Genomic DNA, 57671 nt, shown 5'->3' on the forward strand with positions numbered 1-57671 from the left:
ACAGGCGAAAAAGATGCAGGACCGCCTCATGAAGCTCCAGGAAGAGATGGCGGACAAGACCGTGGAGGCGCAGTCGGGCGGCGGCATGGTAAGCTGTGTCGTCAACGGCAAGCAGGAGGTCGTCTCTCTCAAGATATCGCCCGAAGTGCTCGAAGAGAAGGACAATGAACTGCTCGAGGACCTCGTTGTCGCGGCTGTCAACGAGGGGCTCGACCGTTCCCGGGAGATGGTCCAGGAGGAGATGTCGAAGGTGACGGGCGGCATGCAGATGCCCTTCGGGATGTAGGACGTGTTCTATCCCGAACCGATCGAACGGCTTATCGAGAACCTGACCCGGCTCCCCGGCATCGGCCGGAAGACGGCGACACGGCTTGCCTTTTTTCTCCTCAATGCGAAAGAGGGATACATCACGGAGTTGTCGAGAAGCCTCGTCGATATCAAGGAGAAGATACGCCTTTGCAGCGTCTGCTTCAACATCACCGACACCGACCCCTGTGTGATATGCAGGGATGAGAGACGAGACAGGACCTCGGTGTGTGTCGTGGAGGAGTCTTCCCACATGATGGTCATCGAGTCGTCGAATCCGGGGCGTTTCCGGTACCACATCCTCCATGGCGTCATCAACCCCATCGAGGGCGTGGGCCCCGATGACATCAGGATAAACGAGCTTCGCGACCGTGTCGTCCGCGAAGGCATCAGCGAGGTCATCGTTGCCACGAACCTCAACATCGAAGGCAACACCACCGCCCACTACATCGGAGAGATCTTAAAACCCTACGACGTGAGGATCACAAGGATAGCCTCAGGCATCCCCGTCGGCGGAGACATCGTCTACATAGACCCCCTGACCATCAAAAGCTCCCTGGAAAACAGAAAAAAGTTATAAAGACAGGTGATAGGTGATAGGTCATAGGTGATAGGAAGGGATCCTTCCTTCCCATGACCCATAACCCATGACCCATAACCCCTTATCTGCCTCTTCTTCTCTTGCAATCCCCCCCTGATTTATTGTTAACTATTTCGCTGCAGATATTGACAGGAGGAGCTACCGATGAAGAGCGCGAACACAGAACACAAGGATCTTCTTCAATGGGTCGACGACATGGCGCGCATGTGCAAACCTGACAGCGTTTACTGGTGTGACGGTTCAAAGGAGGAGTACGACAGTCTCATGGCCCATGCCGTGGAGGCAGGGTCAGCCATACCACTCAAGAAGCGGCCCAACAGCTTTCTTTTCCGTTCCCAGCCGTCCGATGTGGCCCGTGTTGAGGATCGCACCTACATCAGCTACCATGAGGAATCTCAGGCCGGTCCCACGAACAACTGGATCGAGACCGACGAGCTGAAGGGCATTATGCTCGGCCTCTATGACGGCTGCATGAAGGGCCGTACCATGTACATCATCCCCTTCTCCATGGGCCCCATCGGCTCGCCCATAGCGAAGATAGGCATCGAGATCACGGACAGCCCTTACGTTGTTTGCAACATGCATATCATGACGCGGGTGGGGACGAAGGTGCTTGAACAACTGGGAACCGACGGCGAGTTCATCCCCTGCATGCATTCCGTCGGAGCGCCCCTCGAAAAGGGGCAGAAAGATGCTCCCTGGCCCTGTGCCCCCATGGACAGGAAGTACATCAGTCATTTCCCCGATGAGAACCTCATATGGTCCTACGGGTCAGGTTACGGCGGCAACGCGCTGCTCGGCAAGAAGTGCCTTGCCCTCCGCATCGCCTCGGCCATGGCACGGCGTGAGGGTTGGATGGCCGAGCACATGCTTATCCTGCGGCTTATCAGTCCTGAGGGCAAACAGTATCATATCGCCGCCGCTTTCCCGTCTGCTTGCGGGAAGACCAATCTTGCCATGATAGGACCAACCATACCGGGGTGGAAGGCTGAGTGCATCGGTGACGACATTGCATGGATGAAGCTGAGGCCCGACGGAAGACTCCACGCCATCAATCCCGAAGCAGGTTTTTTCGGGGTGGCGCCGGGCACGTCCTATTCATCGAACTCGGCTGCCATGGACAGCATCAAGGAGAACTGCATCTTCACGAACTGCGGGCTCACCGACGACGGTGACATCTGGTGGGAGGGGATGACCGATGATCCTCCATCCCACACGATCGATTGGCAGGGAAGGGATTGGACACCCGCTTCGAAGGACCCTACGGCACATCCGAATGCCCGTTTCACCGCTCCTGCCCGCCAGTGCCCGATCATCAGCCCCGATTGGGAGAAACTGGAAGGGGTTCCCATCGACATCTTCATCTTCGGAGGCCGTCGTGCCTCGACGGTTCCCCTTGTATATGAGGCATTCAGCTGGGACCATGGCGTGCTTATGGGGGCGACGGCGTCTTCAGAAACAACGGCCGCGAACATCGGGTCCATTGGGAACGTTCGCCGCGATCCCTTCGCCATGAAGCCCTTCTGCGGCTACAACATGGGAGATTACTTTCAGCACTGGCTCGATATGGGCAAGCGTCTGGGAGACAAGGCGCCCCGGATCTTCTACACGAACTGGTTCAGGAAGACTGCCGACGGCAGGTGGCTCTGGCCGGGTTTCGGGGAGAACAGCCGCGTCCTCAAATGGATGTGTGAGCGTGTCGACGGCAAGGCGGGAGCACGGGAGACAGCCATAGGTTACATGCCGTCTGCCGAAGACCTCGACCTTGCGGGACTCAATGTGCCGGCAGAGGACATGAAAGAGCTGCTGCATGTCGATGCCGCTGCCTGGAAAGAGGAGGTCAGGGACATGGAGGAGCATTTTGCCCAGTTCGGAGACCACTTGCCCCGGGTTTTGGCGGAAGAGCTGAAGGCGCTCGCGAAGAGGTTGGAAAGCTAGAGACCGCGGGGACCACGGGGTCCCTCCGGGAGGTTGATGATGGCATCCGTCCGCACCGGCGTCTGCCTGGGGTTCCTGTCCTTGATGTTGCTCACGGCGACCGCGACGGGCGCATGCCTCGTGGTTTCGGCAGGAGAGGGGGGAAGATGTCTTGTTTCCCTTCCCGTCGAGGACGGGTGTATCATTCATCTCGATTTCATCAATTCGATCTACCTCGCTCCCGTACGGGAGACCTTCCTTCATGAGGTCGGCAGGGGGCTTTCCATCATACGGGTGGAGAGCCCCTCTGCCGGCGTTTTTGAGTATTACAGGATTGAGACGGACGGGCCTTCGGCGGAGATGTACCGCAACGTGGGATCCATTCTCCTGAGAAGCCATGATTATGGGAACCACACCGTGACCGTGGGCGAAAGGGTCCTTCGCCTGGAAGACTTTGCTGCGGGAGGCGACCCGCTGACCATCTCCGTGCTTGATGGCGGTTGCGCGCCGGATAAGGGGCGATAGTGGGTCTCGAGCGGAAGGTCCATGCGGGACTCGGCCGGGTCATCGTTGTCGCCGCGGTGTTGATTCTTCTCGCATGCTGCACCCCCGCGGCATTCAATTACGAGGTCTTTGACACATCCGGTACCGCAGAGGCCTTCGGACGCCGCGAGGAGGATATCGATGCCCTGGTGAAGGAGGGCCTCCTGAGGTTCGTCCTGAGCCCTGTGGCGGCAGACGACGGGTATCTCTTCGGTGAGAGGGGAGTCCTGGGAGAGCCCGTGGAGGCGCAATCGGGCGAAAGACTGGAGATACGGTGGGAGGGTTTCTTCCCGAGATACCGCCTCTATTATGTCCCGTCGCCCGGGCACCCGGGCGTCGTCATCGGTGAATGCTACTTTCCCGACGGCTGCAACAACGGGTTCTTCTTCGCCCCCGACGCGGACGGGGACACTGTCCCCGACAGGCTTCGCTACGTCCAGTGGGTGAGCAGCGATTACGGGCGTGACGACGGTGTCCCCGGTTACCTCGACCGTTATCGCTACGTCTACGACGTGGCGAAGGACCGGCTCTACGTCTGGCACGATCTTCTCTTCTACCGATGTCCCCCGCCTTTGAGCACCCCTCCCTACACATGCAGAACGAAGTGCGATCCTCCCTGTAAGGTGAGCACCGTCGGCAACAGGACCTACCCCGTAGTCTTCAAAACGCGCCTTGTCGACCAGAGGTCGCTCCTCGGACAAGAACGGTAGCGTGCGGCCCGTTCAAGGCTTTCCCTCCCGGCTCACGCCTGGCCGGTCTGCCGGGACGCCATGTCCGGTTCATTTCAGGATGACCTGCATTATTCCTGCGTTTCCATTTTCAAGGCGACTGATGTTCCCCTGTCTTGTGCCGATCTTCCTTGCAAGCTCTTCCTGGGTCATATTCTGCTCTGTCCTGGCTTTTATGAGCTGGCTTATTATCTGGTATTCCGGTTCAAGCTTCTTAACCTCTTCGGCAAATTCGGGATCGCTCAAAAGCTTGCCCTTTACTTCGTCCCAGGTCTTCATGAAGGATACCTCCTCTGGTGATCATCTTTCCTTGCGAGAGCCGTCTCCAGTTCTCTCTTATATCGTATAGGATATGTCGATTACAGGTCCTGGATTGCTCCGGAAAGTCAGCATGTGCGTTGCCGCAGATCTATTTTGGACGGATGTGACATGGTCCCCTTGACAATATCGAAATCGTCGCTATAATAGCCTAATCAGGAATGGTTCCTGATTAAAGCCATGGTGAGACAGTCGATGCTGAAGGTATTGAAAAGGAAGGGGCTCAAGATGACGCCTCAGAGGCTGGCTATCATCGAGGCGCTGGCGGCAATGCGGGACCTGCATCCCAGCGCGGGAGCGGTGTACCGGGAGGCGAGGAAGATACGGAAGGGCTTAAGCCTCTCGACCACATATGCCACGCTCAACCAGCTCTCCGCGCAGGGCATCATCAAGACACTTGAGTTCGACACGGCGGAGAACAGGTACGAGGCGAACATCGGTGAGCACGTCAACCTGATCTGCAAGGGGTGCGGGAAGATAGTCGACTACGAGACGCCTACCCCGGCTGATCCCGGCGAGGTGGAGAAAAGAACGGGTTTCTCGGTTACAGACACACGACTGGAGTATTACGGTTACTGTGAAGAATGTCGGAAGAAAGGAACCGGAGAAGGATGAGCGACGAAGGGTGGTTATTGCACACAATGGGGCGGTCAGCCGATCAAGAGAACGAAAGGAGAGAAGATAATGGATGAAGAGAGAACGGGAGGACCTCCCACAGACATGGCTGTTGGCGGCAGGTCGATCCGGGACTGGTGGCCGAACCAGTTGAACCTGGACATGCTGCATCAGAATTCCTCCAAGTGCAATCCGATGGGAGAGGATTTCAACTATGCCAGGGAGTTCAAGAGTCTCGACCTCATGGCTGTGAAGAAGGACCTTGCTGAAGTTATGACGAAGTCGCAGGACTGGTGGCCGGCGGATTTCGGCCACTACGGACCCTTGATCATCCGCATGGCCTGGCACAGCGCCGGCACCTACCGGATGGGTGACGGGCGCGGCGGCGCGGGCAGGGGCAACCAGCGTTTTCCGCCGCTCAGCAGCTGGCCCGACAATGTCAACCTCGACAAGGCGCGCAGGCTACTCTGGCCGGTCAAGCAAAAGTACGGCCGGAAGATATCCTGGGCGGACCTCATGATCCTTGCCGGCAACGTGGCCCTGGAATCGATGGGTTTCAAGACCTTCGGTTTCGCCGGCGGGCGCGAGGACATCTGGGAACCGGAAAAGGACGTCTACTGGGGTTCCGAGAGCGAGTGGCTGGGAGACAAGCGCTACACCGGCGACAGGAACCTCGAGAATCCCCTCGCCGCTGTTCAGATGGGCCTCATCTATGTGAACCCGGAAGGTCCGAACGGCAACCCGGACCCGGTCGCCGCGGCGAAGGACATCCGCGAGACCTTTGCCCGCATGGCGATGAACGACGAAGAGACGGTGGCCCTCATCGCCGGCGGCCACACCTTCGGCAAGACCCACGGTGCCGGCGACGCGTCGCACGTGGGGCCGGAGCCGGAGGCCGCGGGCATCGAGCAGCAGGGCCTCGGCTGGAAGAGCAGCTTCGGCACAGGCAAAGGCGGAGATACGATCGGCAGCGGCCTGGAGGTTACCTGGACCAACACGCCGACAAAGTGGAGCAACAACTTCTTCCGGATACTCTTTAACTTCGAATGGGAGCTGACGAAGAGCCCGGCCGGCGCGCACCAGTGGAAGCCGAAGGGTGACGCGGGCGCCGGCACCGTGCCCCACGCGCACGACCCCTCACAACGCATCGGGCCGACGATGTTGACCACCGACCTTTCCCTTCGCTTCGATCCCATCTACGAGAAGATATCACGACGGTTCTACGAACACCCGGAGGAGTTGGCGGACGCCTTTGCCCGGGCCTGGTTCAAACTGACACACCGCGACATGGGTCCCCGCTCACGCTATCTCGGTCCGGAGGTTCCCGCGGAGGAACTCACCTGGCAGGACCCCATCCCCGCCGTCGATCACAAACTGGTCGATGATAAGGACATCGAATCCTTGAAGGCCAAGGTCCTGGCGTCGGGCCTCACGGTGCCGGAGTTGGTTTCTACCGCCTGGGCATCGGCATCGACCTTCCGCGGCTCCGACAAGCGCGGCGGAGCCAACGGTGCCCGCATTCGCCTGGCACCGCAGAAAGACTGGGAGGTCAACGAGCCTGCCCGGCTCACGAAGGTGCTTAAGACCCTGGAGGGTATAGGAGCCGAGTTCAACGGCGCACAGTCCGGCGGCAAGAAGATATCACTGGCCGACCTCATCGTTTTGGCCGGCTGTGCCGCCGTCGAAAAGGCCGCGAAGAGTGCCGGTCACAATGTGACAGTCCCCTTCATACCGGGACGCATGGACGCCTCGGCAGAACAAACCGACGCGGCTTCCTTCTCCGTGCTCGAGCCGAAGGCCGACGGCTTCCGCAACTACCAGAAGACCCGCTATGCTGTGAGGCCCGAGGAGCTGCTCATCGATAAGGCACAGCTGCTGACCCTGACCGCGCCGGAAATGACGGTGCTCGTGGGCGGCATGCGCGTCCTGAACACCAACTTTGGAGGATCCAGTCACGGCGTCTTCACCAAACGGCCGGAGGCACTCACCAACGACTTCTTCGTGAACCTCCTTGACATGGGTACAGAATGGAAGCCAACCGCGGAGGATGACAGCATATTCGAAGGCCATGACCGCGCGACAGGCGAACTCAAATGGACGGCCACCCGTGTCGACCTCATCTTCGGCTCCAACGCACAGTTGAGGGCCCTGGCGGAAGTCTACGCCTGCGACGACGCAAAGGAAAAGTTCGTACACGACTTCATAGCGGCATGGAACAAGATCATGAACCTCGACCGTTTCGACCTGGCCTGATCGCGGGCAAAACGTTGTCGATGACGCCTGACATGGCGTCGAAACAGACTATCAACCAACAACCGGTTCCAGCGGACGGTATATAGCCGCCGCTGGACCGGGAAGTTGGTCCTTGCTCACATTCTTGTCAATATCCCTTGGAGCTTCAGATAAGATGATTAGCGTTCATTGTGTTTACTTGTGGCGCCAGACCTTGATCGCGGAGATCACCAGTATCACCGCGAGGAGAGGGAGGAGGACAGGGGTTGGGACGATGCCGAGGAGGTGGCCTCCCAGGTAGGAGCCGACGAGGGAGCCGATGGCCATTATGGTTATGAACTTCCACTGTGTGCGGATCACCCCGAAACTGCTGTCGCGGCTGTAGCGGGCGAAGCCGGTGATCATGGTGGGGAGGCTCACTGCCAGTGAAATGCTTCCGGCCAGTTTGAGATCGGCCCCGAAGAGCAGCATTACCGTTGGGATGAGAAGCTCTCCGCCTGCGACGCCCAGCAATGAGGCGATCATGCCGATGCCTACCCCGGCAACGACGCCCACGCATGTCAGGAGCCAACCATGCAAGAGAGGCGCGCCGCCGTCTCTTAAGCCATGTCCAAAGAGAAGGACTGCGGCGATCCCGATGAGAAGGATGGCGATAACGCGGTAGAGTTTGTGGGACCTCAACCGTATGGCCCAGCCCGCACCCAGCCAGGCACCGGCAAGGCTGCCCGAAAGGAGGGTGATGAGGATATCGTAGCGCCCGAAAACACTCGAGAAGGGAACGGTGGCGGCTCGGAAGGGCAGGGCGGAGGCGACTACAACAAGGCTCATGGCCTTGTTGAGAATGACGGCTTCGAGGGCCGCGAAACGAAAGGCCCCTATTAGCAGCGGAAGGCGAAACTCGGCCCCTCCAAGACCGATCAGGCCGCCAAGGATCCCTATGACCGCCCCGCCGCTGAATACGGCAAGAGGATTATGACTGGTGGCCTGCTCCCTGTCCCCGGAGAGGGCATTCTCTTCTGTGTTCATTTTTCGTACCTCGCTGACCCGGTTCGTGTTACCGCTATGTACCGTATCATATAAGGCGGGCAGGATACAACTGAATGGTGTGAGCGACGAAACAGGGAAGGGAGGTTGGCGGGTCCGGTTACCACCTTACTCTCCATACGATCTCATCGTTTCTCATAATATACCTGCATTGTACATTTAGAGAAACTCCAGCGTCATCAGTGAGTCACCATCACAGAAGAGTCTGTTGAAGCACAACCTTCTCAAGGAATACTCCGGCCTGGGATGTATGAAAAACTTACTTGACAAAGGTTAACATCAGCGTTAACCTTATCCCGTGAACAGAGTTGTTACATTCTATACAACGGTTGGTGGAAACTGCCCGATAAAGGAATTTCTTGATTCATTGCCGGCAAAAGCCGCACAGAAAGTGACATGGGTATTGAGTCTGTTAGAGGATTTGGATATTGTACCTTCTTCGTATTTCAAAAAGCTTGTCGGCACCGAAGAGATATGGGAATGCAGGATTCAATCCGGTTCAAACTCATATCGTATTCTGTTTTTTTCTTGGTAACTCCATAGTGGTTCTGACACATGGACTGGTAAAAAGGAGTCAGAAGACACCGAAACAGGAGATAGAAAAGGCAGAAACATACAGGAAAGATTTCTTAAAGAGGAGGATGAAACCATGAGCGATCTCAAAAAGTACATTGGTAAGAGAAAAAAGATAGATAAGGAATTTGCTGAAGGATACAAAGAAGGCTACGAACAGTTCAAAATCGGAGCAATGCTTCGTCAGGCTCGTGAGTCAGCGGGCTTAACGCAGGAAGAGCTGGCTCTCAGGCTCAACACCCGAAAAACAGCAATTTCCAGAATCGAGAACCACGCAGAAGACATCAAGCTATCAACCCTGGAGCGTTTTGCGGCGGCACTCGGGAAGCAATTACGTTTGCAGATTTCTTAACACAACGGCGACAAAAGGACTCCTCTCGCGGGGCAAGTTCGCGGAGATCGTCGGCATCGATAGAAGTGAGATAGACCTGTTCATAGAAGCCGAAGGACTCATGGAAACGGAAGGTACACCCATTGAAATTATGGCTCCTCGGTACATTGCATGATCCAAACACACTCCGGATATGCCTGGTCCCGGCGCGGGGGCTCCGCGTGGGGTCTCTTTGCCGTTGAGCCACGCTACGGATCACACCCGTTACGTGCTTTCGACTCGCTCGATGCTCATTGCGGACAGAGGTGGGAGCGGGCTTTTGACTGGTCGTCCGCAAACATAACTTTGTAGCGTATCGCCACCATGGTGCTGTCAGACGCATCGGTCCCGGCCACTTCCGTGCCCGGTCCGCGCTCCCCGAAACCACAACGGGTCCCGTGATCCTTAAGCTAACGGCTGCCCGCCAAAGAAACCCCACGCTCCGAGGTTGGCTGGAGTTCTGGGTCCGACGGGACTCTCAGCAATCGGGTAAGCCGGGCTCCAGGGCGCCCAGTGCATACCGCAATTGTGCGCTGTCTACTCTGATGGGAAATAATATTTCGTTATGTAGCTTGACAAAAAACATAAGAAAGTATAGTATCGTAGAAGGAGGTTCGTATGGATCAGCAGACGCTAGCCAACCGCCTGAAGGCAGCAAGGGAGAAGGTTGGCCTTTCGGTCGTCGAGGCGGCTCGGAGGCTTGGATATACAAGTTATCAGACGCTGAGCAACATCGAGAAAGGCGAGAGGAAGGTCAAGGCTTCGGAACTCAACCTCTTTGCCAGGGTGTATTTCTGCTCCCTGGACAGTTTTCTCGATGAGGCTTTCCAGGGGAAAACAATGGTCTTGCTCTGGCGAAAAGCCCCTGAGGGCGATGCCAGGAAAGAACTTGAATCAGCCATTACGTATCGCTGCGAACAGTATCGTTCCCTTGAAAGGTTGCTGGGACACGAAAGCACCGGTGACCCAAAATTCATCGATCTCAGAATCAACGACATCAGCACTCCCGGAAAGATCGACTCTCTTGCCGGCGATACCTGGAGGCTTCTTGAGCTTGGCAGCAGGCCGGCCTTGACGCTCAAGAACATACTGGAGCAGACATACGGGGTAAAGTTCATCTATCAACCCCTCGCGAGTATCAGCTCGGCCGCCTCCACCGTCCATCCCGATTTCGGGCCCGTGATCGTCATCAACTCCGATGAAGCGCCCTGGCGCCGCAACTACGATCTTGCACACGAGCTATTCCACCTCATTACCTGGAAGATCGTTCCCGCGGAAGAATTGAGCGGGGATTACCTTGCGGAGATAGAAAAGAAGGCGGACCGGTTCGCCTCCGCGCTCCTTCTCCCCGAGGCGGAAGTAAGAAAGGCGATGGACAAGGTCATGGAGAATCAAAAGACCCTGACCTATGCGGATGTAGTCGACATTGCCAGGGACTTCGGCGTTTCCACGGTGGCCCTTCTGTACCGCCTGTCCGCCATCGGGTGCATCGAATGGGAAACGGCCAGAAAGCTGGCCGGCGATGAAACGCTGGCCAGACTGGACAAGAAGAAGAGGATCGACGACTGGGGCGACAGACCCGTTTCCGACCGGTTTCACAGCCTCGCCGTGAAGTGCCTGAGAAAAGGACTCCTCTCCCGGGGCAAGTTCGCGGAGATCGTCGGCATCGATAGAAGCGAGATAGACCTGTTCATAGAAGCTGAAGGGCTCATGGAAACGGAAGGTACGCCTATTGAAATTATGGCTCCTCGATGCTGACGTAATCATAGACCTGATCAGACTTGAAATATTCGACAAACTTACCGCACTGCATGAGATACACGCAGCATCGACGGTCATCGATGAAGTCAAATACTGCATAAGAGACGGCGTGAAAGTGCCGATCCCATTCCGAGGGAAGTACATTGACACGGGGACTGTCCGTGAGGTATCCGCTGAACCCGAGGAGCTTGCCGAGGCACTCAATCGTATTCCGGAGAACCAGCGCAGTGTCATCCATGGAGGAGAACTTGAATCCATGGCGGTTCTCGTCCGCCGGGACGACCTTGTCTTCTGCAGTTGCGATGCCGCCACCATACGGACCCTGCCCTTTCTTGATCTCTCTGAAAGGGGTATTTCAGTCGAACGACTGCTCAAAACCTCGGGTCTCACACAATCGAGCTTCGAGGACCGTCACACAGAAGCATACTTCAAGAGCAATCTGGATATCGGGAAGAAAAGCAAACTCGGCTTACTCTCTACCAGTCCGTCGTAGCGCTGTGGCACAACACCGAAGGGCATAGAAGAACTGAGTACGTATGGAGACTCTCCTCTTCGGCCGGTTGTCGCGGTGGCTCCGCGTGGGGTCTCTTTGCCGTGCAGCCACGCTACGGATCACACCCGTTACGTGCTTTCGACTCGCTCGATGCTCATTGCGGACAGAGGTGAGTGCAGGTTGCCGGTTGGTCGTCCGCAAACATAACCCTATCGCATATCGCCAACGTGGTGCTGTCAGACGCATCGGTCCCGGCCACTTCCGTGCCCGGTCCGCGCTCCCCGAAAACACAACGGGTCCCGTGATCCTCCGCTAACGGCTGCACGGCAAAGATACCCCACGCTTCGAGGTTGGCTGAAGGTGATAAGAAAGAAGAAGTGAAACAAACATGCAAGATTCAAGTGACAATTGCTGGTGTATGCAAGGGGAGGGCATGGCAACATCGCTCCTATGGACGCGATGGAGATCGAGTCCATAATCGGCCCTTTTGAATCTAGACCTCTTGACAATTGCTTCCTGAAAGCAATAAGCAAGGCAATCGTGGAAATATCCACGGTTTCATGTGGTAATTGCGGACATTCAAAGAGCATAACAATATCGTTTTTGTGGACTCGATGGAGATCAAGTCCATAATCATCCGTTTTTCATGTCGGACTTACACCTTTGGTGTAAATTTATCGATAAATGTAGCGTTAGGCGAGTTGATTCCTTGAAGTGCTGTTCTCTGGCTTGAATACACGGCACTGGAAAAGTAAAGGATTCAATACAATTCTTATTGACATGTGCTCAGGATAATAACAGAATAATCTAAACACTAAGCGTATCCATTGGCTGAATGCGATAGAGAAATAATTGGTTTATCGAGGAACGTTCCGATGTTTCTAATCGAGAGCGATGATGATTTCGGACGACGTTTGGCGGACAGGTCAACAACCCCCGGGGTTATCCTCGAAATCTGCCGAGAATAACAGAAACAGGACGCAAGACTAGAGGATCAAGAAGTCAAAGGCTAGATGTAACCGATTGACTTATTGTACTGTGTGGAGATTCTGGATGAATCGTGAATCACTTGTCAGAATTACCGGTATTCCAAAGAAAGGGATTTGGGAAAAACCTTGGATTAGCTATGCTTTGGTTGTGTTGTCGATCTGTTGTTCCGTTGCAGTCGCTTACATGGGTTGGCAAATTAATGAGAAGATTACCAAAATCAACGTCGAGTCCAGTGAAACAACGGCAACGAAAAATCGGGAACTCAGTAAGCAAATTCACGATGAAGATACCAAATTCAGAAGTCAAAGCGATAGCATGGCTCGGGCGATGGCGCAGTCAAGCGTTGATCAGCAAAAGATATCTTGGACAGTTTCGTTACTCCCGCATCTCTCAAGTGCTGATTCTAAACTGCAGCTATACGCTTCATTGGTGCTACGAGATCTGAAGGAAAAAGGTGTCTTTCCAGATCATTTGATGCCGGCAATTGGGAGGGCAGCGTTTGACGAAAGAACGGACCCTGATGCTGCTCACATCCTTAAAGAGCTGTTTGGGAAGGGCAAAGGGCAATATACCCTGACTATGGGCAGCAACTTGTTTTCGAATGTACCATTTGCCTTGTCGCTTGACGAGAGGAGATATTTCATAATCAACTCCGATAAAGGGCAATTTTCCATAAGCGTTATAGTCGGCAATGAAAAGATCGCTGAAGTTGAGATCGTGAACAACAGGCCAGTTCGCAATTCTCTCTCTAATGTTTTCTTGACTCATGGACAGACCCTGATTGTCTCCAGTTTGGATGACGGTAAACAGATTTACAAAGCCAACGTCGGACGAGAGATTGACTTAACCTATCTGACTCCAGACAAACCAGTTCGCATCAGAGTAGCTCCTGACAGAATCCAAGTCGGGGGGTCTACTCTTTCAAACAATTCTATATCCAATTTTATGGTGGGGATAATTGTTTTCAAGAATGGTGGTATGGCCTTGGGTGGAAACTCCATTGCGCCTAAGGCTGTTCGGGAGCTCTATCTCAGAACTATCGGCAAACGATAACAAAGCGATGGAGTTGATGGTTTAGAATCGAAGAGCCGGTTAGAGAGTTATGCTGAGTTTGTAGAAGGGTGTCTACGAATGAATAAGTGCTATATTTTAGGTGCCGGCGCTTCCTTTGGATACGATGATAGTATTGTACCGGAATTACGCCCTCCTTTGACTAATGGGTTTTTTGTACAAGGGCTTCGATTAGGCATTTTCACAGAACAATCTTTTCCTGATTTGTTTTCGAGTGTTAGGAAATATCTTAGCATAGAAGGAGATATTGAAAGACAACAGCAACTGGATTGTGATATTGAAGGGCTGTTAGATTGGCTTGCGAACGCGTTTAAGGAGGCAACCTCATCGGGTGAGATCGATTTTGAGCGAAGCAATCAGGCGCAACGAGCATTAAGTCAAACATTCTATTTCATATACGAATTATTTAGGTATTATACGCTTCTTTATGGTCCTAAATTTGATAACTATAGAAGACTTGCTCTTCATTATCATGACTGTAAGTACGGAATCATAACTTTAAACTATGACGTGTTCTTCGAATTGGCCGCACAGAGTATTAACGTTAATACTCATTATTCTCTTGGGCCGCATCATCCCAAAAGCGTTCCCATTGCAAAGATTCATGGTTCTATAAATTGGTTGAATCCGTGTAGAGGCGGAATTGCATTCGGGGGTTTAGGAAGCGATTCTTTCTTAGAGATTATTACCCCCATTTTCTCAAATAGGATAAACATAACACAGATGATGGTCTTACCGCCTGGCGCTGTTCGTGACATCAGCTATCGAGATTTTGTTAGATCAGGTATAGATTATGACGAACCTGCGATAATTCCACCTCTTGCTGGATACAAAGACTATGATAAGATTCAAGACTATTCGGGTATATGGACATTTGCTGAGTCAATGCTTCGGGAAGCTACCGAATTAGTTATAATCGGATGTTCTATACGAGCCGAAGACGTTAAATTTAACGAGTTGCTGAAAAAAGCTGTTGGTCAAAAGGCATCTATTACTATTGTTGATAAGACTCCGGACAAGGTTGTCAGTAATTTAGAACGAATAGTTGCCAATCCAATCGTGGATAAAACATTTACCTCATTTACCGATTACGCCAAAACTCTTTGAAGAATCGAACGCCGCCTCAACCACACACAATTCCCTCCGGCATAGAAGATTCACGCCACCACCCTAAGATGAATTAAGATGACTTGATCAGGGTGGAGGCACCCAGCGGGCAAGATGATAGGCTCTGGGGTAGAAAGCCTTATGGTCGTTATTCTTGCAGCGGTTCAAATCATTCAAAGCATTACTTTACCCACCGAGCGCGGGGTCCCACTTCTCCCGGACGGCCGTTAGCGGAGGATCACGGGACCCGTTGTGCTTTCGGGGAGCGCGGACCGGACACGAAAGTGGCCGGGACCGATGCGTCTGACAGTACCGTATGGGCGATACGTTATCAAGTCATGTCTGCGGACGACCAATAAGCAACCCGTACCTACCTCTGTCCGCAATGAGCATCGAGCGAGTCGAAAGCACGTAACGGGTGTGATCCGGAGCGTGGCTGCCCGGGAGAAGTGGGACCCCGCGCGGACCTTACGTTACGAGAGCAAACTGACTGACGAACCGTTTGTCATTTGTCTTATTTTGCTGTTTGATCCAGTGTTCGTTTCAGCTCTTCTATCAAGGCGGAGGTTAAGCCTGTTCGGGATTGCATGCCCGATAGCAGGGCATCGATCGTTGAGAGCTCGTCCTTGACGTATCCCATTGCCTGGTCGCGGACCTCGTCGATCGTTTTGTTGATCCGTATTTCCCATTGGTATGCCAGGCGGGAGAGGTGGGCTTCGACGGTTTTGGGGATGAGCTTGCGAAAATGGGTCTCGAAGGGTTTTCGGAAGATGCACATGGGGATGAGGAACCAGAGGAGGTCGAAGTGGAAGTCGAAGGGATGGATGAAGGCTATGTCAGGGTGGGAGGGCTCGGTGACGGTCATGTTCCATTCGATGCTTGTCGGGGTGATTCCCAGTACCTTTTCGATGTTCTTGTCGAGGAGGTTCCGAAAGAGCATCATCGAGCGGGAGATGGCGGCATGGGCCTTTTTCAGGGTGCCCAGGAAATGCTTGTATTCCGTCTTCGACAGGGAATCCATCTCTTTCGTCATCGTTTCCATGAGCCACTCTTCGTAGCGTCTCGTGAGCTTCCAGAGATTTCCCTTCCATTGGGGCATCTCTTCGGACAACGTTTTGAGGAGCTTTTTCGTCAATGGCAGCCTGTGGGTGGTTTCGAGGTATTCCGCTATGACCGGGCGGGTCTGTTGCTTGCTGTCCCGGGCGATGAGGGAGAGCTCCGACTGGATGAGGTCGTAGTTGACGGTTTCGTCGAGAATGAGTTTCTTTAAGACATCGCGGTCCTCGTCGCTCTGCAGGGATGTTTTGAGGGCTATCTCGAGGTAGCTGATCGTGTTCCTGGTGAGGGACCTTACCTTGTGGCGCAGGATGCCCTCGAATTCGTTGCCGCGGTTACGGGACAGGGCGAGCAGCATCTGGTCGAGGAAGCGTTTGTAGAATTCCGTTTCGGCGACGACGGAATAGAGGAGCACGGGAAAGTCCCGGTTCAGCTCCCGCCTCAATGTGCTCTTGAAGAACCGGACGACCTCCTCCTGCTGGTCCGATGAGAGTAGGTCGACCTTTGTCAGGAGGAGGACCACCCTGGGCGTGTGCTCCGTGAGGTTTCTTATGAGGGCAAGGTCGTTTTCCGACAACGGTCTGTCCGCGCTGATCGCGACGATCGCCATGCCGACCCCGGGAAGCCATTCCTGGGATATCTCCGTGTTGTACTTGAAGACGCTTCCCAGGCCCGGTGTGTCGACAAGGCGGAGTCCCTCGTAGTACGTGAGGTGGGGCAGTTCGATGTCCACCACCTCGACGTTCTTCTCGTTTGCGGGGTTTTTCGCCTCTGAGATATAGAGTTCAACCTCGTCGAGGCCGATCCGCGATTTCCTGTTGTCGAGGAATGTCACTGTGGCCCCTTCGGTCTCCCCGTAGCTCAGGCGCGTGATGACGGTGGTTACGGGAATGGCGCCGACGGGAAGGACGGGCTTGCCGATGATGCTGTTGAGAAAGGAGCTTTTGCCCGCCTTGAATTGTCCCAGGATGGCGACGTCGATGAAGGGATCTCTTGCCAGCAGGTCCTTACAGGCGTCGACCTGCCGCGAGAGGGACAGGATGCCGTATTCCTTGCAAATCTTCTCAATGGTATTGAGGACCGGAAGGGCGGGGTGCCGGATGGGGCTTGCAATGCTTGAAGTGTCGTTCATCAACTCCTCCGAAAGCGATCCGTGGATGACCGCGAAAGGCTTCCACTATTTGTCAGGAGTTATCAGCCCCGGTCAGGGCGGTTAGAAGGTGAACCCCATCACCGGTCAAAAAATATCATATATCCGGGAAGGTTTACAATCCAAAACCATCTTCCGCAGTCATGCCTTTGCCGGTAGCGCGCGTTGACTTCCTGCGGTGAGGGGGATATGATTCCTGTACCGCGGGGCATGGGTGTGGTGGTGCCTGGTCGCCTGGGAGTTTTCATTGCCCGATCATGTCCGCGGCACGTGTTCAGGAAAGTCCCCGGGGGAGATATGAATTACGACGGTCTCATCACCATCGACAGCGAGATATGCAGGAAGGACGGGCTTTGCGTTCGCATCTGTCCGAAGGTTTTCACCCAGGCCGGGCCGGGCAGTGTGCCTGAGGTCTCGCGGCCGGAGTTCTGCAATGATTGCGGGCATTGCCTGCTTGTCTGTCCTGTCGGGGCGATACGGCACCGCAATCTTGAGGGAAGGGCCATCACTGAAGTGGAGAAGGACCTTTTGCCGTCGTTCCGGCAGGTGCAGGAGATGGTGAGGGCGCGGCGCTCCATTCGGAATTTCCTCGATAAGCCCGTCGAAAGAGAAATGATAGAGAAGGTCGTCGACGCGGCCCGGTTTGCTCCCAGCGCCAAGAACACGCAGAGTACGCGGTTCATTGCCGTCGACAATGGTGAGACGCTTCGGAGGATAGCGTCCATGACGGCGGCGTGGCTGGGAAGGTCGGCGAAGAAGCTCAGGAACCCTCTCGTCCGCGCCGTGTATCTCATGCGCGGCCTGACGACGAAGGAAGAGTATTCCCGCTGGATCGGACAGTTCGAGCTTACGGCGCGCAACATGGAGAAGGGCATCGATACGATCCTGTACCGGGCCCCCGCGCTTGTCCTGTTCCATGCCGACAGACGGGTGCGCTTCGCTGAGGCGAACGCGAACCTTGCCCTCCAGAACGCCACCTTCGCCGCCTCAGCGCTCGGCCTTGGCACCTTCTACACGGGATATGTCGTCTCCGCCTGTGCCCACGACAGGGCGATCCCCGATATGCTCGGAGTCCCGAAAGGACACCGCGTCTACGCCGGTATGACCCTTGGTCATGTGAAGATCGGTTTTTCGCGCTGGATAGACCGGAATCCGGCAAGAATAGACTGGATATAGATCACTGGCGTTAGAACCGTTAGAACCGTTAGAACCCCTCTAATCCTTGGAATGGTTGTGAGTTGGTGATGACTGTGGGAGGGGGAGAGCTTGAAGTACAATCCTCTCCGCCTGTGCTCGGCACCCCTTCAACGTCCCAACGGTCCCAACTGTTCTAACGGCTCTAACGGTTCCAACGGTTTTTAACCCTGTCGTCACCCGTATTACCTAATTTACTTTTCTTTCACAATGTGCGATAAAGTCACAGAAAGTTGATTGCACCCATTGCATTCAACAGGGATACTCATAATTCAGTAAGAAGGGTGCACGATACGATGAACAACCATTCTCTTGACGACATAGTTACCGCGTACAGCCGTTTTGTCCCCCACCAGTTCCTGCAGCTCCTCGGCAAGGACAACGTTGTCGATATCACTCTCGGCGAGAGCCTTGAGAAGAAGATGACCATTCTCTTCTCGGACATGAGAGATTTTACGACCCTTTCCGAATCGATGACGCCCCGTCAGAACTTCGAGTTCATAAACGCTTACCTGGAGCGAATGGAACCGGTTATCACCGAGCACAACGGTGTTATAGACAAGTACATAGGCGACGCGATCATGGCTCTTTTTCCGACGAGCCCCGATGACGCTCTCGAGTGCGCGATAGAGATGCTTGGTCGCCTTGCCGGGTACAACCAGGAAAGAGGAAAGGCCGGGCATCGATCGGTCTCTATCGGTATAGGTCTCAACACGGGTCTTATGATGCTGGGCACAGTGGGCGGCAGGAACCGAATACAGAGCACCGTCATCAGCGACGCCGTGAACCTTGCTTCACGCGTGGAGACCATGACGAAGAGCTTTCGCACCAACCTCCTCATCACGGAGCACACATACTGCAGCCTTAAGGACCCTGTCCGATACCGGATACGGTTTGCCGACCGCGTTACGGTGAAGGGTAGAAAGCAGCCGCAACCGGTCTATGAGGTCTTCGATGGCGACCTGCCCGAGGTCCGCGCCGCGAAGGAAAAGACGACGAGGCTCTTCGAGAGAGGGGTGGCCTATTATTATTTCAGGGAGGTTATGCGCGCGCTCGAACTGTTCAGAGAATGCCTGGCCGAATGCCCGGAAGATAGCCTGGCAAGGGTGTATGCGGACAGATGTGAGCACTACCTGGAGACGGGTGTCCATGAGGGAGCGGGCGAGATCGATCTTGTCGCTAAATGGGCGGAGGCCTTCGAGATAGGACACCCTGACATCGACGACCAGCACCGGCAGTTGTTTGAGCGTGTGAACAGGTTCGCCGAAATGATCAGGAAGGACCGCGACTTCACAGCAGCCGGTCCCGTCATTGATTTCCTCGACGAGTACGTCCGGACGCACTTCAAGGACGAAGAGGATATCATGGAGAAGCAGGGATACCCCTTTCTGGACGTCCAGAGGGACCAGCACGAGCGGTTCACGGAGCGCTTTGCGGCTCTCAAGCGCGAATTGCAGGAATCAGACGGTTCCGACTGGCATTTTCTTCTCTTCAAGATACAGATACTCGTCGTGGATTGGCTTGTCCATCACACGTGCGGGGCTGACAGGCACCTGGGCAGGTTTCTCAGACTGGAAAGGTCAACAGGAGAATAGGGAGCGGTGAAATGAACATCGAGGTATCGGGAGAACTCTCGGGAATACTGGAAATGCTGAAACAGATGGCGCTCTTCGAGACGAAGATCGCCGAAATGTACAGCGTTTGCGCGTCGATGTGGAAGGAGGACGGCCAGTTCTGGCTCGATATCTGGCGGGATGAATTGCGGCACGCACGGCATATCGAGCAGATGATGGACATCATTCGGAAGAAGCCGGGACGTTTTCAGGCCGGACGCCCCTTCAACGTGCATGCCCTGGCGACGGTTGTCAGGGACATCGTGCAGAAAACGGAAATGCTGAGGAACGGAGAGATCACGCAGGAGAGGTTCTTGTTTATCGCACAGAGCTATGAGGAGGGATATATCGAGGACAAATATGGCGAGATCGTAAAGACCGACGATGTCGAATACCAGACCCTCATGAGGGAGATCGTCAGTGATACCCGGCAGCACAAGGACAGGATCATTCATCACATACTAGACAGTGCGGAAAAGAAGGGATACATCAAGACGTAACCACCTGCCACGGTAGGAAGCATGGTTTCCGGCTAACCACATACCTTGTCTTCCTGCCGGAACTCACCAGGACCCTCCCATCGGCCGTATGCCGGCACCGGGGGCGCCCGGGCTCTGGAATTTCTGCTTGAAACCGGTCCGGCTCAATGTTAAAACCCAAATGCCCATAGCGGCTCTGAAAGACGACGGGACGAGTGCGGGAGAGGTTTATGATGAACGGTTTGATCGACGAAGGTCGGGAACTCATTGACGCGGCGGAAGAGGGTGACGTTGCCGGGGCGAGCGTGCTCATCGCGGCAGGCGCCGACGTGGAGGAGACGGATACCGGCGGCTGGACGCCTCTCATGGTGGCGGCGCAGGCGGGGCATCTCGAGATGGTGCGTGTCCTGATCGCGGCGGGGGCCGATGTGAACGCGAGGGACAGGCTCCGTGTGACGCCTCTCATGGTGGCGGCGTCGGGTGGCTCCACGGGCCTCATGGAAATGCTGCTTAATAACGGGGCGGCTGTCAACGATGCGGACGAGAATGGAACGACCCCTCTTATGTGGGCGTCCACGGAAGGGCGTGTCGAGGCGGTGCGGATGCTCATAGTACGGGGAGCCGACGTGAACGCGAGGGGGGCGAGCGGGTACACCGCGCTCATGGACGCGTCGGGGAAAGGGCACGTGGAGGTGGCGGAGCTTCTCATAACGGCAAAGGCTGATGTGAACGCGAAGGACAAGAACGGCCTGACGGCCCTCATGCTCGCGGCGATGATGGGTCACAGTGACGTGGTCCGCGCACTCATACGTGCGGGAGCCGACGTGAACGCCAGGGGAGATGGCGGGTACACCGCCCTTATGGACGCGTCGGGAAGCGGCTGCGAGGAGATAGTCCGGCTCCTTGAGGAAGCGGGGGCTACCGGGTAGCTTCCCTGATGCTCTTGACGGCGATGCGGCCCGAGCTCAGCGCGAAGCTGCTTGCCGAACCCTCAGCGAGGAGGTCGTAGGTGCTGTCGTAAAGACCGCCCATGTCCTGCCCCGTGACATACAGGCCAGGGATCACTTCCCCTTGCTCATCGAGGGCCTGCATGCGCGTGTTTACCTGTACCCCGCCGAGGGTCAGGAAGAACGCGCGGAGCCCTTTCAGCGCATAGTAAGGACCCTGCCGGGTATCGAACTTCACGAGATGCTCCGGTTTGCGGCTGAAGTCCGGGTCGTGTTTCCCGTCGGCGTAGCGGTTGACAGTTTCGATCGTCTCCCGCAACTTCTGCGGTCTTATCCCTATCTTCCCGGCGAGTTCCTCGATCGTGTCCGCCTTGAAGGCGAAACCTGAGACTATACCTTTCTCGATGCCTTCATCGAGGGCAGTCATCTTCTGTCCCGGAACGACGATGGCGTTGAAGGGTGTGAGAGGCCCGCTATCCACCATCGACCTTCGCATGGCATCGTCAAAGATGGACCACATGAGACCCCCGTTCGCCGTCATCGCGTTGTAGACGTCGCTGAAGACGGAGCCGAAGGATTCATTGTAGAAGCGGTCTCCATGCTTGTTCACCCAGAGAAAGGGCTGGCTCAGGGCACAGCGCATCTGTTTCATGTGGTCCGGTCCGCTGAACTGTCTTATCGCCGGCTCATTGTCGAGATAGGGGCTGTTTCCCGCAAGCGTCCCCATACTCGCGAGTGCCGCGCCAGCGCTCATGGCAAGGTTGATCCCGTCACCCGTCCTGCCGTCGACAGCGGGTCCGCGGTACATGAGCTTTGCCATCCCCGGTGTGCTGACATCGGGCACGTACTTCTTCAGCATCTCCTTGTTGCTGGCGAAACCCCCCGTGGCTATGATGACGGCCCGCGCGGTTATCGTCATGGTGTTTCCGTCGGCATCGACGGCCTCGACGCCCGTGACGGCGCCCCTCTCGTCGATAAGGAGTTTCTTCGCCGGCGTTTGCGTCAAAAGGGGCACGCCTCTCTCCTTTATGTGACCGGAGAGTATCTTCACGAGCCGGGCTCCCCGGCCTTCGAAGATATGCCATACCTGAAGGCTCCTCTCGGGCGGGAACATCGTCCTTATCCCCTCTATCCTTACCCCGTGGTCGACGAGCCAGTCGATGGTCTCGGCGGATTCGTTGAGAAGGGCCCTGATGACCGACGCGTTGCACCGCCAGTGATGGAATTCCATAACCCTGGCGAAGACCTGGTCCGTCGTTGTCGTGATCCGCTTCTCCTTCTGATACCGTGTTCCGATGCCGAGAGAACCTTCTGGGAAAAGGCCGGCGCCGCCGGGAAAGGGCATCTTCTCCAGAAGAATGACCCTCAAGCCATATTCTGCCGCCGTCAGCGCGGCCGACAGGCCGCTTAAGCCCCCTCCCGCGATGACTATGTCCGTTTCGTGGTCCATGATCGCCTGTCCTCCCGCTTCGTCGTCCCTCTGATGCCGTGCAAAGTGATCCCTGGACGAAGCATCATTCATGCTATAATAGATGGGGAGTGCAAATCAATGCAGTATGCTCTTCTGGATGAGAGGGTACTGCGAGGGAGAAGGGCGGAAATATGCGCGGATCGGCAGTCATCATAGTTCTCTTGCTCGGGATCGTGGTCGCGGCGGGATGTGTCTCTCCGAACTTTCCCGCCGGGGATGTGGCGGTAAGACTTCCTCTCAACGAGGGCGTGGGGAGTCTCGACTTCCTGTCGGAAGGCGAGGTGTGGATACTCCGTGACATCAACAGGGCGAGAGCGTCTGCCGCGGTCCCGCTTGAGCCTCTCAAGGCCTCGCGGGGGCTTTCACTGGCGGCAAAGGAGCGCGCGGAGGAGATCGCCCGTTCGGACTCGTCAGGCATGACACCGGAGCAGGAACGGAACCGCCTCTTCGAGCGTGTCCGCCGGTTTGGAACGTGGACGGGGAGTGTCGCCGAGGTGAGGAGCCACGGATACCCCGAGGACACTGTAGTGAAAGAGCTGCTGAGCGGAAGCATCTTTCAAAGGGGACAGTCCCGGCCGTACTTCATGGATGCCCAATACGCGGTGATGGGCACGGGATGCACAATGGCCGTGCGCATCGCTCCCCTGTGTGTCATCATCGTTGCCAGCGAATTCAGGGAAGGCCGCTGACCTTTCATGCATCATTGTCTGGCGCAGCCTTTTAGGCTTTACAGGCGGCTCAGATATGGACTACGATAGGCATATGGCCCCTTGGGCCTGGAACGAAAAGCAGCTGTACCTTTGCGCCTGTCCATGTATGCCGAAGATCAAGAAGACCGTGGTTTTTCGATTCGGGGTGACGCCTGCGGCCAGGACTCGCTGGCCCGGATGGACGAGCGCGCCGACCACGCCTTCTCGCGTGCCGCCGGCGCGCCCCTCATCGACGGGAACCGTGTCCGTCTTCTGAAGGATGCCGGCGAGAACTACCCGGCATGGCTCGAGGCTATCGGAGCCGCGACACAGCACATCCATTTCGAGAGCTACATCATCTATGAGGACGATACGGGGCGGAGATTTGCCGATGCCCTGATCGCGAAGGCGCGCGAAGGCGTGCGGGTGCGGCTCATCCGCGACTGGATGGGCGGTCTCGGCAAGGCATCCCGGCGGTTCTGGAATGACCTCAAGACGGGTGGCGTGGAAGTGCGCTGCTACAATCCCCCGCGCTTCAGCAGCCCCTTCGGCTGGCTCTCGCGGGACCACAGGAAGATGCTTGCCGTCGACGGAAAGATAGGGTTCGTTTCCGGCCTGTGCGTGGGCAGAAAGTGGGAGGGCGCCCCGGAACGGGGGATCGAGCCCTGGCGAGACACCGGCGTGGAGGTATGCGGGCCTGCGGTGGCCGATATAGAACGGGCATTCGCCGAGGTCTGGGCAATGATGGGCGAACCCGTCCCCGAAAGTGAGCTCCCCGGTGCCGATGAGATCGATCGGGCCGGCGATATGAGACTGAGGGTTGTGGCAGGTGTGCCGGCCATGGCGAGCGTGCTGAGGCTCGATCAGCTTGTGGCCACCCTCGCAACAAAGAGGCTCTGGCTGACCGATGCCTACTACGCAGGGCTGTCCACCTACGTTGAGGCCCTGAAGGCGGCGGCGAGGGATGGTGTCGATGTCCGCCTCATTGTGCCCAATGCGACGGACATCCTCCTTCTGCGACCATTGTCACGGGCAGGTTACCGGCCGCTCCTCGAAGCGGGCGTGCGCGTTTTCGAATGGAAGGGCCCCATGCTCCACGCGAAGACGGCGGTCGCGGACGGTTCGTGGGCGCGTGTCGGTTCGACGAACCTCAATATCGCCAGCTGGTTCGGCAATTGCGAGCTGGACCTCGTCGTCGAGGATGTCTCCTTCGCCGGTGAGATGGAAGAGATGTACCTCCGGGACCTTACTAACGCAACCGAGATAGTCCTTGATGAGAGGCACAAGCTACGGGCGCCGCGCAGGGCGTACCGGAGGGCCGCCGCGTCCGGCGGGGGAGGGAGCCTCGGGCGGGCCGTGGCGGGCGCGGTCCGCATCGGTAACGCCGTGGGGGCCGCCTTCACCGACAGGAGGGTACTCGAGCCGGTGGAGGCGCGCCTGATGATCTTCGCCGGTGTTATCTTCGCGGTGCTGGCTGTCATCCTTGGTTTCTTTCCCCGCGTGCTCGCATACCCGCTCATGGTAATCTGCGCGTGGCTGGCGGCGGGACTCATCTACAGAAGCTGGAGGCTCTACCGGGAAGGCAGGCGGAAAAGAAGGCATTGATTCCCGCGGCGGCTCGTAATAGCCTTGTGTGAGCGGGAAGCGGGGAACGTGAGAAAGGAAAGGAGCGAGAGCATGGAAGAGAAAATTCGCGAGGTGGCGCGACTGATCACGGAGGCGAAAAACATTGTCATCTTCGTGGGTGCCGGACTGAGCACTGAATCGGGGATACCCGATTTCCGGAGCCCGGGAGGTGTCTGGGACAAGTACGACCCGGCCGATTTCGATTTCCATAATTTTCTTTCCCGGGAATCATCACGGGAGAAATACTGGCAGATGGCAACGGAGATGTATGAAGCAATGAGGGACGCGAAGCCCAACGCCGGGCACCTGGCCATCGCCGAGCTTGAGAGGCTCGGCAAGCTCGACTGCCTCATCACGCAGAACATCGACGGCCTCCACTTCAAGGCGGGGAACTCGGAGGCGAAAGTCTTCGAACTCCACGGCACCGCGATGCATGTGGCCTGCCTCGACTGTCACAGGCGGTATGAGAGGGATCCCATCCAGGAAAGGATCGCCGCGGGAGACAGGGCGCCGAGATGCGATTCCTGCGGGGGGCCCCTGAAACCGGCCACGATCTCCTTCGGGCAGAGCATGCCCGAGAGGGAAACGGCTGAAGCGTTCCGGCGGTCTGCCGCCTGCGATCTTTTCATCGTGATAGGTTCGTCGCTCGTTGTCTATCCGGCGGCGCAGATGCCCGTCGAGGCGAAACGGTCGGGGGCGAAGCTCGTGATAATCAACCGCGACGCAACCCCTTGCGACAAAATGGCCAACGTCATACTGAACGGCCCGGCCGGGCAGATCATGGAATCGATACTGCAAGAGGTGAAGGAAGGCCGGGTATAAGGCCTGAGCAAGAGCCTCTCCGGGTTTCGTCGAAGCGGTCAGAGATTGGCATTTTCTGACCGCCCATTCTTTCATTCGTCCTGGGCTGTCATGGTGCCTCCATCGCGTTGATGGGCAAGGTCTTGATTCTCTCCGGAACTCATTGTATAATGAGGTATATAACGAGTGCTACGAGACAGATAGACAAAGGAGGAATGTAACCATGAGGAAGATTGTTGGCAGTCTGTTCCTGGTCCTGGCAGCCGTCATGCTGTGTGTTGTGCCCGTCCATGCAGGCGACCTCAGCATCTCTGCGGCCGCAAGCCTGCGCGAGGCAGTTACGGAGCTTGGAAGTGCCTTTTCCGCGAAGAGCCCGGATGTCAGGATCCAGAACAATTTCGCCGCGTCGGGGGCCCTCGCGAAGCAGATAGAAACCGGCGCCCCGGCGGACGTGTTCTTTTCGGCCAACGTGAAGTGGATGGACTTCCTCGTCGAAAAGGGTCTGATAGACAAGAGGTACACCACCGTCGTCGCCTACAATGTCCTTGTTTTCGTGGGGAAACCGGATCTCAAGGCAAAGACAATGCAGGACCTGGTCAAGCTGGAGAGGATCGCCGTGGGAAGCCCCAAGAGTGTCCCGGCGGGCGACTATGCCGTTCAGGCCATCAAGAAGGCGGGAATCGAAAAACAGCTGGAAGGCAAGCTCGTGATGGGCAAGGATGTTCGGGAATGTCTGATGTACGCGGACAGGGGCGAGGTGACAGGCGCCTTCGTCTACAAGACGGATGCCGAGCAGATGGCGAAGAACGTGAAGATCCTCTTCATCGTGCCCCAGGGACTCTATCCGAAGGTGACCTATCCGCTGGGAGTCACGGCGGCGGGGGCGAAGAAGCCCGAGGCCGTCGCGTATTTCAAGTTCGCGCAGTCCGCGGAAGGGAAAAAGATACTTGCGAAGCATGGTTTTATAGTAGAATAGCCTTGCATGCCCCTTTTCAGCCATTCGGACTACCTCGCGATCCTGCTTTCCCTCAAGGTGGCGGTGGTCGCGACCCTTGTCTCTCTGCCTTTCGGGTTCGCCGTGGCCTATCTCATGACCTTCAGAAGGTTTCCGGGAAAGGTCGGCCTTGATGTAATTGTGAATCTGCCCCTCACGCTGCCGCCCGTCGTGGTGGGATATCTTTTGCTCCTTCTTCTGGGGCAGCAGGGGCCCATAGGGAAGTGGCTGCTGCAGCCCCTGGGAATTAAGCTGATCTTTACCTGGAAGGCTGCGGTTATTGGCACGGCGGTGGTGGGTTTTCCCCTCATGGTAAGGTCCATACGGACCGGCATGGAGACGATCGACCGGAGGCTTGTCGAGGCTTCCCGCACTCTGGGGGCCAGGTGGTTCGACACGGTGATGACTGTTATCGTACCCCTTTCGGTTCGGGGGATCATCGCCGGATCTATCCTCATGTTCGCCCGGGGGCTGGGCGAGTTCGGCGCTACCATCATCGTGGCCGGGAACATCCCCGGCGTCACCCAGACCATTCCCCTTGCCATCTACGACTATGTCAGCTCACCGGGGGGTGATGTCATGGCCATGGCGCTTTGCCTCGTGTCCATTTCCATCTCCGTTGTCGTACTCGTTTTTCATGAATGGTTGAGCAGAAGGATGGTCAGGGCGGACTGACATGGAACTCCGGGTCGCAGCGCATAAACAGCTTGGCACCTTTTCCCTCGACGTGGACTTCACCATTGAGGGGGAGAGAATAGGCATCTTCGGACCCTCCGGGGGAGGCAAGTCCACCCTGGTGGGTCTTATTACCGGGTTGCTCCATCCCGACCGCGGTATTGTCGTGATCGACGGTGAGCCGATCTTCGACCGCGAGAGGGGGGTCAATGTTCCCGTGGAACACAGGCGTATAGGGATGGTCTTCCAGCGGCCCCACCTGTTTCCCCATTTGAGCGTGAAAGGAAACCTTCTTTACGGTTTCAGGCGCTGTTCTCACCGGCACCGGAGGATAACCCTGGACCACGTGGTGGAGGTCCTGCAGATCGGCCATCTCCTGGATCGGGGAGTGAAGAATCTCTCGGGCGGGGAGAAACAGAGGGTGGCGATCGGCCGGGCCGTGCTTTCGAACCCCCGCATGCTGGCGATGGACGAACCTCTCTCCGCCCTGGACGACAGCCTCAAGTTCCAGATAATCCCTTTCTTGAAAAACGTCTGTGAAACCTTCACGATACCTTACCTCTTCATCTCCCACTCGCTGACGGAGATGAGGGTCATGACAGACCGGGTGCTGTGCGTGACCGCCGGCCGGGTTGAGGCACAGACGACCGGAGAACAGTTGGCGCGGGATGCGACCGGAGACTACGCGTCTGCTTACATGAACCTGATACGGCTCAAAGGGCCGCGGCGCGTCGACGACATGTATGGCTATCCGTGGGGAGAGGGCGAACTGCTCATCTCCGGGGTGAGCGGGGCCGAGGAGGCCCTCTTCGAGGTCTCTTCCGCGGACATCATGCTCTTCAAGCGCCACCCCGAGGCCATCAGCGCGCGCAATCTCCTGCGATGCCGGGTGTCGGAGATATTCAATGCCGGTGGCAGAATAGGTGTTGGACTGGAATGCGGAGACGAGAGGCTTGTGGCGCTGGTCGTGAAAAGAACGCTCCGGGAGCTGGACATAAGAGAAGGAACGGAGATATACGCCGCCATCAAGGCAACCGCCTTTCGGCAGTTGGGTTAGATCTTCCTGGTATTACGGGTGATCCTTTTTAGAGATCCATTCCTTCCATACTTCGGGCGCGTAGCCGATGGTCGCCCTCGGGCCGTTGCGGACAATGGGTGTCTTGAGGAGGAGAGGGTCGCTGAGCAGTTCTTCCTGCGGGTCATGGGTGAGGTATTTGAGGTTTCGCCGGGTGTAGCGTTGCCCCTGCGTGTCCATGAGGTTCTCGATGCCCACGGCGGCCTTGATGCTGTTGAGTTCGCCCTTGCTGAGACCCTTCACCGTCAGGTCGATGTACTGAAAGGGGATGCCACGTTCCTTGAAGAAACGCTGTGCCTTTCGCGTGTCCTGGCATTTGGAGGTGCCGAAGATCTGGATGTTCATGGCGTGATGGGGTCTATCAGACCTTCTGGCCGGCTATCTTCGATCTCTTGCGCTGGAGCCCGTCGAGGATGGTCTTGCGCAGCCTGATGGACTTTGGTGTGATCTCCACGAGTTCATCTTCGTTGATATAGGAGATGCAGTCTTCGAGGCTCATGTACCGGGGGGGCGTTAGGATGACGGCGTCGTCGGAGCCTGCGGCCCGCATGTTCGTCAGCTTTTTGCCCTTGGCGGGGTTTATGACGAGGTCTATCTCGCGGGTATGTTCACCGATGATCTGGCCTCCGTAGACCCGTTCACCGGGGCCGAGGAAGAGCTCACCCCGCTCCTGGAGGTTGAAGAGGGCATAGGCCACGGTGGTGCACTCCTCCATGACCACGAGGACCCCGTTGTTGCGGTTCTTCATCTCGCCGGCGTACCGGTCGTAGCCGTCGAAGATGTAGTTCATGGTGCCCGTGCCCTTCGTTTCCGTCAGGAACTGGGAGCGGAAGCCGATGAGGCCCCGGGTGGGGATGCGATAGCTCAGTCTCACCATGCCTCTGTCCTGGTGCATGTGGACCATCTGGCCCTTGCGCGGTCCGAGGTTCTCGATCACATTGCCGGAGTACTCCTCGTCGACGTCGATGGTCAGTTCCTCGTAGGGTTCAAGGACGCCATCGTCACTTTCCCTGAAGATGACCTTCGGGCGGGTGACCTGGAATTCATATCCCTCCCTGCGCATCTTCTCGATGAGTATGGACAGGTGAAGCTCGCCCCGGCCCGAGACCTTGTACCCGATGGAATCGGAAAGCTCCTCGACGACGAGGGCGACGTCGGAAAGGGTTTCCCGCATGAGCCTCTCCCTGATGTGGCGCGACGTGAGGAACCGGCCCTCCTGTCCGGCAAAGGGGGAATCGTTAGGGATGAAGTTCATCGATATCGTCGGGGGGTCGATATCGATGCCGGGAAGAGGCGCCGGGTTTTCCGGGTCCGTCAAGGTCTCACCGATGGTTATGGAATCCATTCCCGCGACGGCGACTATCTCGCCGGTGCCGGCTATCTGCGTTTCTTCCATGCCGCTGCCCTTGAAGCGGTAGACTTTCGTTATCCGGGCCGGCGCGGAAGGTACGCCTTCCGTGGCCACTATGACGTCCTTGTTGAGGTTGAGAACACCCGAGGTGATCTTCCCGATCGCCAGTCTTCCAAGAAAGGGGGAATAGGACAGGGAACTCACGAGCATCTGCAGGGAGGCGTCGGGGTTTCCTGTGGGCGGAGGCACCGAATCGACGATCATGTCAAAGAGGGGTATCATCGAGCCGCCCGCCTGCGTGTGGTCGAGTGTGGCGTAGCCGGCCTTCGCCGATGTGTAAATGATGGGGAAATCGAGGATGTCGTCGGGCGCATCGAGCTTGACGAAAAGGTCGAAGACCTGATCGACGACCCAGTCGCACCGTGCGGCAGGCTTGTCGATCTTGTTGACGACGACGATAACGGGCAGTTTGAGATTCAGGGCCTTCTTGAGGACGAACCTTGTCTGGGGCATCGGTCCTTCCGCAGCATCGACGAGAAGGAGGACGCCGTCGGCCATCTTGAGGACCCGCTCCACCTGGCCCCCGAAATCGGCGTGTCCCGGGGTGTCGATGATATTGATGAAGAAGTCCTTGTACGCAAAGGAACCGTTCTTTGACGATATTGTGATGCCCCGTTCCCGTTCGAGGTCCATGGAGTCCATGAGCCTCTCCTCGACGATCTCGTTGTCGCGGAACATCCCACTTTGCCTGAAGAACTGGTCCACAAGCGTGGTCTTCCCATGGTCGACGTGGGCGATGATCGCTATATTCCTGATCCTATTTTGTTCCATCGGGGTGGGAATCGAAGGCAGGCCCGACTGTCGCCGGGCCTGCATCGGGTGGTTTACGCCTTTGCTACGTTGGATGCGGCCGGACCCTTGGGGCCATTGACCACATCGAAGGTAACCTGCTCACCTTCGCTCAGGGACTTGAAACCGTTGCCCTGAATGGCTGAGTAATGGACGAACACGTCAGTGCCGTCATCACCTGTGATGAAACCGAAACCTTTTGACTCGTTGAACCATTTAACAGTTCCCTTGGCCATGCTACAAACCTCCTAAAAGATATTGAAATGTGGAAGAAAAGGAACTGCGCTATGGGACAGACAACAAAAATGAGTAATTCCTGCGTTTGTGACGAACAGCTTGTTCCTTCCTATGCTCCGGGTCGATTATCGCACAAAAATCAGGGGAGTGCAAGAAATATTCTCACCAGGACCGAAAAAGAAAGGGCGACCGGGGGTTTTCTTCCTTGATATGGAAGAACGAATTCCCGTAATCTAGATATGAGCAGAGGCGGGTGGCCGGCACTCGTAAGGCGGCCGTGAGCCTGAAAAGGAGGGAGCGTATGATAGACCTTGACAGGGGGCTTCGGTCTTATGACCGCCCGGAGATCCTTTATCGGCTTTTCTTTCCCCGTCGCGACGTCGCCGCCGATTCGGAAAGACCGAGGGCGTTCAACCGCTTCGTGAAGGTGGCGGAAGGTATTTCGATCTGCTGCCGGTGCTATCCTGCGCGGCAGGACGGGCCGAACATTCTGTATTTCCACGGCAATGGAGAGGTCGCGTCCGACTACGACTATGTCGCGCCGGTGTATGCCGAAAGGGGATTGAACCTTTTCGTTGCCGATTACCGCGGTTACGGAGGAAGCGACGGGAGTCCCACATGCACGGCCATGATAAAGGATGCCCATCCCATCTTCCGTGATTTCGTGAAGTATGTCGGCGAGAACGGTCTCACGGGAAGCCCCTTCGTCATGGGTCGGTCTCTCGGAAGCGCCGCGGCCATAGAACTCGCCTGTCATTACCAGGCGGAGCTCCGCGGACTCGTCGTGGAGAGCGGATTTGCGAGTGCCGCGAACCAGGTGGCACGGCTGGGGGTGGAACACCTGTTTGATGACGAGGCCCCTGTCGGATTCGGCAATCATCTGAAGATAAAAGACGTGAAGATCCCCACGCTCATTATCCACGGCGAATGGGACGAGATCATCCCCGCTTCAGAAGGAAGGGCGTTGTACGAGCTGTCGGGAGCCGTCCGGAAGTCCTCTCTTTTCATTCCCCGGGCCGGTCACAACGACATCATGATGCTCGGGCTTAAGGCTTACATGGACGCTATTGAAACGTTCACTCGAAGAATATGCTGACCCATGAAAATAATCTCTTGATATCTGTCTCCTTCTTGTGGTTTTCTTAGAAAAACAACAATTGAGATTCAGTAACGCAACAGAGGGATGAGGCAAGTCAAAAAAAGGAGGGACTATGGCGAACAAACCTGTGGAAATCGTCCAGTTGGCTGGCGATGCTGGCAAGTACAAGGCTAATCTCACACCCGGCAATTATCTTGTGCGCAGTTTTATGGCAGGTCTCTTTATCGCAGTCGGAGGGGCTCTTGCCACGGTGTGCGGAACGGGGCTCGAGAACTCCATGGGAGTGGGATTCAAATCGATGATAGCGGGCGCGGTCTTCCCCGTGGGCTTGATCGCGATCGTTCTCACGGGCATGTCGCTCTTCACCGGCGACACGATGCTCATTCCTATGGCCGTGTTTCAGAACAAATCGACCTGGGGGAAGGTGATCAACGCCTGGTTCTGGGTATACATAGGTAATTTTGTCGGATCGTTGTTCTGGGCCTATCTGATGTCCGTCGGGCCCTTAAGCAAGGGCGGCGGCGCCGAGCTGACCGCTTTCGGGCAGAACGCCGTCGCGATAGCGCAGGCCAAGACGCTGCCCTACATAGCGAACGGCGGGGCGGGTCTGTGGTCAGCCTTCATGAAGGGCATCGCCTGCAACCTGCTTGTCAACCTGGCCATTCTTCTGGCCCTTTCATCGAAGAACATGATAGGCAAGTTCTTCGGCATATGGTTCCCCATCATGGCCTTTGTTGCCTCCGGGTTTGAGCACAGTGTCGCCAACATGTACTTTATCCCCACGGGGATCATGCTGGGAGCAAATGTCACCTGGGGACAGTTTATCGGCTGGAACCTTATCCCCGTGACCCTCGGGAACATCGTGGGCGGGTTTGTCTTTATCGGGGCGGTATACTACATTTCCTTCAAGAAAGAGCTTTCATCCATCGCTCCAACCTGACGAAACTGAACGAAGACCCCGGGGCCTGGAAGGGGCCCCGGGGATTACAGCAGATCAAAGACCTTATCACTTGCTTAACTGCACAGGCGGGCTTCAGCCGCCTCCAGGGTTTCCATTCTCTTCGCAAAGGCAAACCGAACCGTCTTCTTCCCCATCCCTTTTGTACCGTAGAAGCATGACCCGGGGACAACGGCGACGCCCAGGTTAGCGGGAAGCCAGCGGGCGAAGGAGTAGTCATCACCGTCAAAATCCCAGGCGCTGAAATCGGCCATGGCGTAGAACGCTCCCTCGGGCGAGTGGGCGGAAAAACCGGCCCTCTGCAGAATGGATATCATCTTGTCCCTTCTGAGGGTGTAGTCCCCACGGAGTCCGGCGTAGTACTCATCGGGCAGCCCGAGAACGGCGGCGCAGGCGGCCTGCAGCGGGGCCGGGGCGCAGATGGTCATGAAATCGTGAACGGTCCTCAAGATGGTGCTCAGGGGATTGAGGGCGCAGGCATAGCCGAGCCGCCAGCCTGTCATGGCGAAGGTCTTTCCCAATCCGCTGATCGTCACAGTTCGCTCCTCCATGCCGGGGATCGTGGCGATGGGGATGTGGGGATGTCCGTCGTATATGATATGCTCGTAGATCTCGTCGGTGACGGCGACAACGTTGAATTCCCGGCACAGTTCCGCGATGCCTTCCAGTTCCTCCCTTGTGAAGATGTGTCCCGTGGGGTTGTGGGGGGTGTTGATGAGAATGGCACGGGTGCGATCGTTGAAGGCACCACGAAGCATGTCGAGGTCAAGGGCATAGGCCGGTGCTTCGAGAGGCACGAATCTCGGCACGCCCCCGGCAAAGACTATGGCGGGGAGATATCCCTCGTGATAGGGCTCGATGACGATGACCTCGTCGCCGGTGTTGATGATCCCCATGAGCGTTGCCAGGATGGCCTCGGTGACGCCGCAGGTCACCGTCACGTGCTGATCGGGATCGAAACTGAGCCCGTACCACTTCTCCATCTTCGCGGCTATCGCCTGTCTCAGCGCGGGGGTCCCCCAGGTGATGGTGTACTGGTTCCCTCCCGACTCCAGGGCCCGGTGTGCCGCCTCGATGGCCTCACGGGGCGGGTCGAAATCGGGGAAACCCTGGGAGAGGTTGATCGCATTGTGTGTGATGGCAAGGCGGGTCATCTCGCGTATGAAGGATTCCCGTATCATGGTGAGGCGCCTCGCGCCGCCCCCTTTAACGGGATCGAACCTGGCGGCGAATGACGATCCCTTGTCATTCTCCAGGATGTCCATGATCCTCGCCTCCTTTCTTGCTTCCTGTTCTTCCGGATTCTTCATTGCTTCCTCCCTGCTTGTGACGTTTCTTTTTCGTTTCTCATCATTCCCTCCCTTTTTCCCGTATAAAAAAAGGGCCATGGATCCGGTCCATGGCCCTTAAAGATCGAAAAGGCCATGGGTTTTGCACCCATGGCCTTCTTTCTTACCCTGTCAGGAGAAAGTTCGACACGAGTGCCCCTTCGCGTAATAATAATAGTAATAATAGGCTCTGGTATCGATCTTCGTCATAGTTATGTCAGTTTATCGGAGCATGAAAAGCTTGTCAATCAAATTTTTCCCTGCCTCACGCGCCGGTCTTCTTCACGGGAATGAAGATCACCGTTTGAAGGTCTTCAGGAACCGTGGTCCCCGGGTCGTTGAGATAGAATTCGTAGCTTGTTCCCTGTGGCTCGTGGTTGTTGTCGTTCATCCATTCCGCGAGGGCCAGGTAGGCCGATTCGATCTCCTCGTACGGTCCGGTGTGGATGGTAGATGCGGCCTTCTCGATAGCGATCTCGCGCGACGTTATATTTCCCTTTCCCGGGATGGCCTTGGTGACGGGCAGGCCCATTTCGACATCGAGGTCTTCCATCTCCACGTTGTAGTAAATGGCGAAGGGTGGTCCGGCAATATCCTCGCCCATCTCCTCGAGGTACTCCACGAGGGACTCGAAGGAGGACGCGAAAACATCGGACAGTTGTTCAACGTTGACCCGGGACTTGATGGTCACCGCCGGGTGCGGGTCTATCGAGCTGATCTCACAATTGTACTCCATCGGGGAACCTCCTCGTATTCTTCTTTCACACTGAAACGGTTGGGATCACTTACTGCCTGTGGTCTCGCACCACCGCTGTGAACACTCATTTTCCCTGGTATTCCTTAAGGGTTTTTACGAAGACCTCGGGAACATGGGCCAGGCGATGTATCGAGTGGTTAAAGGTCGCGAAACCGGTTTCCACGAGCGCGAGAAGCTTGCCCTTGTTCGTCACGCGGTGAAATACCCGAAAACCCCCGGAGCGTATCTCTCCGATGTGGGTATCGATCACGAGCTTGTCAAAGATGAATCCCTCGGACCTGTAGTTCACAACCATATCGGACATGATGATCCCCGTCTTGCCGTCGCCCAGGTCTCCTTCGGCAAAGCCCATTGAATGGAACATCTCTGCCCGTGCGCTCCCGATGATCACCAGGAGAGAATCATTCCCCAGGTGTCCCCCGTAATTGATGTCCCGGGGATAGAGCGTCACCGGGAACGTGAATTCGTAACTTGCCTGTTCTTCAATCTTGATGCGCGGCATCCAAACCTCCTCCAAAAAGAACGTTCAAGAGTTCAAGGGTTCAAAAGTTGTTCAAGAGACCGGCAGGGAACCCTGGTTCTGCTCCGTATCTCCGACCTTGCTGGATAAAGGTATTGTCTCTTACCCTTTAACCTTTGAACTCTTGAACCTTTGAACGTTCCTATTTATTCATGTCCTTCAACAGTCTTTCCAGCTTTTTCATTTGTTCCCCGTAACCGGCCCAGTCGCCCTGGCGCTGGAGCTGCATCATACGCTCGAAGGTTTTGGCGGCCTCTCCAGCCAGTTCTTTGACACCTGTCGGACGGGGTGTTACCCCTGTTTGCGCCGAAGCAGGGGTCGCGACCTTGCCGCCGAATACCTTTTGAAGCGCCCCTTCGAGCGTCTGGTCCATGACGACATTGTTCTCATAGGCCACGATGATCCGCCTGAGCTCCGGCAGGCCGCCCTTGTCCTGGGCGGCGAGGTAAAGTGGCTGAATGTAGATGAGGGCCGATTCCACGGGAATGATGAGAAGGCTTCCCCGTATGACCTGTGACCCTCTCTGTCCCCACAGGGTGAGCTGCTGGGATATGTAGGAGTCCTGATCGATGCGCGCGTCGATCTGTCTCGGACCGTAGACAAGGCGGTCCCGGGGAAAGGTGTAGACAATGAGTCTCCCGTAGTTGGGGGTATCGCACCGGGCCGCGAACCACGCCGCAAGGTTATCCCTCTTTGCCGGTGTGTAAGGGGCGAGAAGCACATATTCCTCATTTTTCTCCCCGGGGATCTTCATGATCAGGTAGTAAGGATCCATCGACTTATCCCCGTAGGAAGGTATCTCCCAGAGGTCTTCCTTGTTGTAGAACGTTTTCGGGTCGCTCATGTGGTACGTGGCGTACAGGGCTACCTGTGTCTTGAAGATATCCTTGGGGTAGCGTATGTGTTTCCTCAGGTCCTCAGGCATTGTGTCGAGGTCCTGGAAGAGGCCCGGAAACATAGCACTGTACACCTTCGCGATAGGGTCGTCGGGATCGCTCAGGTAATACCTGATCGCGCCGTTGTACGCGTCGACGGTTATCTTCACGGAGTTTCGCATGTAGTTGACCCGGTTGCGTAGCCGCCGGGAATAGGGCAGATGCGTCGAGACCGTGTAGGCGTCGACCATCCAGTAGAGCTTCCCCGAGTCGGATATGACCATGTAGGGGTCCTGATCCAGGGAAAGGAATGGCGTCGCCCTTCGAATGCGCTCTGTTATATTGCGATAATAAAGGATGCGGCTGTCAGTCTTGATGTCGGATGAGAGCATTATCTTGGCGTCCTTGAAGTGGGCCGCGAAGATGAGTCTCTTGAAAAAGGAATCGAAGGCCACACCACCGGATCCCTTGTAGGAGCTGTAGACATTCCCTTCCGAGGTGGGGTAGCTGAACTCCGGGATTCGCGTGTTGGCGATGGCGTAGCTCCTCGTGAGCTCGCCGAAATAGATCTCGGGGGTAGACACCTTGATATCCTTTGTGATGGAACTGGGTGGGATGTCCTTCATGATGAATTCCGGAAGACCCTCAGGGGTTATTCTGGCGACATGCGCCAGAGAAACGCCATTGCCATGGGTGAAGACCAATTTTTCATTGATCCATGACTTGCTCGGGAGGTCGTCATAGGAGAGCTCCCGAGCGGACAGCATCACCTGCAGGTACTTGCCGTCGACCGTGTACCGGTCGTTCTCGATGCTCGTAAACTTGTAATAGGTCCGTATCTGTTGGAGTTGTCCCAAGGTTTTGAGGAGGGGGCTCTCGTCCCACAACCTGATGTTCCGTATCGTCGCATCGTTCTTCCGGATATCATTTGCGGATAGATTGTACTCAACGTCAAAGGGCCTGAGATCGATCTTCTCGAGATCGTACCCGTAACGGGTGAATTTTATGTGGTGCTCGATGAAGGGTTTCTCCAGGTCGAGTTCATTGGGAGTTACCTTGAAGTTCTGGAGCAGGTTGGGATAGATGACCATGCCGATGATGTAGACGGCGATAATAGCCCCGACCGGGTAAAAGGCGGATCTGAACCTGCTCTTCGCAAAGGCGAGAATGAAGGCTGCCGCGGCAATTACGCACAAAACCACAAGGATATTTATGACGAAAAGCTTTGCATGAAGGTCGGTGTAGCCTGCTCCCGTGATGACGGTGTGGGGGGCGTAGAGCAGATCGAACCTGTCCAACCAGAAGCCGAAGGCGGTCTTCAGGAGCACCAGCGAGGCGAGAATGCCCAGGTGTAGCCGGATCTCTCTTGCCACAAACAATTCGAAGCGGTTAACGTGAAAGCCGCGTTTGATGGCGTAACTCACGACGCTGATGAGCAGGGACATGAAAAGGAGGAAACCCAGGAAGGCACTCAGCGATTGATACAGAGGCAGTTTGAAGAGATAGAAACCCACATCCTTCTCGAAGATCGGGTCGAAAACCCCCGTCGGGACGGCTTTAATGAAGAAAAGGATCTGATCCCAAAGGTTCGCCCCCCACAGTGCCCCGATGACGCTGATGAAAAGGGCAACCAGGAGACCGAGGAGGCGAGACAGCCCGACTATCCTGTCCGTATTCAATGAAACCGTTGTGTAGCCGTTGATGGAGATGCTCGCCGTCGGGAACCGGACCTTGTTCGTAAGCCGTACATTGATGAAGATGAAGAGGAATGCGAAGATACCGAAAGCGAGGCCCGACAGGAGTTCCACCGTAATGACCCGGGAGAACACGAAGCGATACCCCGTTTCGACGAAGAAGAGCCAGTCGACATAAAGACTTACAAGCCGCGAAAACGCGGCAATAAGAACGATGATAGAAGCGATCAGGATGAATCGTTTCCGGTTCTTTACCATAATAGTCTCCCCCAGCGTTTTAAAGTGTAAAGACTACCATCATTCTACCGGAATAGAAACAGATTCGTGTGTAAAGGGGGATACAGAGAGACAGGTGTATAGGTAACAGACAATAAGGGCCGGGTCATAGGTAATAGGTTATGGGTAATAGGAAGAACCGGCCGTGAGGGAAGTACGCTACCCTAACACTACAGGCAATGTCGTTCCTATTACCCGTTACCTATAACCCATCACCCGTCTTCTCTACTTCAGCTTGTGTTTTTTTGCCCATTTTGCTACGTCGATGGGGCTTTCGAGGACCTCGACCCCGGCAGAGCGGAGGGCCTCGTGTTTGCCCGCGTGGGTGCCGGCGCTGCCGCGCACTATGGCTCCGGCATGGCCCATCTTCTTGCCCTGGGGCGAATAACGGCCCGCTATGTATGCCGCGACAGGTTTCGACATTTTCCGTGCAATGAAACCTGCTGCCTTCTCTTCCTGCTCTCCGCCAACCTCTCCGACGACGATGACGGCGTCCGTGTCCTTGTCATTTTCGAAAAGCTCCAGGATGTCCGCGAGGTTTCTGAGGACAACGGGGTCGGCGCCCATGCCCACGACGGTGCTTTGCCCGACATTGGTCTCCGACAGGATGCCGGCAAACTCGTAGGAAAGGGTTCCGCTGCGTGATATGATGCCCACCCGCCCGGGTGCGAAGAGAGATGCCGGCATGATGCCCATCTTACCCATTCCGGGAACAAGGATACCCGGGGTTGTCGGGCCGAGGGCGAAAACGCCCCTTTCCATTGCATAACTGCGCATTTTCAGAACGTCCTTGACGGGGATGTGCTCGGGGACGATGACGATGAGTTTCACTCCGGCGTCGATCGTCTCGAGGAAGGCGTCGAGGACGAAGGCCGCGGGAACAAAGAACACCGAAGCATTGGCCCCCGTTTCCTTCACGGCTTCGAGGACGCTGTTGAAGACAGGCACGCCCTCGACTGACGTTCCGCCCTTCCCGGGTGTGACGCCGCCTACGACGCGTGTGCCGTATTCAAGCATCCAGTGCGTCTGGGCACTTCCGATACGGCCGGTGATGCCCTGTACTATAACACGTGTGGAATCGTTCATGAGTATGCTCATAGGAAAACCTCATATGCTTTCATTTCTGTGGCCTGCATGGCGGTCATACGCGCTTTTCCCGGGTCTTCGTGCCCCCGGTTCCGCTCTTCCTATCGGGTCCGACAAGCTTGTAGAGAACCTCCACGGCCTTTTCCGTAGCCGCTTCCGTCACGACGTGGACACCGCCGGACTTGAATATCTCCCACGTTTCTTCCTGACGGTTGCCCAGCGCCTTGGCGACAACGGGGATCCTGACGTTGTGCTCCTGCATGTAGCGGATAACGCCCTTCGCGCCCTCGTGGATGGGGTTGATGCCGCCGTATACATTTATGAATATGCCCCTCAGGTCGGGCTTCATCATGATAAGTTCCATACACCGGTACAGAAGGTCCGCCGTTATGCCTCCGCCGGTTTCGAGGAAATTCGCAGGCCTCATCTTCTGGCCGATGATGTCCATGGAGGCCATGCCCAGGCCAGCTCCCGAGGATATGAGACCTATGTCGCCCTCGAGGTCAACGTAAGTGACGCCGATCTCCCTGCCTCTTCTCTCCAGGGGGTTCTCGATGCGGTCGACGCGGTCGGGCAGGGGAAAACGTATCCGCGAAAGGGCGGAGTCGTCGACCTCCAGGACGGCGTCGACGGCCATCAGGGCACCGTTCGATAACACGACGAGGGGGTTGATCTCGGCGATGAGGGCCTCGTACCGCGTGGCTATATGGTAAAGCTGGCCGATTATCTCGCTCCAGGGAGTGATGAGCTTCTGCTCGAGGCCGAGCATCCTCAGGAGGCTCCGCGCCTGGTAGGGATAATAACCGAATGATGGTTCGATGTGGATGGCGGCTATCTTCTCCGGTGATGTCTTTGCCGTCTCCTCGATAAGGACACCACCCTCGGTACTGACGACAATGACCGGTTTGCCCGAATAACCGTCAACGGTGATGCCGAGGTACAGCTCCCTGGCGATATCCACTTTCTGGCACAGGAGTGCTTTGCGGACGGGCATCCCCTTGATCTCGGAATTGAAGAGCGCGTCAGCCACCTCTTTCAACTCGTCCGGGTTCGACGCCGTCTTGATGCCTCCGGCAAGCCCCCGGCCGCCGACGAGCACCTGTGCCTTGATGATGACGGGATACCCGATCTCACCGGCGGCGTGAAGCGCGTCGTGCATGTCGCTGACAAGCTCACGGCGGGGAACGGGAATGCGGTTCTGTTCAAAGATGTCCAGTGCTTCATATTCGTGAAGTCTCATATGGGATCCCTTTGTGTTGATTTGGCTTCATGGCAATCCGGCACAACCCGGAACTGCAACAGACAAGTATAGAAGCAATCGTATTCGAAGTCAATGTAATTGATTAGGAATGTTATCAGAAAATGAATAAAAGAAATAGGACCTATAGGAGAATAAGACCTATGGGACATATAAGACCTATAGGACACATAGGACCCATAGGAGATGTCTGGAGGTGTTCGCAGGCGGCTCCGTCAGTCCTATAAGTCCTAAGCGTCCTATAAGTCCTATTGGTCCTATTCTCCTATAGGTCCTATTCAATCCCTTGTCTCCCACCCCTTTCCTCCCCCCCCTTCCTTCACCCCTTTCTTTTTTGAAAATTTAATTGCATTTCTGATTTCATTTGTGTAAAGTTACGCATGGCACAGACAAAGACGAAACAACCAACCAAACAACCGGAAGACAGCAGTCAGGTGGCGTACCAGGGCATTCGGCGGATGATCTACACCAGGGAACTCGTCCCGGGTCAGAAGATCGCTTACAGGGACCTGGCGGAGAAGCTCGGCCTCAGCCCAACGCCCATCATTCAGGCGTTGAAACGGCTTGAGCTCCTCGGGTTCGTCTGTCATGAGCCGAACAGGGGATTCTACATGTCTCCCTTCAGTCTCAAGGAGATCGAGGAGATCTACGAGTTGCGGGAGCTCATCGAACCTTCCCTGGTGGCCGACGCGGTCCGGAACATCGACAAGAAGGGGCTGGCGGATCTCAAGGCCGCTCTTGAGGCGCATCTCTCCGCGGAACGCGATTTCTACCTGAAAGAGAGGCTCTTCAAGAACAGGGAGTTCCATCTGACCCTGGCATCACTTTCGAAGAAGGAGACGCAGATACGCATACTCCACAATCTCTTCGACATTCTCTTTCTCAAGTACAGCGATCTGCCGAGGTCATCGCTGGTGGCGACGGACCAGGAACATCAGGAAATATATGACGCCGTTGCGCTGAGGAGCATGGACCGGGCGCAGGCGGTGCTGAAGAACCACGTCACGAATGTGAAGATCCAGGTACTGTCGAGCGTCCGCAAGATGCTCGCCGAACAGGAACGTTCCGAATTCTAGGAACACGCGCCGTATCGAATTTCAACTAGAGGAGGCAATAGCTTATGGGTATCAAGACAAAAGACGAATATATCGAATCATTGAGGTCTCTCAAACCGACCGCCTACATGTTCGGAGAGAAGCTGACGGACATCGTGGACAACCCCCGTCTTCGCGCCGGCATCGAGGCGACGGGCGCGACGTACGAGATGGCGGAGCTTGACCCCGATCTCATGATCACGACAAGTCCGCTCATCAATGAACCGGTGAGTCGTTTTACGCTTCCCCCGGGAAACGCTGAAGACCTTGTCGCCCGCGTGAAGGTGAACCGTAAGATAGCGAATCACGTGGGAACCTGCCACCAGAGGTGCACCGGCCTCGACTGCCTGTCGACCCTGGCCATAGTCACGTACGACATTGACAAGAAGTACGGCACCGAATACTATCCCAGGTTCATGGAATTCCTGAAATACATGCAGAAGAACGATCTCACCGCCAATGCCGGCGTTACCGACGTCAAGGGCGACCGTTCGCTGCTTCCCTATCAGCAGGTTGACAAGGACATGTTCATCCACGTGGTGGAGAAACGGGCGGACGGCATAGTTGTCCGTGGCGCAAAGGCCCATCAGACCGGGTCTCTGTCCTCCCACGAGATCATCGTCCTGCCGAGCAGGGCCATGGCAAAAGAGGATAAGGACTATGCCCTTGCCTTCGCGGTGCCGGCCGATACCAAGGGCCTTATCCACGTTGTCGGCCGTTCGAGCCTTGACATGCGGGAACTGGACGGATGTGACATCGGCAACGCCTATTACTCAAAGTATTGCCCGACCCTGATATTTGACGATGTGTTCGTCCCATGGGACAGGGTTTTTCTGTGTGGTGAAACGGAATTCGCACTCGATATGGTGGTGAAGTTCTCATCCTTCCATCGTCAAAGCCACGGCGGCTGCAAGGCCGGCAAGATCGACTGCATGGTCGGTTGCGCCCTCACCCTGATGGACTACAACGGCACCTCCAAGGTGAGCCACCTCAAGCAGAAAGTGATCGATATGATACACAGGGCCGAAACCCTTTACGGTTGCTGTCTCGCTTCCTCGTACGAAGGCAAGAAGCAGCCTTCCGGTGCTTACTTTATCGATACGGTCCTTGCCAATGCTTCCAAGATACACGAGGGCAAGGAGATGGCCGAAGCAACAAGGCTCATGATAGACTGCAGCGGCGGTTTTGTGGCCGACCTGCCTTCGGACAGAGATTTTTCGAACCCTGAGATCGGTGATTTGCTGAAGAAATATCTCAAGGGCGTTGACAGCGTTCCCGTCGAGAAGAGGATAAAAATGTACCGCCTGGCGGAGAAACTGGCCCTCGAAAGCGCCGACACGATCTCCGACATCCACGGCGGCGGGTCTCCCGAGGCTCACAGGGTCACGATCTTCCGGGAAACGAATATAAACGACAAGAAGAAGGCCGCCAGGCGGCTCGCAGGAATAGACGAATAGCTGTTATCCATCAGAACAAAGGAATGAAAGGCCGGCACATGCCGGCCTTTCCTATTTTACAAGATTCGAGAGTATGAGTACTGTCCAGTACGGGGACAGCATGAGCAGGATTATGGATACTATGTAGGCGGGAATGTAGTAGAACGCCCCCCTGAAGACGGATGCGAGGGGAATATCCTTGGCCATCCCCGCGACAACGTAGCAGCATATCCCTATGGGCGGCATGATGGAACCCATGGTTGTCACGATGGTTATGACCTGACCGAACCAGATCGGGTCGTATCCCAACTGTGTGACGAGAGGATAGAATATGGGAAGGGACACGAGAAGGAAGGCCAGCGCGTCCATGACGCAGCCGCCTATTATATAGCATATGATTATCAACCACAGCAGCACCCAGCTTGGCAGGTCGAGCCCGCTGATCCAGCCCGCGATCTCGAAGGGGAGCCGGGTGACCGTTATGAACCGGCCGAATATGACAGCGCCCGCCACGATCATGAACACGAGACAGGAGATCCTGAGGGTGTCGACGATCGACTTTATGAACCCGTCCCAGGGGAGTTTGCGCCGTATAAGGCAGATGATGAGCGCCAGGGTGCAGCTCGTCGCCGCGGCCTCGGTGGCCGTCACCACTCCCGTGAACAGGGCGTACATGATGATGCCGAAGAGTATGAGGATATCGACGATATCGGGGAGGGCCCGGAAACGTTCCCTCCAGGAACTCCTGCTTGCCTTGGGCCCCCAGTCGGGGTGACGCCAGCAGATGTATCCGACGGTGGCGGCTATGGCAGCCGTGAGTATAGCGCTGGGAATGACGTTCCCAAAGAAGAGCTTCCCGATCGATTGGCCCGTGTATAGCCCGTATACGACAAGGACAATGCTGGGAGGTATGAGAACGCCCAGTGTTGCGCCCGCGGCCACGGAGCCCGCGTTGAGCATGGGATGGTAGTTGTACTTCTTCATCTCCGGGATTGCAACGGTGCTCATCGTTGCGGCCGTGGCCGTGTTACTGCCGCTTATGGCGGAAAAGGCGGCGCACGCCATGATCGTCGTGATCGCGAGACCACCCTTGTAGTGGCCGAACCATTTGTGGGTCGCGTTGTAGAGGCCGTTGTTGTAACCCGCGTAATGTACGAACTCCCCTACAAGGATGAACATGGGAATAACCGTCAACCCATAGTTGGAGAAGATCCCCCACATGTCGGCGCCGATCATTCCGAAAGCTGCCTTAAAGGATGTCACGTAAGCGACACCGAGAAACCCGATGATCGCCATGGTGAAGCCGGCAGGTATCCTGACAAGGAAAAGGGTCGCGAACATGATAATGATTCCGTAGATGCCGACGATAGGTCCATCCATCCCTAGTTCTCCTCGTGAAAGAGTTTCTTCAGAAAATCAATGAATGCCGTGAACGACAGCAGCGCGAAGCCGACGGCTACCATGAAGACATAAGGATGGAAGACGATCTTCAACGTCTCCGATACTTCGCTCGACTCCCATATCTTCATCCCCCACACGTACAGCTGCCATGACACGACGCCGAAGAAGAGCGTGATCGCGAGATAGGCCACCTTGTCGATAAGGTTCTTCAAAGGCTCAGGGAACTTTTCGGTAAGAATGTCAACGACTATATGGTCCTTGCGCTTTTGGGTGTAGCCGAGCGCGAAAGCGATCACAACCGCGCCGAGAAAGGAGACGATCTCGTAAGTGCCCCGAAAGGGAAGGTGAAATACCCTCAGGACGACGTTGCCCGTGGCCAGCAGCATGAGTGCTAGCACCGATATGCCGCCGAGGAAAAGCAGAACCTTGTTGCAGAAGTTGTTGAAGGTGTCCAGGTAGCGCATGGTGATTCTCCTTCAAGCATCGAACAAAAAGTATACGGTATACATCAAGCGGAGGACTGATAAAGCCGGGACGATTGCCAGTCCCGGCTTTATCAGCGCATCCTATTTCTTGAACTGTTTCTCGTATTTGTCCCGCAGCATGTAGACGTCTTTCATTATCTTGTCACCGGCAAGTCCTTTCGCGGAAACGCGCTTGACATAGTCGTCGATCATGGGTTTCGTCAGCTTCGGGATCTCCGCCATCTCGGAGGCGGGCAGCTTGATGATCTGAAGGTTGTACTTCTGCTTGGACCACTTGACTGCTTCCGTCACATGGTCGTCGACATACTTGCCGGTCCATTCCGCCTGCTCGCGCCTCAAGTCGTCGAGGACCTTCTTTACATCGGCGGGAAGGGCGTTCCATTTCTCCTTGTTCATCACAACCGCGAAGGTCACGACAAAGAGGTTCGTTTCCGTCGCGTAGGGAGTATAGGCCGCGAAGTTGAAGTCCTGGAGGATCTCCATGGAGGAGACAACGCCTTTTACAACTCCTTTCTGCAGGGCTTCAGGCGTCTCGGACTGGGGCATCGCGATGGGGATCGCTCCAAGCTTTTTCACGGCCTCGGCTCCGGTCCCCGACACCCTGAGTTCCATCCCTTTGAGGTCCTTGAGAGACTTCACGGGTTTGGTCGTCATGAAGTCTGCGGGGGGACAGGTGAAGACGGTAAGAAGCTTCACCTTCTCGAATTCCTGGGGATACTTTTCGAGAAGATCGTAGAGGGCAAGGCTGGCCGCCTTGGCGCTGGTGAAGCCAAGAGGAAGATCGATCGCTTCCGACACGGGGAAGCGCCCCGGTTGATAGCTCATCGCGAAGTTGCCGATGTCCGCCGTGCCCGCTATGACGCCGTCGAATATGTTTTTGGCGGGAAGGAGTGTTCCTCCGGGAAAGGTCTGTACCTTCACCTTGCCGTTGGTCCTCTTCTCAACCTCCTTGGCCCAGCGTTCCATCTGTACGCATGGGAAGGTCTTCGCCGGCGGGAAGTTTGCATAGGTGAGCGTTATTTTCGTCTGGCTTTGGAGATTGCCCGTGCAAATGAGGAACGTTCCGAAAAGCAGGACGCATAGACCGAGGAGCAATAAAGATCTCTTACCCTTCATATTAACCCCCTCTATTGTGTTATTGACCCCCCTTTTCAGGGTCAGCAGGTACCAGTGTTCAAAAAGACTCGATGGAATACGGCGGAAGCTGGAGGTTGAAACCCGTATGGTGAGCGTCAGGAGAACATTCCCCGTACCGCAATGGATCCGGACTGCTGACCCGGGGGTACCTCTTCTCCCGACACCCTTGAACAAACGCTTCCCGAATATACCCCAAAACCGGTTCTTTCCTTACAGAAGCGATAAAAAATCAAAGATACTATATCTTAGTAAAAACCCCTGATCTCTGGTAACGTCCGGTTGCCTGTCGTCTGCTCTTAAGAATCATTGTATACAACTTTTTAGAAATGACAATCTAAAAAATATCGCTTGACAAGTAAATTTTCCATTTACTATATTGACACAAAGAGTATACTGTATACAATAGATTCCATGTCAAGGAAAAAACGATTCACATTTCATTAACCAGTTAGCCGGTGGTTTTTACCAGTATCAACCAATTCGTCGAGGAGGGCTCAATGGATGTATTCAGGAAAATGACAATGCTGTCGCTGGAGCAGGCAACCGTCCTTCCTTACCTGAGTTATCGTCTGGCCATGGACGGCATGAGAGTGATACGACTCGAACACCCGGTGTACGGGGACCCCAACCGCATGATAGGCGAGAACAGACTGGGTGAGGAAAGGATGAACACCTACTTCATGACCATCAACGCGGGGAAGGAGTGTGTCACCCTCGATCTGGGTTCTCCCGAGGGGAAAGGCATTCTCAAAGACCTTATTGTCAACCTGAAGGTCGATATCTTCGCCACGAACCAGCTTCCAAGGAATTATGAGAAACTTGGCATAGCTTACGAGACCCTGAAGTCCATCAAACCGGACATCGTGTGGGTGGGATTGACGGGTTTCGGGCCCGACAGCAACGAGGCGGCCTACGACCCCATCCTCCAGGCACGGGGAGGGCTCATGGAATTGACCGGCAATGCCGGCGAGGACCCGCAGGTGGTCGGCATTCCCCTGCCGGACATGGGGACGAGCGAACACGCCTACGGGCTCATAATGAAGGCCCTTGTGAAGCGCGCGATGACGGGAGAGGGAAGCCGCATCGACGTTTCCATGCTCATGTCGACGACATCGTGGCTCACCGTTCCCATTTGCCTTACGAAGTCCTTCGGCAACAAGATCTCACGAAGGGGCAACACGCATGAGTTCTTCGCGCCTGTTTCCGTCTACGAGACGAAGGACGGTTATGTCTATATCGCGGTGGGGAACGACAGGCAGTTCGCGTCGATGACCCAGCTTCCGGGCTTCGAGAAGCTCGCACGGCCCGAATACGAGAAGAACAAGGGGCGCATAGGAGATGTCAGGAATCTGAACGACACGATAAACGCATGCACAAGGACGAAGACGACGGCGGAGATGATCGAGATGTGCAACAGGGCGACCATAGCCATTTCCAGGGTGAACACCATAGAGGAAGTGATCGAGGATGAGTATGTGAAGGGAGCCATGTTGACCTCCCGGGACCCGAAAACGGGAACCCGGATCTGGATGGCCCCGCCACCGTTCATGACGCCATTTCTGAAGGAATCGGACCGTCAGATGACCTTCCCGCCGAGGTTCGGGGAACATAACGCCGAGGTGTATAGAAACATAGGGTATTCACAGGAAGAGATCACCGGTCTCAAGGAAAAGGGGATCATATAGCCTTCCTTCCAAACGAGGGCAGCATGGGTCTTGTCGACAATATCCTGAAGGGCGACGAAAAGAGCGCGGCCCGGCTCATCACGGGAATCGAGAACGGGGACCGTGAGGCCTATCAGGAGCTCTCGCTCCTTTTCCCGCACACGGGTAAGGCGCATATCATCGGGGTGACAGGTCCGGCCGGGGCAGGCAAGAGCACCCTCATAGGACAGCTTGCTCTCCTGCTTGCGGGCAAGGGCAGCAGTGTCGGAGTCATAGCCACCGACCCGACAAGTGTCAACGGAAAGGGGGCCTTTCTCGGTGACCGCGTTCGCATGAAGGGGGCCGAAGAACACAACGTTTTCATCCGGTCCATGGCGCATCGTTCCCACCCGGGGGGTATCGCCAGGGCGGCCGCCGCCGCGGCCTACGTGATGGAGGGTCTGGGCAAGGACCACATCATCGTGGAGAGCATCGGTGCCGGGCAGACAGACAAGGACCTTTTCTTTCTCTGCGATACGGTCATCACGGTCTTCACGCCCGAATACGGCGATGAGATCCAGCTTTTCAAGGCGGGACTTATGGAGATCGGGGATATCATCGTGGTCAACAAGTCGGATACATCCGGGGCGGAGGATGCCGCGCGCGACATCCTTCTTGCTTCAAGGCTGACGGCGCGGTCGAACGGTTGGGACGTTCCCGTCCTTCTCACCGATTCACAGCATGGTACCGGCATAGACGCCCTCGTGGAGGCGATGGAGGACCACTGGCAGCGGTCCGGCAGGAAGGGCCGGACGCAGCGGAAGGCGGACAACGCTGAGGCGTTCATGGTGGCCCTTCTGAAGGAGGAACTGTGGCAGGAGATATCCGAGAGGTTGACTGCCGCCCGGACATTCAAGGAAGTGGCCGGTGAGGTCCGCTCCGGCAGGATGGACCCCTATAGCGCGGTCCGGAAGATACTCGATGAATTGGAGCCGAAATGGACTTTTCGCTGACGAAGGAACAGAGATTCTTCAGGGAGCAGGTGTCGCGGGCTGTTCAGCGCATCGTGGCCCCCTTCGCGGATTCCATCGACCGCAGTGACACCTTCCCCAGGGACCTGTTCCGGGAACTGGGCTCTCTGGGATATTATGGTATCAGGTACCCGGAGGAGATAGGAGGCATGGGTGCGGACTGCGTCATGTTCACCATTCTTTCGGAGGAACTGGCGCGGGCCTCGATCGGCTTCGCGGCGATCGCCACGATGCAGTGCCTCATGGGTACGGACTTCATACACAGGTTCGGTACGGGGGAGCAGAAAGAACGGTGCCTCTTCCCGGCGATCAGGGGGGAGAAGATCGGGACGATCGCTTTTACCGAGCCTGACTGTGGTTCCGACCTGGGGGGGATAAAGACCCGGGCGGTGAAGAATGAAAAGGGATACCTGCTGACGGGCCGGAAGCTCTGGATCACGGACGGCGACGTTGCCGATTTCGTCACCGTGGCCGCGACCACGGCGCCTGAGAAGAGGCTCGGAGGGATAGGCTTCTTCCTCGTCGAAAAAGGCACGCCCGGCTTCTCTGTGGGGCAGAAGATAGAGAAGATGTCCGCACGGGGAGCGGCGACGATGGAACTCATCTTCGACGGGTGCCAGATCCCGTCGGACAGCCTCATGGGTGAGGAAGGGAAGGGCGCGAAGTACCTGAGCGATATTCTCAGCGAGATACGGATCATGATAGCCGGCCTGGGACTTGGCCTCGCGAAGAGCGCCTTCGTTTCGGGCCTTCGATACGCGCGGCAGCGCGAGGCCTTCGGAAGGCCCATCGGCACGTTCCAGCTCATAGAGGAAAAGATAGCGGAGATGGAGGTGCGGATCAGGTCGGCCGAGCTTCTCACCTACCATGCCGCGTGGCTGAAAGACAGGGGTTCCCTGACGGTGAAAGAGGCCGCCATGGCGAAGTTCTACTCGACGGAGGCCGCCTGTTTCGTCGTCGACGAGGTGTCGAGGATACATGGCGCCTACGGCGTGGCCGAAGAATACCCGGCCCAGAGGTACTTCAGGGATGGCCGGTTCCTCCTTTTCGGAGGAGGGACGTCGGAGATTCTGAAAACGATCATCGCGAAAGACACGATGAAAAAATGTGAGTTCGAGATCAACTGAAGGAGGGGTCTATGGATTTCGCGTTTACAGAGGAGCAGCAGTTCTTCAAGAAGATCATAACAGACACCGTTGACCGCATGGTCGTGCCCAGGGCCCGCGAGATCGACGAGAAGGACGAGTTCCCCTGGGAGCTGTGGAGGGAGTTCACGAGGCTGGGATATCTCGGCCTGCGCTACCCCGAAGAGATAGGCGGCATGAACGCCGACCCGGTGACGGCAATGATCTTTTACGAGCAGATCGCGCGCGGTTCGGTGGGATTTGCCCAGAGTGTCATCATGAACATCCTCATGGGCACCTACTTCGTATATCGTTTCGGTTCGCAGGCTATCAAGGAGCGCTGTCTCTACCCGGCCATGAGAGGAGACAAGGTCGCGACCATGTGTTTCACGGAGGACCAGTCGGGTTCCGACCTTTCCGCCACGAGGACGACGGCGGTCAAGGACGGGAACGAATGGATCATAAACGGCACGAAGATGTGGATCACCAACGGTCCCCACGCCGATTTCGCGACGGTGCTCGCCACGACGGACCCCTCGCTTGGAGCCAAAGGGCTTAATTTCTTCCTTGTCGAGAAAGGGACCCCCGGATTTTCACCCGGCCAGATCCTCGACAAGCTTGGGTGCAGGGGGACGATTACCGGTGAACTGGTCTTCGACAATGTCAGGGTTCCGGAAGAGAACCTGCTGGGCGCGGAGCTCAACAAGGGCGTCGAGTATCTCGCGGAGATCCTCGACGAGGTGAGGGTCATGACAGCCGCCATGGCGATGGGTATAGCCCAGGCGGCCTACGATGAGGGTCTCGAGTACGCGAGGAAAAGGATAGCCTTTGGAAAGCCCATCGGTACCTATCAACTCATCAGGGCGAAATTCGCGGACATGGCAACCGAGATGGAAGCGAGCAGGCTTCTCATCTACTCGGCCGCGTGGAAGATCAAGGAAAAGCTCCCGAGTCGTCTCGAGGCGGCCATGGCAAAGATGTTCGCAACGGAAACGTGCCTCAAGGTCGTAGACGAGGTGACGAGGATCTGGGGCGCCAACGCCTTCGCCAACGAATACAATCCCCAGCGTCATTTCCGGGACGCGCGCTTCCTCCTTTATGGAGGCGGCACGCACGAGATCCTCAAGGATTTCATGGGCAGGATGCTTATCGGCAAATAGTGGATGTGTTTGCCCGGATGACGGGATGCGAGGTGAGACACAATGGATATCATAGTTCTCGTGAAGCAGGTTCCCGATCCTGAGGCGCTCGTCGAGATAGGGGCGAGCGGCAAAGACCTCAATATTGAGCCCAAGTTCGCCGTCAACCTCTTCGATGAGTTCGCTCTCGAAGAAGCTCTCAGGATAAAGGAAAAGCATGGCGGGAAGGTGAAGGCCCTGTCCCTCGGGGGTCCGAAGGCGATGGAGGCCCTGCGAACGGCCATCGCCATGGGTGCCGATGAGGCCGTGCTCATCGAGGATGAGGCCTATGCGGCAAGGGACGGTTACAGTACGGCTCTCGCGCTTTTCAAGGCCCTTGAAAGGGAAACCTTCGACATTCTCCTCACGGGCAGGCAGGCCATCGATGCGGACCGCGGCGAGGTGCCCCAGATGGTGGCCCAGTTCCTGGGCCTGCCTCACGTGGGCGTTGTTGTAAAGCTGGACATCTCCGACGGCAAGGCCATGGCGGAATCGTCTCTCGAGGGTGCGAAAGAGGTCGTCGAAGTTGATCTTCCCGCCGTCTTCACGGCGCAGAAAGGCCTCAATGAACCCAGGGTGCCCTTGATCACGGGCGTCATGAAGGCCATGAAGGTGCAGATACCGAAGCTCACTATCGAGGACCTGGGATTCACGAAGGACATGGCCGCTCCCGAGAACTCGAAGACGAAGATAGTGCGCTATCTTCCGCCGAAGAAACGGCCGGCGGTTCAGCTTATCCCCGGAGAAGCCCGGGAGGCGGCAGCCGAGGCGGTGAGGATCCTCATGGACGTCGAGAGGGTTATATAAGACAGGGGGAAAGATGGACAAGGTCCTTGTGTTCGTGGAAACGAAGGGTGATGAGCCCAGGAAGGCTTCCCTGGAACTTCTCTGTGAAGCGGAGAAGCTGGCCGCGAGCGGCAGGTTCAGCGTGGAGGCAGTGTGTTTCGGCGCGATGTCCGATACTCTCAAGGGTAGGCTCCTGTCCTGCGTACGCAAGCTGGTGCGCTTTAGCGACCCCGAACTTGCGGCATACAGCCCGGAGGGCTACGCCCGGGCGCTGGCAGGCTATGCCGCCGAGACTGGCGCGCGGATGATAGTGGCCGGGGCGACGGGAACAGGCCGCGATTTTTTTCCCCGCGTTGCCATTATGCTTGCAACGGGCATGGTCTCCGACGTGACGGGGGCGAACTGGTTCGACGATCCGATGACGTTCGTGAGACCCATGTTCGGGGGCAAGGTGTTCGCGGAGGTCGCCTTCCCGGCTTCTCCCGTGGTCGTGACGGCGCGCCCCAACAGTTTTGCCATGGATATGCCTGAAGGGATCAAAGGGGAGTACGAGGAGAGGACAGCGGGGTCGCTCACGGGTGCCATTCATACCCGTGTCGTTCGCGTCGAGGAGACAAAAAGCGATGCTGTGGACCTCACCGAGGCCGACCTCATCGTGGCGGGCGGACGAGGGCTCAAGGCCGCGGAGAACTTCAAGCTCATCGAGGACCTGGCGGCGGCCATAGGCGGTACGGTCGGGGCCACGCGGTCCGTTGTCGATGCGAAGTGGCGGGACCAGGCGGACCAGATAGGGAAGAGCGGCAAGACGGTGTCCCCGAAACTCTACATCGGGGCGGGCATCTCGGGCGCCATCCACCACATCATGGGCATGGATACGTCGAAGGTCGTCCTTGTCGTCAACCGCGATCCCAACGCGATCATTTTCAACTATGCAAATTACGGCATCGTTGGCGACCTCTTCGAGGTGCTCCCGGCGATGACGGAAGAGATCGGCAAGCGCAAGGAAAGGGGATAGGTGGTTCCTCGTGGATAAGATCGATGCCATTGTTGTCGGAGGGGGGCTTGCGGGGCTGTCCGCGGCGTACCGCCTTGCGGATGCCGGCAGACAGGTGATCCTCCTCGAACGCGGCGACGCGCCGGGGAGCAAGAATGTCACGGGTGGCCGCGTCTACGTCGACCCCATCCGGCCATATCTTCCCGGGATCATCGATTCCGCGCCCTTTGAACGCCATGTTGTCAGGGAGATGATCACCGTTCTCGACGAGGGCAGCGCCCTGCAGTTCGAATACGGGAACGAGAGATGGAAAAAGGAACCCTTCATGAGCCATACCGTTCTGAGGGCGAAGCTCGACGGCTGGCTCGCTGAACAGGCGACGGCGAAGGGGGCCTTCATCATCCCGCGGAAGAAGGTGGACGAGCTCCTTTACGAGGACGGTCAGGTGGCGGGGATACGGTCCGGCACCGAAGAGATCGGGGCCCACGTTGTCATAGCGGCCGACGGCGCGCTGTCCTTCCTCACGCAGAAGGCGGGCTTACGACAGCCTCACAGGCCGGAGAACCTGGCGGTGGCTGTGAAGGAGATATACCAGCTCGATGAAAAGACCATCGAGGAGCGTTTCGGCCTCGGTCCCGATGAGGGGCTGGCGGGACTTTTTATGGGGTCCGTGACGCGGGGCATGTTCGGGGGAGGCTTTCTCTACACGAACCGCGACACCCTGTCGGTAGGCCTTGTTGTCGGTATCGATTCCCTTATACACGGCGCGGGAGACATCGACGCCCCGGGGCTCATGGAAGGTTTCACCGGCCGTCCCGAGGTAGAACGGTGGATCCGGGGAGGCGAACTCAGGGAATACTCGGCGCACGTCATCTCCGAGGCGGGGATAGGCGCGGCCCCGAAGCTGTACAGGGGCGGCATGCTGGTCGCGGGGGACGCGGCGGGCTTTGCCCTTAACCTGGGCCTCACGGTGAGAGGTATGGAGTTCGCCATCGCCTCGGGCGTGATGGCAGCCGATACCGCCGTCCTGGCCCTCAACGAAAACGACCTCTCAGAGAATTCCCTGTCGCGCTACGAGAAGAGATTGAGAGAGAGCTTTGTGCTGCCCGACATGGAGACCTTCCGCCATTCCCGGGAGGTCCTTGACAGACGCAGGTTTTTCACCGTTTACCCCAGGTTCATGTGTGAGCTCTTCGACGAGCTCTTCACCGTGGGAGACAGACCGAAGGAAGGCCTTTATAAGACAGCCAAACGGGTCGCGAAGAAATATGTGCTTAACATGGAGACCCTGAAGGACCTTCTGGCGGCGAGGAGATTATGACGATGAAGGTGGAAGAGAAGCTTGCCCTCAACGCGATAAAGAACGACACGAAGAGCCATATCCTTCTCGACCAAAGCATCTGCGCGGCCTGTAAGGAACGCATGTGCATCGCGGTTTGCCCGGCACACCTGTATTCTTTCAACGAAGAGACGGGAGAGATGGTCGTCGAGTATGCCGGATGCCTGGAATGCGGCACCTGCATGATAGCCTGTATCTATGGGTCGATAACCTGGGACTATCCGGGAGGTGAATTTGGCGTGCAGTACAGATATGGTTGATAAGACACCAAAGGCGCGGACTGAATGGAGACGAGATGAAAGACACCTCAAGAAAGACATCGGCAGGAACGGGTCCCCTTAAAGGGATCAGGGCTTTGGGCAAACCCCGTTCCATGGGGGACGTGGCCTATGACTATCTCAAACAGGCCATCATCAAGGGGGACATCCCTCCGGGACAGCGCCTCATCGAGAACCAGCTTTCGGCACAGATGGAGGTGAGCCGGGTTCCCGTGCGGGAGGCGGTAAAGAAGCTGGAACAGGAAGGTCTTGTAGAGCGCAGCGGGGTCCGCGGGTTTGTCGTGAAGGGCCTCAACCGGGAGGAGATAGAGGAGACCCTGGGCATCAGGGCCCTTCTCGAAAGCTACGCCGCGTACCTTGCCACGGAGCACATCACCGAGGCGATACTGAAGAAACTGGAAGACAGCATAGACGCTTACAGGAAGGTTTTTGAGAGGAAAGGCAACAACACGGACAGACTCATGCAGCTCAACACCCAGTTCCACGAGATCATATACAAGGCGGCGGGGAGCGGCAAGCTCTACTCCCTGATAAATTCCTTCAGGGATGCCATTCATCGCTACCGGAGGCCCCTTCTCGCCTGTGAGGATTACGCGAGGGTGTCGCTGCGTGACCACGAGAAGATGGTCGAGGCGATGCGAAAGAAAGACAAGAAGAAGGTCGAAGAGCTGGTCAAGAAACATATCCTGAGAGGGATGGACATCATCATTCAGGAACTCGATGCGGGCAAAACGGTGTAGCGGCAGACAGGGATGATGAGACAATGAAGGAGGCACTGATTTGGACACAAGGCCCATCAAGATCTTAGTTGCGAAGCCCGGACTGGACGGACACGACCGCGGGGCAAAGGTGGTCGCCCACGCGCTCAAGGAAGCCGGTATGGAGGTGATCTACACGGGACTGCACCGGACGGTGGATCAGATCGTCAGGATCGCCATCCAGGAGGATGTGGACGTCATCGGTCTGTCCATCATGAGCGGAGCCCATATTCCCATTACGGAGAAGTTGATGAAGAAGGCCCGCGAGGAAGGGATCGACGACAGAATGGTCGTCGTCGGCGGGGTCATACCCGCGCGGGATATCCCGAAGCTCAAGGAATTGGGGGCGAAAGGGGTGTTCCCCGGGGGGACACCGTTCTCGGAGATCACGAGCTTCATCAATGAAAACGTGAAGAAGTCCTGAGGAGGCATGCAATGGGAGTGGCGAAATATACCAAGGATGAGAAGGACAGGATCACCGACGTGACCCTGCAGTCGGGGATACATGTCAAGGCGTGCTATGGCCCCGAGGACCTCAAACGCATAGGGTTTTCCTACGAGAAGGACCTCGCGCCGCCGGGCCAGTATCCCTTCACCCGCGGGATACATCCCGAGGGGTTCCGGAGCAGGGCATGGACGACGCGGCAGTACACCGGCTTCGGTACGCCCGAGGAATCGAACGAGCGTTTCAAGCTCATGATATCCCATGGCCAGACGGGTCTCAACGTTGCCTTCGATCTTCCCACGCAGATGGGGTATGATTCCGACGATCCCATGGCCGAGGGCGAGGTGGGCAGGGTCGGAATGGCCATCGATTCCCTCAGGGACTTCGAGATAGCCTTTAACGGCATCAACCTCGAGAAGATCGGGTCCGGTCTGACCATAAACGCCGTCGCTTCGATCATGCTTGCGATGTACCAGGCCGTGGCCGAGAAATACGGGTTCGATCCGAAGAAGATCTCGGCGACGCCGCAGAACGATATCCTGAAGGAGATGATCGGAAGGGGCTCCTGGATCTTTCCCGTTGAACCCGCTGTCAACCTCATCGGCGATACCATCGAGTATTCGATGAATGTCCTGCCCCGCACGAATCCGGTGAGCATCTGCGGCTATCATATCAGAGAGTCCGGGGCGACGCCTGCCCAGGAGATAGGCTATGCCATCCTCATCGCCAACGCCTATATAGATAACGTCCTGAAACGGGGATACGACGTTGACGATTTCGTCGGCCGTTTCTCCTTCAATCTCAACGTTTTCGGCAACATCTGGGAGCAGGTCGCCAAGTTCAGGGCGGCACGCAAGCTCTGGGCGCGGAACCTCAAGGAGAAATACGGGGTGAAGAAGGACTCGAACATGTACCTCAGGGGTCTTTTCGGAGGGGGTGGTTACGGTCTCACCAAGGCACAGCCTGAGAACAACATCATGCGCGGCGCCTATTACGCCCTTTCCGCCGCTCTTGCCGGGGCCCAGACGATCGCCCTGTGCAGCTACGACGAGGCGTATACCATCCCGACGCCGCACTCCGCGATCATATCCCTTCGTACCCTCCAGCTCCTCATGGACGAGATCGGTCTGAGGGATACCGTGGACCCGCTGGCGGGCAGCTACTTCATAGAGACCATAACGAAGGAGATGGAGGGGAAGATAGAAGAGGAGATGGATAAGATCGAAAAGGCCGGCGGCATCGTGCAGGCGGTTGCCACCGGTTACGTGCAGCGACTTGTATCACAGCAGGCCTACGCGTATGAAAAGGGATTGCAGTCCGGGGAGCTGAAGAAGGTGGGGCTCAACATCCACACCGAGGGCGAACCGATGGAAGTGGAGCTCCACGAATACACGGGAGAGTCCGCGAAAAAGCAGGTCGAAGCCCTGAAGCAACTCCGCAGGGAGCGCAACGACCGGGAGGTGACGCGTACCCTCAAGGATCTGGAAGCGGCGACGAGGGCCGGGAAGAACGTCATGCCCTATCTCGTGGAGGCGTGCAAGGCATACGCGACGGTGGGTGAGATGGCCAGGGTCTTCAGGGATGTATTCGGAGAATTCGAGGAGCCGGGTCTCTTTTAGGGCAAGGGGGCAATGGAAAAGGGAGCCCGGACCGTTCACGGAGGTCCGGGCATTCCCGGTGAGTTCCGTATCTGATTTTGTTTTTCAAACGGTTCAAACGGTTCAAATGGTTTGAACGGTTCTCAAAAGGGGGATCACATGCAAGACAGGTATTACCGGCTGGGTTGCGATATCGGAGGCACCTTCACTGATTTTG

At 56.5% G+C, this 57671-nt stretch carries 54 protein-coding genes and 1 pseudogene (1 of these 55 running past the window's edge); 39 read left to right on the plus strand and 16 right to left on the minus strand.

Annotated elements, in window-relative coordinates; translation table 11 throughout:
• The 5 genes from GXX82_04325 to GXX82_04345 form a co-directional block, all read left to right on the plus strand.
• The coding region (locus GXX82_04325; GenBank protein ID NLT22254.1) for a YbaB/EbfC family nucleoid-associated protein at positions 1–286 on the plus strand (286 nt) is incomplete at its 5' end.
• 3 nt (positions 287–289) lie between these two features.
• Positions 290–886 carry a recombination protein RecR gene (recR, locus tag GXX82_04330; GenBank protein NLT22255.1) on the plus strand — a complete coding sequence of 199 codons (597 nt, stop codon included), beginning with the start codon at positions 290–292 and terminating at the stop codon, positions 884–886.
• A gap of 165 nt (positions 887–1051) precedes the next feature.
• Positions 1052–2845, plus strand: coding sequence for a phosphoenolpyruvate carboxykinase (GTP) (locus GXX82_04335; protein ID NLT22256.1), 1794 nt, complete (start codon positions 1052–1054; stop codon positions 2843–2845).
• 36 nt (positions 2846–2881) lie between these two features.
• Positions 2882–3349, plus strand: coding sequence for a hypothetical protein (locus GXX82_04340; GenBank protein NLT22257.1), 468 nt, complete (start codon positions 2882–2884; stop codon positions 3347–3349).
• Positions 3349–4077: a hypothetical protein gene (locus GXX82_04345; protein ID NLT22258.1), complete on the plus strand. Its 729-nt coding sequence runs from the start codon at positions 3349–3351 to the stop codon at positions 4075–4077. The genes GXX82_04340 and GXX82_04345 overlap by 1 nt, the downstream gene beginning before the upstream one ends.
• Positions 4078–4146: 69 nt before the next feature.
• On the opposite strand, the gene GXX82_04350 is transcribed toward GXX82_04345, so the two are convergent.
• Positions 4147–4374, minus strand: coding sequence for a helix-turn-helix transcriptional regulator (locus tag GXX82_04350; protein ID NLT22259.1), 228 nt, complete (start codon positions 4372–4374; stop codon positions 4147–4149).
• A 234-nt stretch (positions 4375–4608) separates the two neighbouring features.
• Between GXX82_04350 and GXX82_04355 the strand changes: the two genes are divergently transcribed.
• Together GXX82_04355 and katG are read left to right on the plus strand one after the other, a co-directional pair.
• Positions 4609–5028 (plus strand): transcriptional repressor, encoded by a 420-nt coding sequence (locus GXX82_04355; protein NLT22260.1) that lies wholly within the window; start codon positions 4609–4611, stop codon positions 5026–5028.
• Between the two features lie 69 nt (positions 5029–5097).
• On the plus strand, positions 5098–7281 hold the full coding sequence (gene katG / locus GXX82_04360; protein NLT22261.1) for a catalase/peroxidase HPI: 2184 nt from the start codon (positions 5098–5100) through the stop codon (positions 7279–7281).
• Between the two features lie 174 nt (positions 7282–7455).
• Here the strand turns inward: katG and GXX82_04365 are convergent, their stop codons facing one another.
• Positions 7456–8286, minus strand: coding sequence for a sulfite exporter TauE/SafE family protein (locus tag GXX82_04365; GenBank protein NLT22262.1), 831 nt, complete (start codon positions 8284–8286; stop codon positions 7456–7458).
• Positions 8287–8602: 316 nt separating this feature from the next.
• On the opposite strand from GXX82_04365, the pseudogene GXX82_04370 reads away from it, so the two are divergent.
• The 6 genes and pseudogenes from GXX82_04370 (at position 8603) to GXX82_04395 (ending at position 14669) form a co-directional block, all read left to right on the plus strand.
• Positions 8603–8957: pseudogene (locus GXX82_04370) on the plus strand (type II toxin-antitoxin system RelE/ParE family toxin).
• Entirely contained in the window at positions 8954–9229 is a 276-nt protein-coding gene (locus tag GXX82_04375; GenBank protein ID NLT22263.1) for a helix-turn-helix transcriptional regulator, read from the plus strand. Before GXX82_04370 ends, GXX82_04375 begins: the two are co-directional and overlap by 4 nt.
• Before the next feature lie 636 nt (positions 9230–9865).
• Positions 9866–11005, plus strand: a complete 1140-nt coding sequence (locus GXX82_04380) for an ImmA/IrrE family metallo-endopeptidase (GenBank protein NLT22264.1) — start codon at positions 9866–9868, stop codon at positions 11003–11005.
• On the plus strand, positions 10980–11501 hold the full coding sequence (locus GXX82_04385; GenBank protein ID NLT22265.1) for a hypothetical protein: 522 nt from the start codon (positions 10980–10982) through the stop codon (positions 11499–11501). The genes GXX82_04380 and GXX82_04385 overlap by 26 nt, the downstream gene beginning before the upstream one ends.
• A 1053-nt stretch (positions 11502–12554) precedes the next feature.
• Positions 12555–13544, plus strand: coding sequence for a hypothetical protein (locus GXX82_04390; protein ID NLT22266.1), 990 nt, complete (start codon positions 12555–12557; stop codon positions 13542–13544).
• A gap of 78 nt (positions 13545–13622) precedes the next feature.
• Entirely contained in the window at positions 13623–14669 is a 1047-nt protein-coding gene (locus GXX82_04395; protein NLT22267.1) for a hypothetical protein, read from the plus strand.
• Positions 14670–15183: 514 nt separating this feature from the next.
• Here the strand turns inward: GXX82_04395 and GXX82_04400 are convergent.
• A complete protein-coding gene (locus GXX82_04400; GenBank protein NLT22268.1) occupies positions 15184–16857 on the minus strand; it encodes a hypothetical protein in 1674 nt (557 codons plus the stop codon).
• A gap of 315 nt (positions 16858–17172) precedes the next feature.
• On the opposite strand from GXX82_04400, the gene GXX82_04405 reads away from it, so the two are divergent.
• From GXX82_04405 to GXX82_04420, 4 genes are all read left to right on the plus strand, one after another.
• Positions 17173–18051 carry a 4Fe-4S binding protein gene (locus GXX82_04405; GenBank protein ID NLT22269.1) on the plus strand — a complete coding sequence of 293 codons (879 nt, stop codon included), beginning with the start codon at positions 17173–17175 and terminating at the stop codon, positions 18049–18051.
• 314 nt (positions 18052–18365) lie between these two features.
• A complete protein-coding gene (locus GXX82_04410) occupies positions 18366–19664 on the plus strand; it encodes a bacteriohemerythrin (GenBank protein NLT22270.1) in 1299 nt (432 codons plus the stop codon).
• Between the two features lie 11 nt (positions 19665–19675).
• The gene (locus GXX82_04415; GenBank protein NLT22271.1) at positions 19676–20182 is read left to right on the plus strand and encodes a hypothetical protein; all 507 of its coding nucleotides are present in this window, start codon (positions 19676–19678) and stop codon (positions 20180–20182) included.
• Between the two features lie 212 nt (positions 20183–20394).
• Positions 20395–21090 carry an ankyrin repeat domain-containing protein gene (locus tag GXX82_04420; GenBank protein NLT22272.1) on the plus strand — a complete coding sequence of 232 codons (696 nt, stop codon included), beginning with the start codon at positions 20395–20397 and terminating at the stop codon, positions 21088–21090.
• On the opposite strand, the gene GXX82_04425 is transcribed toward GXX82_04420, so the two are convergent.
• Positions 21080–22630 (minus strand): FAD-dependent oxidoreductase, encoded by a 1551-nt coding sequence (locus GXX82_04425; GenBank protein NLT22273.1) that lies wholly within the window; start codon positions 22628–22630, stop codon positions 21080–21082. The genes GXX82_04420 and GXX82_04425 overlap by 11 nt on opposite strands.
• A gap of 80 nt (positions 22631–22710) precedes the next feature.
• Between GXX82_04425 and GXX82_04430 the strand changes: the two genes are divergently transcribed.
• The 6 genes from GXX82_04430 to modC all read left to right on the plus strand — a co-directional run bounded on the left by GXX82_04430 (position 22711) and on the right by modC (position 28421).
• Positions 22711–23268 (plus strand): CAP domain-containing protein, encoded by a 558-nt coding sequence (locus GXX82_04430; protein NLT22274.1) that lies wholly within the window; start codon positions 22711–22713, stop codon positions 23266–23268.
• Positions 23269–23391: 123 nt separating this feature from the next.
• The gene (locus GXX82_04435) at positions 23392–24873 is read left to right on the plus strand and encodes a cardiolipin synthase B (protein ID NLT22275.1); all 1482 of its coding nucleotides are present in this window, start codon (positions 23392–23394) and stop codon (positions 24871–24873) included.
• A gap of 72 nt (positions 24874–24945) precedes the next feature.
• Complete coding sequence (locus GXX82_04440) at positions 24946–25716, plus strand: NAD-dependent deacylase (protein ID NLT22276.1); 771 nt, start codon at positions 24946–24948, stop codon at positions 25714–25716.
• A 202-nt stretch (positions 25717–25918) separates the two neighbouring features.
• Positions 25919–26671 carry a molybdate ABC transporter substrate-binding protein gene (gene modA, locus GXX82_04445; protein ID NLT22277.1) on the plus strand — a complete coding sequence of 251 codons (753 nt, stop codon included), beginning with the start codon at positions 25919–25921 and terminating at the stop codon, positions 26669–26671.
• A gap of 6 nt (positions 26672–26677) precedes the next feature.
• Positions 26678–27364 carry a molybdate ABC transporter permease subunit gene (gene modB, locus GXX82_04450; GenBank protein ID NLT22278.1) on the plus strand — a complete coding sequence of 229 codons (687 nt, stop codon included), beginning with the start codon at positions 26678–26680 and terminating at the stop codon, positions 27362–27364.
• A gap of 1 nt (position 27365) precedes the next feature.
• Positions 27366–28421 (plus strand): molybdenum ABC transporter ATP-binding protein, encoded by a 1056-nt coding sequence (modC, locus tag GXX82_04455; protein ID NLT22279.1) that lies wholly within the window; start codon positions 27366–27368, stop codon positions 28419–28421.
• 12 nt (positions 28422–28433) lie between these two features.
• Here the strand turns inward: modC and GXX82_04460 are convergent, their stop codons facing one another.
• From GXX82_04460 to GXX82_04470, 3 genes are read right to left on the minus strand one after another with little or no spacing between them, the layout of a single operon-like run.
• Entirely contained in the window at positions 28434–28784 is a 351-nt protein-coding gene (locus tag GXX82_04460) for an ArsC family transcriptional regulator (protein ID NLT22280.1), read from the minus strand.
• A 16-nt stretch (positions 28785–28800) separates the two neighbouring features.
• Positions 28801–30621, minus strand: coding sequence for a translational GTPase TypA (typA, locus tag GXX82_04465; protein NLT22281.1), 1821 nt, complete (start codon positions 30619–30621; stop codon positions 28801–28803).
• Between the two features lie 53 nt (positions 30622–30674).
• On the minus strand, positions 30675–30875 hold the full coding sequence (locus GXX82_04470) for a cold-shock protein (GenBank protein NLT22282.1): 201 nt from the start codon (positions 30873–30875) through the stop codon (positions 30675–30677).
• Between the two features lie 302 nt (positions 30876–31177).
• Here GXX82_04470 and GXX82_04475 point away from each other — a divergent pair, with 302 nt between their 5' ends.
• Together GXX82_04475 and GXX82_04480 are read left to right on the plus strand one after the other, a co-directional pair.
• Positions 31178–31972: an alpha/beta hydrolase gene (locus tag GXX82_04475; GenBank protein ID NLT22283.1), complete on the plus strand. Its 795-nt coding sequence runs from the start codon at positions 31178–31180 to the stop codon at positions 31970–31972.
• Positions 31973–32087: 115 nt separating this feature from the next.
• Positions 32088–32915, plus strand: a complete 828-nt coding sequence (locus GXX82_04480) for a formate/nitrite transporter family protein (protein ID NLT22284.1) — start codon at positions 32088–32090, stop codon at positions 32913–32915.
• Positions 32916–32989: 74 nt separating this feature from the next.
• Here GXX82_04480 and GXX82_04485 read toward each other — a convergent pair whose 3' ends face one another.
• The 6 genes from GXX82_04485 to GXX82_04510 all read right to left on the minus strand — a co-directional run bounded on the left by GXX82_04485 (position 32990) and on the right by GXX82_04510 (position 40709).
• A complete protein-coding gene (locus GXX82_04485) occupies positions 32990–34198 on the minus strand; it encodes an aminotransferase class I/II-fold pyridoxal phosphate-dependent enzyme (GenBank protein ID NLT22285.1) in 1209 nt (402 codons plus the stop codon).
• A 328-nt stretch (positions 34199–34526) separates the two neighbouring features.
• The gene (locus GXX82_04490; GenBank protein NLT22286.1) at positions 34527–34997 is read right to left on the minus strand and encodes a GyrI-like domain-containing protein; all 471 of its coding nucleotides are present in this window, start codon (positions 34995–34997) and stop codon (positions 34527–34529) included.
• Between the two features lie 85 nt (positions 34998–35082).
• Positions 35083–35520: a thioesterase gene (locus tag GXX82_04495; protein ID NLT22287.1), complete on the minus strand. Its 438-nt coding sequence runs from the start codon at positions 35518–35520 to the stop codon at positions 35083–35085.
• 160 nt (positions 35521–35680) lie between these two features.
• The gene (locus GXX82_04500) at positions 35681–38365 is read right to left on the minus strand and encodes a UPF0182 family protein (GenBank protein NLT22288.1); all 2685 of its coding nucleotides are present in this window, start codon (positions 38363–38365) and stop codon (positions 35681–35683) included.
• A 243-nt stretch (positions 38366–38608) separates the two neighbouring features.
• Positions 38609–39481, minus strand: a complete 873-nt coding sequence (gene sucD, locus GXX82_04505) for a succinate--CoA ligase subunit alpha (protein ID NLT22289.1) — start codon at positions 39479–39481, stop codon at positions 38609–38611.
• A gap of 43 nt (positions 39482–39524) precedes the next feature.
• Positions 39525–40709 carry a succinyl-CoA synthetase subunit beta gene (locus GXX82_04510; GenBank protein NLT22290.1) on the minus strand — a complete coding sequence of 395 codons (1185 nt, stop codon included), beginning with the start codon at positions 40707–40709 and terminating at the stop codon, positions 39525–39527.
• A 398-nt stretch (positions 40710–41107) separates the two neighbouring features.
• Between GXX82_04510 and GXX82_04515 the strand changes: the two genes are divergently transcribed.
• On the plus strand, positions 41108–41803 hold the full coding sequence (locus GXX82_04515; GenBank protein NLT22291.1) for a GntR family transcriptional regulator: 696 nt from the start codon (positions 41108–41110) through the stop codon (positions 41801–41803).
• Positions 41804–41847: 44 nt separating this feature from the next.
• Positions 41848–43278: a 4-hydroxybutyryl-CoA dehydratase gene (locus GXX82_04520; protein ID NLT22292.1), complete on the plus strand. Its 1431-nt coding sequence runs from the start codon at positions 41848–41850 to the stop codon at positions 43276–43278.
• 51 nt (positions 43279–43329) lie between these two features.
• On the opposite strand, the gene GXX82_04525 is transcribed toward GXX82_04520, so the two are convergent.
• From GXX82_04525 to GXX82_04535, 3 genes are all read right to left on the minus strand, one after another.
• Positions 43330–44637, minus strand: a complete 1308-nt coding sequence (locus GXX82_04525; GenBank protein ID NLT22293.1) for a TRAP transporter large permease — start codon at positions 44635–44637, stop codon at positions 43330–43332.
• Positions 44638–44639: 2 nt separating this feature from the next.
• A complete protein-coding gene (locus tag GXX82_04530; protein NLT22294.1) occupies positions 44640–45122 on the minus strand; it encodes a TRAP transporter small permease in 483 nt (160 codons plus the stop codon).
• A gap of 102 nt (positions 45123–45224) precedes the next feature.
• Positions 45225–46259 carry a TRAP transporter substrate-binding protein gene (locus GXX82_04535; GenBank protein NLT22295.1) on the minus strand — a complete coding sequence of 345 codons (1035 nt, stop codon included), beginning with the start codon at positions 46257–46259 and terminating at the stop codon, positions 45225–45227.
• A gap of 518 nt (positions 46260–46777) precedes the next feature.
• Here GXX82_04535 and GXX82_04540 point away from each other — a divergent pair.
• The 12 genes from GXX82_04540 to GXX82_04595 form a co-directional block, all read left to right on the plus strand.
• Positions 46778–47965 (plus strand): CoA transferase, encoded by a 1188-nt coding sequence (locus tag GXX82_04540; protein ID NLT22296.1) that lies wholly within the window; start codon positions 46778–46780, stop codon positions 47963–47965.
• Between the two features lie 23 nt (positions 47966–47988).
• Positions 47989–48936 carry a methylmalonyl Co-A mutase-associated GTPase MeaB gene (gene meaB / locus GXX82_04545; GenBank protein NLT22297.1) on the plus strand — a complete coding sequence of 316 codons (948 nt, stop codon included), beginning with the start codon at positions 47989–47991 and terminating at the stop codon, positions 48934–48936.
• Positions 48921–50081, plus strand: a complete 1161-nt coding sequence (locus tag GXX82_04550) for an acyl-CoA dehydrogenase (protein ID NLT22298.1) — start codon at positions 48921–48923, stop codon at positions 50079–50081. The genes meaB and GXX82_04550 overlap by 16 nt, the downstream gene beginning before the upstream one ends.
• An 11-nt stretch (positions 50082–50092) precedes the next feature.
• Entirely contained in the window at positions 50093–51238 is a 1146-nt protein-coding gene (locus tag GXX82_04555) for an acyl-CoA dehydrogenase (GenBank protein NLT22299.1), read from the plus strand.
• Positions 51239–51280: 42 nt separating this feature from the next.
• The gene (locus GXX82_04560; GenBank protein ID NLT22300.1) at positions 51281–52063 is read left to right on the plus strand and encodes an electron transfer flavoprotein subunit beta/FixA family protein; all 783 of its coding nucleotides are present in this window, start codon (positions 51281–51283) and stop codon (positions 52061–52063) included.
• Between the two features lie 13 nt (positions 52064–52076).
• Positions 52077–53057, plus strand: a complete 981-nt coding sequence (locus GXX82_04565; GenBank protein NLT22301.1) for an electron transfer flavoprotein subunit alpha/FixB family protein — start codon at positions 52077–52079, stop codon at positions 53055–53057.
• Between the two features lie 10 nt (positions 53058–53067).
• The gene (locus tag GXX82_04570) at positions 53068–54357 is read left to right on the plus strand and encodes an FAD-dependent oxidoreductase (protein ID NLT22302.1); all 1290 of its coding nucleotides are present in this window, start codon (positions 53068–53070) and stop codon (positions 54355–54357) included.
• Positions 54351–54635 carry a hypothetical protein gene (locus GXX82_04575; protein ID NLT22303.1) on the plus strand — a complete coding sequence of 95 codons (285 nt, stop codon included), beginning with the start codon at positions 54351–54353 and terminating at the stop codon, positions 54633–54635. The genes GXX82_04570 and GXX82_04575 overlap by 7 nt, the downstream gene beginning before the upstream one ends.
• 35 nt (positions 54636–54670) lie before the next feature.
• A complete protein-coding gene (locus tag GXX82_04580; protein NLT22304.1) occupies positions 54671–55393 on the plus strand; it encodes a GntR family transcriptional regulator in 723 nt (240 codons plus the stop codon).
• A gap of 40 nt (positions 55394–55433) precedes the next feature.
• Positions 55434–55835, plus strand: a complete 402-nt coding sequence (locus tag GXX82_04585; GenBank protein ID NLT22305.1) for a cobalamin B12-binding domain-containing protein — start codon at positions 55434–55436, stop codon at positions 55833–55835.
• Positions 55836–55846: 11 nt separating this feature from the next.
• Positions 55847–57475, plus strand: coding sequence for a methylmalonyl-CoA mutase (locus GXX82_04590; GenBank protein NLT22306.1), 1629 nt, complete (start codon positions 55847–55849; stop codon positions 57473–57475).
• Positions 57476–57613: 138 nt separating this feature from the next.
• Positions 57614–57671, plus strand: the beginning of a protein-coding gene (locus GXX82_04595) for a hydantoinase/oxoprolinase family protein (GenBank protein NLT22307.1). 2039 nt of this gene lie beyond the right edge of the window; only the first 58 of its 2097 coding nucleotides appear in the window; the start codon lies at positions 57614–57616; its stop codon lies beyond the right edge, outside the window.

The sequence above is a fragment of the Syntrophorhabdus sp. genome (genome assembly GCA_012719415.1).
In the GTDB taxonomy this organism is placed as follows: domain Bacteria; phylum Desulfobacterota; class Syntrophorhabdia; order Syntrophorhabdales; family Syntrophorhabdaceae; genus Delta-02.

Excerpts from the sequence above, each read along its gene's own strand:
- GXX82_04335 (NLT22256.1), top strand. The coding sequence starts at position 1,052 with ATGAAGAGCGCGAACACAGAACACAAGGATCTTCTTCAATGGGTCGAC.
- GXX82_04340 (NLT22257.1), top strand. The coding sequence starts at position 2,882 with ATGATGGCATCCGTCCGCACCGGCGTCTGCCTGGGGTTCCTGTCCTTG.
- GXX82_04350 (NLT22259.1), bottom strand. The coding sequence starts at position 4,374 with ATGAAGACCTGGGACGAAGTAAAGGGCAAGCTTTTGAGCGATCCCGAA.
- GXX82_04355 (NLT22260.1), top strand. The coding sequence starts at position 4,609 with ATGCTGAAGGTATTGAAAAGGAAGGGGCTCAAGATGACGCCTCAGAGG.
- katG (NLT22261.1), top strand. The coding sequence starts at position 5,098 with ATGGATGAAGAGAGAACGGGAGGACCTCCCACAGACATGGCTGTTGGC.
- GXX82_04365 (NLT22262.1), bottom strand. The coding sequence starts at position 8,286 with ATGAACACAGAAGAGAATGCCCTCTCCGGGGACAGGGAGCAGGCCACC.
- GXX82_04375 (NLT22263.1), top strand. The coding sequence starts at position 8,954 with ATGAGCGATCTCAAAAAGTACATTGGTAAGAGAAAAAAGATAGATAAG.
- GXX82_04380 (NLT22264.1), top strand. The coding sequence starts at position 9,866 with ATGGATCAGCAGACGCTAGCCAACCGCCTGAAGGCAGCAAGGGAGAAG.
- GXX82_04390 (NLT22266.1), top strand. The coding sequence starts at position 12,555 with ATGAATCGTGAATCACTTGTCAGAATTACCGGTATTCCAAAGAAAGGG.
- GXX82_04395 (NLT22267.1), top strand. The coding sequence starts at position 13,623 with ATGAATAAGTGCTATATTTTAGGTGCCGGCGCTTCCTTTGGATACGAT.
- GXX82_04400 (NLT22268.1), bottom strand. The coding sequence starts at position 16,857 with ATGAACGACACTTCAAGCATTGCAAGCCCCATCCGGCACCCCGCCCTT.
- GXX82_04405 (NLT22269.1), top strand. The coding sequence starts at position 17,173 with ATGAATTACGACGGTCTCATCACCATCGACAGCGAGATATGCAGGAAG.
- GXX82_04410 (NLT22270.1), top strand. The coding sequence starts at position 18,366 with ATGAACAACCATTCTCTTGACGACATAGTTACCGCGTACAGCCGTTTT.
- GXX82_04415 (NLT22271.1), top strand. The coding sequence starts at position 19,676 with ATGAACATCGAGGTATCGGGAGAACTCTCGGGAATACTGGAAATGCTG.
- GXX82_04420 (NLT22272.1), top strand. The coding sequence starts at position 20,395 with ATGAACGGTTTGATCGACGAAGGTCGGGAACTCATTGACGCGGCGGAA.
- GXX82_04425 (NLT22273.1), bottom strand. The coding sequence starts at position 22,630 with ATGAATGATGCTTCGTCCAGGGATCACTTTGCACGGCATCAGAGGGAC.
- GXX82_04430 (NLT22274.1), top strand. The coding sequence starts at position 22,711 with ATGCGCGGATCGGCAGTCATCATAGTTCTCTTGCTCGGGATCGTGGTC.
- GXX82_04435 (NLT22275.1), top strand. The coding sequence starts at position 23,392 with ATGTATGCCGAAGATCAAGAAGACCGTGGTTTTTCGATTCGGGGTGAC.
- GXX82_04440 (NLT22276.1), top strand. The coding sequence starts at position 24,946 with ATGGAAGAGAAAATTCGCGAGGTGGCGCGACTGATCACGGAGGCGAAA.
- modA (NLT22277.1), top strand. The coding sequence starts at position 25,919 with ATGAGGAAGATTGTTGGCAGTCTGTTCCTGGTCCTGGCAGCCGTCATG.
- modB (NLT22278.1), top strand. The coding sequence starts at position 26,678 with ATGCCCCTTTTCAGCCATTCGGACTACCTCGCGATCCTGCTTTCCCTC.
- modC (NLT22279.1), top strand. The coding sequence starts at position 27,366 with ATGGAACTCCGGGTCGCAGCGCATAAACAGCTTGGCACCTTTTCCCTC.
- GXX82_04460 (NLT22280.1), bottom strand. The coding sequence starts at position 28,784 with ATGAACATCCAGATCTTCGGCACCTCCAAATGCCAGGACACGCGAAAG.
- typA (NLT22281.1), bottom strand. The coding sequence starts at position 30,621 with ATGGAACAAAATAGGATCAGGAATATAGCGATCATCGCCCACGTCGAC.
- GXX82_04470 (NLT22282.1), bottom strand. The coding sequence starts at position 30,875 with ATGGCCAAGGGAACTGTTAAATGGTTCAACGAGTCAAAAGGTTTCGGT.
- GXX82_04475 (NLT22283.1), top strand. The coding sequence starts at position 31,178 with ATGATAGACCTTGACAGGGGGCTTCGGTCTTATGACCGCCCGGAGATC.
- GXX82_04480 (NLT22284.1), top strand. The coding sequence starts at position 32,088 with ATGGCGAACAAACCTGTGGAAATCGTCCAGTTGGCTGGCGATGCTGGC.
- GXX82_04485 (NLT22285.1), bottom strand. The coding sequence starts at position 34,198 with ATGGACATCCTGGAGAATGACAAGGGATCGTCATTCGCCGCCAGGTTC.
- GXX82_04490 (NLT22286.1), bottom strand. The coding sequence starts at position 34,997 with ATGGAGTACAATTGTGAGATCAGCTCGATAGACCCGCACCCGGCGGTG.
- GXX82_04495 (NLT22287.1), bottom strand. The coding sequence starts at position 35,520 with ATGCCGCGCATCAAGATTGAAGAACAGGCAAGTTACGAATTCACGTTC.
- GXX82_04500 (NLT22288.1), bottom strand. The coding sequence starts at position 38,365 with ATGGTAAAGAACCGGAAACGATTCATCCTGATCGCTTCTATCATCGTT.
- sucD (NLT22289.1), bottom strand. The coding sequence starts at position 39,481 with ATGAGCATACTCATGAACGATTCCACACGTGTTATAGTACAGGGCATC.
- GXX82_04510 (NLT22290.1), bottom strand. The coding sequence starts at position 40,709 with ATGAGACTTCACGAATATGAAGCACTGGACATCTTTGAACAGAACCGC.
- GXX82_04515 (NLT22291.1), top strand. The coding sequence starts at position 41,108 with ATGGCACAGACAAAGACGAAACAACCAACCAAACAACCGGAAGACAGC.
- GXX82_04520 (NLT22292.1), top strand. The coding sequence starts at position 41,848 with ATGGGTATCAAGACAAAAGACGAATATATCGAATCATTGAGGTCTCTC.
- GXX82_04525 (NLT22293.1), bottom strand. The coding sequence starts at position 44,637 with ATGGATGGACCTATCGTCGGCATCTACGGAATCATTATCATGTTCGCG.
- GXX82_04530 (NLT22294.1), bottom strand. The coding sequence starts at position 45,122 with ATGCGCTACCTGGACACCTTCAACAACTTCTGCAACAAGGTTCTGCTT.
- GXX82_04535 (NLT22295.1), bottom strand. The coding sequence starts at position 46,259 with ATGAAGGGTAAGAGATCTTTATTGCTCCTCGGTCTATGCGTCCTGCTT.
- GXX82_04540 (NLT22296.1), top strand. The coding sequence starts at position 46,778 with ATGGATGTATTCAGGAAAATGACAATGCTGTCGCTGGAGCAGGCAACC.
- meaB (NLT22297.1), top strand. The coding sequence starts at position 47,989 with ATGGGTCTTGTCGACAATATCCTGAAGGGCGACGAAAAGAGCGCGGCC.
- GXX82_04550 (NLT22298.1), top strand. The coding sequence starts at position 48,921 with ATGGACTTTTCGCTGACGAAGGAACAGAGATTCTTCAGGGAGCAGGTG.
- GXX82_04555 (NLT22299.1), top strand. The coding sequence starts at position 50,093 with ATGGATTTCGCGTTTACAGAGGAGCAGCAGTTCTTCAAGAAGATCATA.
- GXX82_04560 (NLT22300.1), top strand. The coding sequence starts at position 51,281 with ATGGATATCATAGTTCTCGTGAAGCAGGTTCCCGATCCTGAGGCGCTC.
- GXX82_04565 (NLT22301.1), top strand. The coding sequence starts at position 52,077 with ATGGACAAGGTCCTTGTGTTCGTGGAAACGAAGGGTGATGAGCCCAGG.
- GXX82_04580 (NLT22304.1), top strand. The coding sequence starts at position 54,671 with ATGAAAGACACCTCAAGAAAGACATCGGCAGGAACGGGTCCCCTTAAA.
- GXX82_04590 (NLT22306.1), top strand. The coding sequence starts at position 55,847 with ATGGGAGTGGCGAAATATACCAAGGATGAGAAGGACAGGATCACCGAC.